General features: G+C 39.3%; 39 protein-coding genes and 2 pseudogenes (1 of these 41 running past the window's edge). 14 read left to right on the top strand and 27 right to left on the bottom strand.

The window, feature by feature from the left end; translation table 11 throughout:
* The 7 genes and pseudogenes from L654_RS01000000126430 to L654_RS0118975 all read right to left on the bottom strand — a co-directional run.
* A pseudogene (locus L654_RS01000000126430) lies at positions 1–385 on the bottom strand ((2Fe-2S)-binding protein); the annotation flags it as partial.
* A gap of 544 nt (positions 386–929) precedes the next feature.
* Entirely contained in the window at positions 930–4,028 is a 3,099-nt protein-coding gene (locus L654_RS0119010) for an Ig-like domain-containing protein (protein ID WP_139016119.1), read from the bottom strand.
* A 209-nt stretch (positions 4,029–4,237) separates the two neighbouring features.
* Entirely contained in the window at positions 4,238–4,993 is a 756-nt protein-coding gene (locus tag L654_RS0119005) for a hypothetical protein (RefSeq protein ID WP_024608782.1), read from the bottom strand.
* Between the two features lie 1,133 nt (positions 4,994–6,126).
* Positions 6,127–8,757 (bottom strand): methionine synthase, encoded by a 2,631-nt coding sequence (gene metH / locus L654_RS0118990; protein ID WP_024608779.1) that lies wholly within the window; start codon positions 8,755–8,757, stop codon positions 6,127–6,129.
* A gap of 9 nt (positions 8,758–8,766) precedes the next feature.
* Positions 8,767–9,840 (bottom strand): homocysteine S-methyltransferase family protein, encoded by a 1,074-nt coding sequence (locus L654_RS0118985; RefSeq protein ID WP_024608778.1) that lies wholly within the window; start codon positions 9,838–9,840, stop codon positions 8,767–8,769.
* Positions 9,830–10,777 (bottom strand): homoserine O-succinyltransferase, encoded by a 948-nt coding sequence (metA, locus tag L654_RS0118980; protein ID WP_024608777.1) that lies wholly within the window; start codon positions 10,775–10,777, stop codon positions 9,830–9,832. Before metA ends, L654_RS0118985 begins: the two co-directional genes overlap by 11 nt.
* A 215-nt stretch (positions 10,778–10,992) precedes the next feature.
* Complete coding sequence (locus tag L654_RS0118975; protein WP_024608776.1) at positions 10,993–11,640, bottom strand: porin family protein; 648 nt, start codon at positions 11,638–11,640, stop codon at positions 10,993–10,995.
* Positions 11,641–11,973: 333 nt separating this feature from the next.
* Between L654_RS0118975 and ettA the strand changes: the two genes are divergently transcribed.
* The 4 genes from ettA (at position 11,974) to L654_RS0118955 (ending at position 15,700) form a co-directional block, all read left to right on the top strand.
* Complete coding sequence (ettA, locus tag L654_RS0118970) at positions 11,974–13,647, top strand: energy-dependent translational throttle protein EttA (RefSeq protein ID WP_007581203.1); 1,674 nt, start codon at positions 11,974–11,976, stop codon at positions 13,645–13,647.
* A 156-nt stretch (positions 13,648–13,803) separates the two neighbouring features.
* Positions 13,804–14,172 carry a PilZ domain-containing protein gene (locus L654_RS0118965; RefSeq protein ID WP_007581201.1) on the top strand — a complete coding sequence of 123 codons (369 nt, stop codon included), beginning with the start codon at positions 13,804–13,806 and terminating at the stop codon, positions 14,170–14,172.
* Between the two features lie 53 nt (positions 14,173–14,225).
* Positions 14,226–15,134: a histone deacetylase gene (locus tag L654_RS0118960; protein WP_024608775.1), complete on the top strand. Its 909-nt coding sequence runs from the start codon at positions 14,226–14,228 to the stop codon at positions 15,132–15,134.
* Positions 15,135–15,196: 62 nt separating this feature from the next.
* The gene (locus L654_RS0118955) at positions 15,197–15,700 is read left to right on the top strand and encodes a TlpA disulfide reductase family protein (RefSeq protein WP_024608774.1); all 504 of its coding nucleotides are present in this window, start codon (positions 15,197–15,199) and stop codon (positions 15,698–15,700) included.
* A gap of 1 nt (position 15,701) precedes the next feature.
* Here the strand turns inward: L654_RS0118955 and L654_RS0118950 are convergent, their stop codons facing one another.
* Together L654_RS0118950 and L654_RS0118945 are read right to left on the bottom strand one after the other, a co-directional pair.
* Positions 15,702–16,703 (bottom strand): AraC family transcriptional regulator, encoded by a 1,002-nt coding sequence (locus L654_RS0118950; RefSeq protein WP_024608773.1) that lies wholly within the window; start codon positions 16,701–16,703, stop codon positions 15,702–15,704.
* The gene (locus tag L654_RS0118945; RefSeq protein WP_024605135.1) at positions 16,687–17,607 is read right to left on the bottom strand and encodes a GGDEF domain-containing protein; all 921 of its coding nucleotides are present in this window, start codon (positions 17,605–17,607) and stop codon (positions 16,687–16,689) included. The genes L654_RS0118950 and L654_RS0118945 overlap by 17 nt, the downstream gene beginning before the upstream one ends.
* A gap of 297 nt (positions 17,608–17,904) precedes the next feature.
* On the opposite strand from L654_RS0118945, the gene L654_RS0118940 reads away from it, so the two are divergent.
* The 4 genes from L654_RS0118940 (at position 17,905) to L654_RS0118925 (ending at position 24,105) form a co-directional block, all read left to right on the top strand.
* Complete coding sequence (locus L654_RS0118940) at positions 17,905–20,208, top strand: TonB-dependent receptor (protein ID WP_024608772.1); 2,304 nt, start codon at positions 17,905–17,907, stop codon at positions 20,206–20,208.
* Positions 20,209–20,325: 117 nt separating this feature from the next.
* Positions 20,326–21,243, top strand: coding sequence for a metallophosphoesterase (locus tag L654_RS0118935; protein ID WP_024608771.1), 918 nt, complete (start codon positions 20,326–20,328; stop codon positions 21,241–21,243).
* 11 nt (positions 21,244–21,254) lie between these two features.
* Positions 21,255–23,243, top strand: a complete 1,989-nt coding sequence (locus L654_RS0118930; protein ID WP_024608770.1) for a phytase — start codon at positions 21,255–21,257, stop codon at positions 23,241–23,243.
* A 196-nt stretch (positions 23,244–23,439) separates the two neighbouring features.
* Positions 23,440–24,105 carry a hypothetical protein gene (locus tag L654_RS0118925; RefSeq protein ID WP_010555183.1) on the top strand — a complete coding sequence of 222 codons (666 nt, stop codon included), beginning with the start codon at positions 23,440–23,442 and terminating at the stop codon, positions 24,103–24,105.
* A gap of 14 nt (positions 24,106–24,119) precedes the next feature.
* On the opposite strand, the gene L654_RS0118920 is transcribed toward L654_RS0118925, so the two are convergent.
* A complete protein-coding gene (locus L654_RS0118920) occupies positions 24,120–25,577 on the bottom strand; it encodes a PLP-dependent aminotransferase family protein (protein ID WP_024608769.1) in 1,458 nt (485 codons plus the stop codon).
* Positions 25,578–25,683: 106 nt separating this feature from the next.
* Here L654_RS0118920 and L654_RS0118915 point away from each other — a divergent pair, with 106 nt between their 5' ends.
* Together L654_RS0118915 and L654_RS0118910 are read left to right on the top strand one after the other, a co-directional pair.
* Entirely contained in the window at positions 25,684–26,259 is a 576-nt protein-coding gene (locus L654_RS0118915; protein WP_024608768.1) for a GNAT family N-acetyltransferase, read from the top strand.
* Positions 26,259–26,846 (top strand): FMN-binding negative transcriptional regulator, encoded by a 588-nt coding sequence (locus L654_RS0118910; protein WP_024608767.1) that lies wholly within the window; start codon positions 26,259–26,261, stop codon positions 26,844–26,846. The genes L654_RS0118915 and L654_RS0118910 overlap by 1 nt, the downstream gene beginning before the upstream one ends.
* 61 nt (positions 26,847–26,907) lie before the next feature.
* On the opposite strand, the gene cyoE is transcribed toward L654_RS0118910, so the two are convergent.
* The 17 genes from cyoE to L654_RS0118825 form a co-directional block, all read right to left on the bottom strand.
* The gene (gene cyoE / locus L654_RS0118905) at positions 26,908–27,792 is read right to left on the bottom strand and encodes a heme o synthase (RefSeq protein WP_010555184.1); all 885 of its coding nucleotides are present in this window, start codon (positions 27,790–27,792) and stop codon (positions 26,908–26,910) included.
* A 9-nt stretch (positions 27,793–27,801) separates the two neighbouring features.
* Positions 27,802–28,158 carry a cytochrome o ubiquinol oxidase subunit IV gene (cyoD, locus tag L654_RS0118900; RefSeq protein ID WP_024608766.1) on the bottom strand — a complete coding sequence of 119 codons (357 nt, stop codon included), beginning with the start codon at positions 28,156–28,158 and terminating at the stop codon, positions 27,802–27,804.
* A complete protein-coding gene (gene cyoC / locus L654_RS0118895; protein ID WP_007581168.1) occupies positions 28,158–28,784 on the bottom strand; it encodes a cytochrome o ubiquinol oxidase subunit III in 627 nt (208 codons plus the stop codon). Before cyoC ends, cyoD begins: the two co-directional genes overlap by 1 nt.
* Positions 28,781–30,769 carry a cytochrome o ubiquinol oxidase subunit I gene (gene cyoB / locus L654_RS0118890; RefSeq protein ID WP_024608765.1) on the bottom strand — a complete coding sequence of 663 codons (1,989 nt, stop codon included), beginning with the start codon at positions 30,767–30,769 and terminating at the stop codon, positions 28,781–28,783. The genes cyoC and cyoB overlap by 4 nt, the downstream gene beginning before the upstream one ends.
* A gap of 2 nt (positions 30,770–30,771) precedes the next feature.
* Positions 30,772–31,731, bottom strand: a complete 960-nt coding sequence (cyoA, locus tag L654_RS0118885) for a ubiquinol oxidase subunit II (RefSeq protein WP_024608764.1) — start codon at positions 31,729–31,731, stop codon at positions 30,772–30,774.
* Positions 31,732–32,050: 319 nt separating this feature from the next.
* Complete coding sequence (locus L654_RS0118880) at positions 32,051–32,470, bottom strand: hypothetical protein (RefSeq protein WP_007581161.1); 420 nt, start codon at positions 32,468–32,470, stop codon at positions 32,051–32,053.
* Between the two features lie 1,077 nt (positions 32,471–33,547).
* On the bottom strand, positions 33,548–33,760 hold the full coding sequence (gene nqrM, locus L654_RS0118875) for a (Na+)-NQR maturation NqrM (protein WP_007376137.1): 213 nt from the start codon (positions 33,758–33,760) through the stop codon (positions 33,548–33,550).
* Between the two features lie 101 nt (positions 33,761–33,861).
* Complete coding sequence (locus tag L654_RS0118870; protein WP_024608763.1) at positions 33,862–34,893, bottom strand: FAD:protein FMN transferase; 1,032 nt, start codon at positions 34,891–34,893, stop codon at positions 33,862–33,864.
* A 109-nt stretch (positions 34,894–35,002) separates the two neighbouring features.
* Positions 35,003–36,232, bottom strand: a complete 1,230-nt coding sequence (gene nqrF, locus L654_RS0118865; protein WP_007584893.1) for an NADH:ubiquinone reductase (Na(+)-transporting) subunit F — start codon at positions 36,230–36,232, stop codon at positions 35,003–35,005.
* Positions 36,233–36,251: 19 nt separating this feature from the next.
* Positions 36,252–36,860: an NADH:ubiquinone reductase (Na(+)-transporting) subunit E gene (gene nqrE, locus L654_RS0118860; protein ID WP_007584892.1), complete on the bottom strand. Its 609-nt coding sequence runs from the start codon at positions 36,858–36,860 to the stop codon at positions 36,252–36,254.
* Positions 36,861–36,870: 10 nt separating this feature from the next.
* Positions 36,871–37,503 carry an NADH:ubiquinone reductase (Na(+)-transporting) subunit D gene (locus tag L654_RS0118855; protein WP_007584891.1) on the bottom strand — a complete coding sequence of 211 codons (633 nt, stop codon included), beginning with the start codon at positions 37,501–37,503 and terminating at the stop codon, positions 36,871–36,873.
* Positions 37,503–38,255 (bottom strand): Na(+)-translocating NADH-quinone reductase subunit C, encoded by a 753-nt coding sequence (locus L654_RS0118850; RefSeq protein WP_007584890.1) that lies wholly within the window; start codon positions 38,253–38,255, stop codon positions 37,503–37,505. Before L654_RS0118850 ends, L654_RS0118855 begins: the two co-directional genes overlap by 1 nt.
* The gene (locus L654_RS0118845; protein ID WP_007584889.1) at positions 38,248–39,450 is read right to left on the bottom strand and encodes an NADH:ubiquinone reductase (Na(+)-transporting) subunit B; all 1,203 of its coding nucleotides are present in this window, start codon (positions 39,448–39,450) and stop codon (positions 38,248–38,250) included. Before L654_RS0118845 ends, L654_RS0118850 begins: the two co-directional genes overlap by 8 nt.
* 4 nt (positions 39,451–39,454) lie before the next feature.
* Positions 39,455–40,798, bottom strand: coding sequence for a Na(+)-translocating NADH-quinone reductase subunit A (locus L654_RS0118840; RefSeq protein WP_024608762.1), 1,344 nt, complete (start codon positions 40,796–40,798; stop codon positions 39,455–39,457).
* A 629-nt stretch (positions 40,799–41,427) separates the two neighbouring features.
* Complete coding sequence (fabV, locus tag L654_RS0118835; RefSeq protein ID WP_007584887.1) at positions 41,428–42,621, bottom strand: enoyl-ACP reductase FabV; 1,194 nt, start codon at positions 42,619–42,621, stop codon at positions 41,428–41,430.
* A 107-nt stretch (positions 42,622–42,728) separates the two neighbouring features.
* Positions 42,729–43,040: a BolA/IbaG family iron-sulfur metabolism protein gene (locus tag L654_RS0118830; RefSeq protein ID WP_007584885.1), complete on the bottom strand. Its 312-nt coding sequence runs from the start codon at positions 43,038–43,040 to the stop codon at positions 42,729–42,731.
* A 62-nt stretch (positions 43,041–43,102) separates the two neighbouring features.
* Entirely contained in the window at positions 43,103–43,714 is a 612-nt protein-coding gene (locus tag L654_RS0118825; protein WP_007584884.1) for an alpha-ketoglutarate-dependent dioxygenase AlkB, read from the bottom strand.
* A gap of 42 nt (positions 43,715–43,756) precedes the next feature.
* Between L654_RS0118825 and L654_RS0118820 the strand changes: the two genes are divergently transcribed.
* From L654_RS0118820 to L654_RS01000000126425, 4 genes and pseudogenes are all read left to right on the top strand, one after another.
* Positions 43,757–44,899, top strand: a complete 1,143-nt coding sequence (locus L654_RS0118820; RefSeq protein WP_010555194.1) for a methyltransferase — start codon at positions 43,757–43,759, stop codon at positions 44,897–44,899.
* Positions 44,900–45,460 carry a YajG family lipoprotein gene (locus tag L654_RS0118815; protein WP_024608761.1) on the top strand — a complete coding sequence of 187 codons (561 nt, stop codon included), beginning with the start codon at positions 44,900–44,902 and terminating at the stop codon, positions 45,458–45,460.
* Positions 45,461–45,462: 2 nt separating this feature from the next.
* On the top strand, positions 45,463–46,083 hold the full coding sequence (locus L654_RS0118810) for a peptidylprolyl isomerase (protein WP_010555196.1): 621 nt from the start codon (positions 45,463–45,465) through the stop codon (positions 46,081–46,083).
* Positions 46,084–46,133: 50 nt separating this feature from the next.
* Positions 46,134–46,603 (top strand): annotated as a pseudogene (locus tag L654_RS01000000126425) (MFS transporter) (it continues 918 nt past the right edge of the window).

Here is a 46,603-nt window from a genome sequence, read left to right as displayed (position 1 = left end):
CCCGACATATTACTTACTATTTCATCGTCGGTTGGGGTTGGGTTTGCAGCTAATAAGCTTGCAGCTTGCATCATTTGGCCGCACTGGCAAAAACCACACTGCGGTACTTTATGCTCAATCCATGCTTGTTGCACTGGATGGTCGCCCTGCTCGCTTAACCCTTCAATTGTAGTAATTGAAAGACCCGCTACNCTGCCGCTACAGGTAATACACACGAGCGCTGAGCTACCCCATCAATATGCACGGTACACGCACCGCACTGTGCCATACCACAGCCAAATTTAGGCCCAGTTAAATTCAATTCGTCTCGGAGATACCATAATACTGGCGTTGACGGATCGCCAGAAAACTCATGTTTATTACCATTAATGGTAAGCGTGATCATACTAAACTCCTTGGCAAAGCGCTTTACAGGAGGGTTCCTTGTTGCGCGAGAACTATTTTTAATTACTTACTATTTTATACTTACTACTTTTAGCCTACCACTTAGATCTGTTTTATAAAAATACTAATTATTAGAACGTTTAAACCACATTGAAAATATTAACGTCTGATTATTAGTATTATAACTAGGCCCTGCTGACCTTTTTAGATTGAAGTTCACTCAATCTAGGGGAGATTTAATCGCGGCGGGAGGTTTGTAAACAACAAAGCGTAAATTGCCCCTATGCAGACCCTTTAGGGCAGGGCATGTTAAACCTCGAAAGATAAAAAGACCCTAAATAAAAGTTTAAAAACACCCAAGTTAAAACTTACAATATATTTAAGCAAAAATCGTATTAAGTAACCACATCGTTATTAGCAAAGTGTAGGGTTATACGAACACCTATGACAAAAGTAAGCAATAAATCGTTGAGTTTAAAAAGATTATTAATAAATAAAAAACCGCCATTTGGCGGTTTTAGATAGTGTAAATAAGCTTTTAACTATTAATTAAAACGGCGTCTACCAAATAAAACCACTGATAGCAGCGTAAGTAAGTAATAAATACTGCCACCTGAGCTAGAGCCTGAATCAGATGAAGGAGTCGCTAGCGCATCAGCTTGCTTACCTTCAACGTTTATAGTCACAGTTTGAACTGCTGAACTATCAAATTTATCTTTAGCTACATAGCTAAACGTTACTACATGATCGGATTCGCTCGTAGGAGTTAGTTTAAACAATCCAGTATCAGGCTCAAATGTTAGAGTTCCTGAGTTTGGCTCGGTTACCACTTCAAATTCAAGTGTATCGTTGTCGCTATCTAATGCTGAAAAGCGACCATTCACTTCACTCTTGTAAGAGGTGTTATATGTTACATTTTGAGCTTGTGGGGCTGTATTTGTTAGTTCAATAACAACATTATGAAGCTCAGATTCAACTAAAGAATCTTTTACTGTAAAGCTAACTGATACTGGCTCAACCGAGTCACCACTTGGTGAAAAGGTCACGCTACCTAAAGCAGAGTCCATTAACTGAATTTGCCCATGAGCAGGCGAATTTTTAATTTGAAATACTAATTGCTCTGCGTCTTCATCCATACCTTCTAGATTAAAGTTAAGCGGTGTACTCCAATGAGTTTGCAGTGTCATATTATTTGCTGTTGGTGCTGTATTTGTGAGCTCTAACGTTAAGCTTGATAACGCTGAACGTGAACGATCTTTTACTGTGTAGTAACTAAGCTCGTCAATGCCTACAGTCCCCGAAGGTATATAAGTTAGTAGACCCGCCTGTCTGTCGGTAAACTCGACCCTACCCAGAGTTGGTCTCTTATTTAAAACTACATAATCAATATCATCTGATACAGGTAAATCTATTTGTATGCTTTTTAAAACATGATCAGAGTAGCTTACAGCTTCAGGCTTAGCTAAAGGCTCAGCAACTTGATTAGAAAACACCTCCAATGACTGACCTGCCAACAAGGTATAATCAACATTATTATACGTAGAAGTTGCTAACCAACTGTCATTATTCTTACGCTCAACAGTGTATGAAACCACATTGCTATCTAGGTTATATTCACCAAACTGATCTGAACACGAATACTGCACAAACCCAGCTCTTACAGACACAATGTTATTTAAAGAGTTTTGGCACACTTCACTAATTAATGTTGTCTGCCCATTTAAAGCCACTTTATAAAGTGAGCCATTATAGGTAGATGCAACTAAAGTTTCTTCTCCATTAATAACAGTGTTAACAAAACCGTTAAAGCTTTGCTCCAAAGCAACTTTAGATATAGTGTTTTCAGAGTAGTCATAACTAATGAGGTAATCACTAACGAGACTAACCACATCTATATTTTCGTTATTAAGAAAGCTTCCAGTTACTATTGAACTCATGCCGCCCCAATAAAATCCTAAGCGAGGCGATGTTTTTAATAACTCTCCAGTTTGCCCATTTAATACTTTAAAAAAGGTACCTTCACTTCCTGTATGCTCAGCACCATTACCTACTATTATTTCTAACTTGCCATCATTATTAATATCTAACGTTGTTAAGGTACTAATGTAGTCTCCGTCGCCAAGATATGTTTGAAATAGCTCTTCACCCGTTTCAGGTGAAAACACCTGTACATTCGCATCGTATATAGCAGAGCTGCCAGCAATAATATAATTCTTACCATCATCAAACAGCTGAGCAGTAGTAACTAAATTATTATTATCCCAATCGTTATTAACGCTTATATTTGTAAGTATTTTTTCATTAGTTTGTGTATCTACTATATGCAAAGCGTTACTGTCACGCTCGGAATAAAGTATATCTAAGCTTCCGTTGTTATTAATATCAGCAAGTGCTAACGCTTTATTTGAGTAGTACTTAATGCCTTTAGCCCACTGTTGAGTTTTGTCATCCGTGTTGTGAATATAAAAACCATCTTCACCTGACGAAGAATAACCTGAGCCCCAAGCAATATTTTGCTTACCATCACCGTTAAGGTCATCTACAACAATGCCCGACACACCATGCTCTGGATTATTAATACTCCAAAACTCAACGCCTGTTGTGAGTGAAAGCGCGTATAAACTCCCCCACTGACCATCGCCGTAAACTAAATCGTCGGTACCATCATTATCGATGTCTGCAACTATTACTTTATCAATATCTAAGTCGCTTTGGGCTGTCCATAAAATGCTTTCAGTGCTTGGGCTTAGCATTTCTATGCTGTACCAACTTTGCCCATTAATCACTTCATCTAAGCCGTCGTTATTAATATCAACAGCAATTAAATGCTCGCCATTAATACTTACACTAAGTTGTTTGTGCAGTACAAATTCTGAATTTTCGAATCTATAAACCGCACCATCACTAAATAAAACTTCTTTTGCATTAGCCTCAGTAAACGAGCCTGTCACAAAATTTTGCGGTACGTTTTCAAGTACCGCAATTTCAGATAAATCGAGCGAGTTAAGAACAAAAAGCTTACTACTTTGATAAACAAAAAGCTCATCTTGGCCATCGCTGTTTATATCAAACTTATCTGCTGCTCTTGGGTAATAAAATTCCTTGCTTAGCTCTATCTCTTGAGTGACTAAATTAACTTTATGTACTGCGTTATTGTCTAAAACATATAAGTAATATGTATCTGCCACTGTATCTTTAATTAGTGTGGTATCTTCAATATAGTCATCAAAGTCGTAGCGAGCTGTTACTTTATAAGCACCTTTTACATACTCTATAATATTAAAATTGCTCTCTTGGGCGGATATTATGTGCTTGCTACCCACACCAGACAAAGGTGCAATGTACATGCCTTTGCGACCTGTTGAGTTACCTAACGAAAATTCACGAAATACGCTACTAAGCTCTATGCTTTCATCGTCTGAGGCAGCTTGAGTAAGGCTATTATTTTTTATAATTGGCGCGAGTAGAGGTTTTTTAGATAAACTTTCAAAATGAGCTTTATCAAAATTTATTTTTTGATCGTTAACTAAAACAGCATCACCGTAAGTATTTTCTTGAGTGTTTTTTATAGGCTGAGCGTGAGTATTGGCATTCACTGAATACGCGCTCATCATGAGCAACGTAAGGCAAGATAGTTTAATCAATTCCATAATCCTTTGTATTTCTTTATTTAATCACGTCACTACAACTGCAACGTTCCATTAACACGGCATTATATAGAGTACCAACCGGAAATAAAGAGGCGATTAACAAAGTTTTACAAAGGGATAGAAGAATAAAGTAATAACATTTAACTTGCAGCTAAAGCTACTTTTATAGAAATTTTAGCCGCATGCTTACTAATAAAAAGCGATTAATGAGTGCTTATAACATCTTCAGACAACAATCGCTCATCGTCTTTATAAACTTCAAGCCAACCTGGTGGTGATGTATCGCAGCCAATAATGGTTACTTGTAGCACATAACTATAGCGACCATTTTTAAACGTATAGTGATGATTCCCGCCGCTACCCTCAAATGTAATATCGCCATTTAGTAAAACCATATCAGGCTTGTCGCTTGGTTTTTTATTAATACCCCACACTGCATACCGAAAATTATGCTCGCCTAAATCATCAACGCGAACATGATAGTTAGCAGTTTTCCAATCGAGTACTGGTTTTTCAAAAGTATTAATACTTGCGTGCAAGGATTGCTTACCTTGTTCTATTAAGCTTTTAGCAAGTGCCTGCTCTTTAGTATTTTGGGTATTTACAGCAATAATTTTACCGTCGGTATCTACCCACATAACGCCGTTATTTAGCATAATGCCGCGCCAACCTACTTTATCCCAATCGGTATTAATGTTTGAACTGGCAATAACTGCTATTAGCTCATCATTAAATACTTCATCAAAGCGGTTAATAAACTCAGCTTCATTTTTAATGTCAGGTATGGGGTATCGTCGTTTTAATGGGTAACGAACAAGTGCTGCAATTGCGGCTTTGTCATTAGCTTCAAATGCAGCAATAACAGGTAAAACGAACTCGTGATACTTTTGCTCAAGAGCAAATGTGCTAGATGTAAAAAGTAGAGATAAGCAAAGTAAGATGAAATTTAGATACTTCATTTTTAGTCCTTTAGCGCGTTCATGTCTTAATTTACCGCCTAAAGGCATGCTTAAACCTTTAGATGTTATAGAGATTAATAATAAATATATAGATTATTAATCCGCTTATAAACGAAGCTAATGCATTTAAGTAAACCCGGGTGTTATAGCCCTTCATAAACCATTCTTTTACTAACGTTATTGGAATCAAAACTAAGCACAAATAAGCAAACCAAGGGGATACAAACATATCAGCTAAGCTAGATTGCATTAAAAGATCACTATTGCCATATCTTTCGGTACTTATCACCTCATAACTCTCACGATCGAATGCGGTGGCAGCGACTCCAAATAAGAAAATTATATGAGTAAATAGTAAAGCTAAATTTAAAGTTCTTTTTAACAAGCTAATATCACGAGTTTTAATAGTACACGAGCTATGCATTTTAGTTTTTCTGTTCCTAAAATATGATTAGAACGGCTAATTTGACTTGTTTTACGTCAAAGTGCAAAAATACTTTTATCAATATGATAATAAAAATGGTGAAGCAGAGTCAGATTACGTTACTTAAAATGAAACAGAGTTTGCTCTTTATTTTATTTTTTTGACTTAACCTTGGGTGTCATGGGTTGAAGTATCATCAGTAATTGAAACTTTAAACAACAACGCCCTCATTTTTAAGGAACACCATTTAGTTCGAGTTTAATTTTTGGTACTCCTATGTCTGCAATGCTAGCAGGCTTGCTCTGGCTAAAAATTAAAAATACCGAAATTAGCCTACACAGTTTAAATAAGTGGTACAAACTATATGGAATAACTTTATTACTTATGGTGGTTACTACACCTATTATACCAACATTATTGAAAGTAAAATTGATGATAAAGGTTATAGTATTTTTAATTGGTATGCCCGTGGTTCCATTTATGCACCGATATTTAGGTAACCGGTCAAAGCTATCGCATTAAAGAAGGCTTTAAAGTCAGAGTGGATAATATATTGGTTAAAACAACAAACGTCTAAACCAACTCCAGAAGTTGTCATGAACAAAATAGATGAGTTATTAGCCAATAAACATTAATGATTTTAGAACAAAAAACGAGCCTAATTTGGCTCGTTTTTGTTTTACTGATAGCTAAAAACTGACCGTTCGCTCTACTCTGGATCATACCCCAAGTTCGGCGACAGCCAACGTTCAGCTTCTTCAAGCGTCATATTGGTTCGTTTAGCATAGTCTTCTACCTGATCCTTTTGCACAGCGGCTACTGCGTAGTACTTAGCCTCTGGGTGTGAGAAATACCAACCTGAAACAGCAGCACCTGGCCACATGGCGTACGAGCTAGTTAGCTGCATGCCAATGCGCTTTTCGGTGTCTAATAATTGCCAAATTTTCTTTTTCTCAGTGTGCTCAGGGCACGCAGGGTAACCTGGCGCTGGGCGAATACCTTGGTAGTTTTCGCGTATTAGCTCATCGTTTGCTAGATTTTCGTCTGGTGCAAAACCCCAATACTCTTTACGTACTTTTTCGTGTAAGTATTCTGCAAACGCTTCGGCGAGCCTGTCGGCAACCGCTTTAATCATTATTTTGTTGTAATCGTCTTGCTGTGCGTCAAACGCATTTGCTAAGTCGTCTTCTTCTAAACCGCCCGTTACTGCAAACGCGCCAAAATAATCTGGTGTACCTTTGGGTGCTATATAGTCGGCTAGGCAGTAGTTAGCAAAGTCGGTTTTTTCGGTTTGCTGACGTAAATGGCACGAGGTAGTTAACAGCTCTTTGCGTGTTTCGTCGGTGTATATTTCTATGTCGTCCCCAACGCGGTTAGCAGGGAATAAACCTATTACGCCAAGTGGTTGCAAACTGCCTGCTTTTTCAAGGTCGTCTAACATATCGTTAGCGTCTTTAAATAAGCTTTGCGCTTGCTCGCCTACTACTTCGTCGGTCATTATGCGCGGGTATTTACCAGCGATTGACCACGTCATAAAGTATGGCGTCCAATCTATGTATTTACGCAAAGTAGCAATTGATACGTTTTTAAACTCGATCACGCCAAGCTTTTTAGGCACTGGTGGCGTGTAGTTATCCCAATCAAGCTTTGCTGCGTTATCGCGTGCGCGCTGGATTGTAACAGGCTTAGAGCGTGGTTTTTTACGTGCTTGTTGCTCGCGTACTTTTACATATTCAGCTTGGGTTTTTTCTAAAAAACCAGACTTATGCTCTTTTGATAATAAATTAGATACTACACCTACCGCACGGCTGGCATTACTTACATACACTACGCCTTTGTCATATTGCGGTTCAATTTTTACTGCGGTGTGCGCTTTAGAAGTAGTTGCGCCACCAATTAGTAGCGGAAGTTCAAAACCACGGCGTTTCATTTCTTTTGCTACGTGTACCATTTCGTCAAGCGATGGGGTAATTAAGCCCGATAATCCAATAATATCGGCTTTTTCGTCGATTGCGGTTTGCAGTATTTTATCTGCCGGTACCATTACACCTAAGTCAATTACTTCATAGTTATTACATTGCAGTACAACACCCACAATATTTTTACCTATGTCGTGTACGTCGCCTTTTACGGTCGCCATTACTATTTTACCGTTAGTTGAGCCTTCTTCTTTTTCAAGCTCAATGTATGGGTCTAGGTAGGCTACGGCTCGCTTCATTACGCGCGCCGATTTAACAACTTGTGGTAAAAACATTTTGCCTGCACCAAATAAGTCGCCTACTACGTTCATGCCGTCCATTAACGGCCCTTCAATTACGTGAATAGGTTTAGCTGCTGCGGCGCGGCATTCTTCGGTATCTTCATCTATGAATGTAGTAATACCTTTAACAAGCGCGTGCTCAAGGCGTTTTGCAACAGGCCATGTGCGCCACTCTAAATCTTCTACTCGCTCGGCTTGCGCCATACCCGAGTATTTTGGTGCAAGCTCTACTAAACGCTCGCCTGCGCCTGAGTCGGTGTTAAGTATTACGTCTGTAACTGCTTTACGTAATTCTTCTGGTATATCATCGTAAACGGCGAGTTGCCCCGCATTTACAATACCCATGTCCATACCAGCTTGAATCGCATGATATAAAAACACCGAGTGAATAGCTTCACGTACGGGGTTATTACCTCTAAACGAAAACGATACATTTGATACACCGCCCGACACTTTACAGTGCGGCAAATTTTGCTTAATGCGGCGTGTGCCTTCAATAAATTCTACGGCGTAGTTGTCGTGCTCTTCAATACCGGTGGCTACGGCAAATATATTAGGGTCGAATATAATATCTTCTGGCGCAAAGCCAATATCTTCTACCAATATTTTATAACTGCGCGCACATATTGCGAACTTACGGTCTGCCGTGTCGGCTTNTCCGTCGGTATCAAATGCCATTACAACAGCGGCTGCACCAAAGCGTTTTATTATTTTAGCTTGGCGAATAAACGGCTCTTCGCCCTCTTTTAGCGATATTGAGTTAACAATTGCCTTGCCTTGAATACACTTTAAGCCTGCTTCTATTACTTCCCATTTTGAGGAGTCGACCATAATTGGTACGCGAGAAATATCAGGCTCTGAGGCTATTAAGTTTAAAAACTTAACCATGGCGGCTTTTGAGTCCAACATGGCTTCGTCCATGTTTATATCAATAACCTGTGCGCCGTTTTCTACTTGTTCACGTGCCACTGTTAGCGCGGCTTCAAAGTCTTCTTCCATGATTAAACGTTTAAACATGGCAGAACCCGTTACATTGGTACGTTCGCCGACATTAGTAAATACTGCTATTTGTTGGGTCATGCTGGCTCCTTAATTTAAGTTACAGGCTTCAAGGCCTGATAAACGCATGCGTACTTCAAGCTCTGGTAGTTGGCGTGGTTTAACGCCCGCTAAACCTTTTGCAAAAGCGCGAATATGCGCAGGCGTGGTGCCACAGCATCCGCCTACTATATTAATAAAGCCCGATTTACCCCAATCGATAATTTCGGTTGCCATATCGTCCGCTTCTAAGTCGTATTCACCAAACTCATTTGGTAAGCCCGCATTAGGGTGTACCGATGTAAACGTTTCGCACACGCGCGACAACTCTTCTACATACTGGCGCAGTAAATCAGGACCAAGCGCACAGTTTAGGCCGATTGATATAGGCTTAATATGGCGAATAGAATTATAAAATGCTTCAGTTGTTTGTCCCGAAAGCGTACGACCAGAGGCGTCGGTAATAGTCCCCGAGATCATAACTGGTAATGTGCGCCCTGCTTGCTCAAAGGCTTCTTCTACGCCAAACGAGGCCGCTTTTGCGTTAAGGGTGTCGAATATAGTTTCGATTAGTATTAAATCGGCGCCGCCCTCCATTAATGCAAGTGTTGATTCAATATACGCAGCAACCAGCTTATCAAAGGTGACATTTCGGTAACCCGGATCGTTTACGTCTGGCGAAATTGAACACGTTTTAGCTGTCGGCCCTAAAACACCGGCTACATAGCGCGGTTTTTCTGGCGTTTTAGCCGTAAATTCATCACAAATGGCGCGTGCTAATTTAGCCGACTCTAGATTTATTTCACGACTTAGGTTTGCCATGTCGTAATCTTCCATCGAAATAGTGGTCGAGTTAAACGTATTGGTTTCGATAATATCGGCGCCCGCTGATAAAAAACCACGATGAATATCAGTGATTAAATCGGGCTTGGTTAGGCTTAATAAATCGTTATTGCCTTTAATTAATACATGCCAGTCTTTAAAACGCTCTCCGCGATAGTCTTCTTCTTCTAGCTTATGATCTTGGATCATGGTGCCCATAGCGCCATCTAAAATTAAAATGCGTTCTTTTAATGCGGCGCTTATTTCGGCTTGCTTATTATTTGTAGGAGCGTTATTCGGCATAGTTGTTAGTCCTCACGTCTTGGCTAACTAAATTAATATCATACGGTGTGGTTTGGTACACGTAGTAATTTAACCAGTTCGAAAAAAGTAAAAAAGCATGGCTTTGCCACGTTTTTGAAGGTTGTTTAGTTGCATCGTCATCCGGAAAGTAATTTTCGGGCTTTGGTGCATTAGGGCTTTTTTTACAATCGCGCTCGTATTCTGCTTTTAGCGAGTCGGCGTCGTACTCTGGGTGGCCGGTTATAAACACTTGGCTACCCGATTTATTTTTAAGTAAGTAAGCCCCTACTCGCTCAGAACCTGCCAGTACAACTAGCTCATCACAGGCGTTTATTTTATTTATATCAATGTGGCCGTAGCGTGAGTGCGGTACCAAAAAGGTGTCGTCGAATCCGCGAGTCAGTGCGCCGTGATCAAAGTAACATTGGTGGGTAAATACGCCACACAGTTTGTCGTCTTTTAAATCGCGCTTTAAATTGTAACGGTGATATAGCGCTGCATGTGCTGCCCAGCACGAAAATAACGTAGAGGTAACATGTTGCTCAGCCCAATCAATAATAACCTTTAGCTCATCCCAATACGCTACATCGTCGTATTCTAAATGGGCAAGTGGCGCACCGGTTACAATTAACGCATCGTAATTGTTGTCTTTAACCTCAGAAAAATAACGATAAAAGGTATCAAGGTGCTCTTCTGAATTACTGCTACTGCGGTGAGTGTCGAGGCGCAGTAGTTCTACGTTTACTTGCAAAGGCGAGTTGGCAAGCAAACGAATAAACTGAACTTCGGTTTCTACTTTATTAGGCATTAAGTTTAAAATAGCCAAACGCATTGGGCGTATCTCTTGCGTTTTTGCACGACTTTTTGGCATTACAAATACGTTTTCTTGACGTAAACGTGCAATTGCCGGCAACTCGTCTTTTACTGTAATTGGCATATTTTTACTCCTGCTCATAAAAACCGAAAGTTAATTATGAACTGAAAGTAAAAAATATCAACCTCTAGATGTATAGATGTCTAAATGAAATTTATTCATTCTATTAAATTAGGGTTTACCGAGGTGGTATGTATGAGGAAAAACGCCTCTATTATAAAATAACCAGCTTTAATATTTGGAAGTAGCGCTACTAAAAACGAGTAGCGCATATACAGTTAAAAACGGTAAACCACAGATAAATTAAGTGCGTAAATATCGCCTTCATCTGTATCAAAATATTGGTATTCAGCGCTTAATTGCCAGCGTTGAGTTAACCTAAAGTCAACGCCAGTTCCGTACGTTACGCCGCCTTCGTCGTAGTTTTGCTCAGTTATTAACGTAGAATTTGTATCTGTACCAGTTATTGATTCTGCAAGGTTTTTTAAGTCGCCTTCATTGTAACTTAATTTATTTCTACCATAGCCACCAAATAAAAACACATCAGCTCGAGATGAAATTGGATAATTAGCTTTTACAAATATACTTGTTTGCAAATCAAGGCTTGAATCGATTTCGCTCTTAATGAATTCTGAGCTAAGCGAACCGTCCTGTGGGTTCTGAGTGTAAACAATTCCGTTTAGAGGAGTTGACTCATCATTTAACCCAAAACCTATACGCCCTTCTAATGCAAAGTATCGCGAAAACTGATATCCAAACCGGCCATAAAGCGTTGTAAACTGTATGCTATCACTCTCGTATACATCAATTTGCGTAGACCCTATCCCTATTCCTTGGTAATAACCATTTACATGGAGTATGTCTGCTTGGCTCGAAAATGAGTATAAACCTAAAAGTAATGCCCCTAACTTTGTAACTATTTTCATGTTCATTCCTTTAAATCTTTGTAATATTTAATAATATGATGTCTAACAACAAACTAAGTGTGGCCTGCCTATATAACTTGCTTATACTTTACAGCTTGTAAATATACTGTACCACTTTTGTTAAAAATGGAATGTATTTGAACAATATAAAACAATAGATTACAGAATTTTACATAATAGAAATCCTGTAATAGTAGTGTTTTAAACGAGCAATCAAAACAAAGTACCGCTTAGGTAAGCGTATTGTTCTATACAGCATTCGTTGACTGTTTCACCCGTCAGCCACTACAATACAACATTGAAATTTTTATTATTATTTGAAGGCTTTCCTCCATGGTTTTACCTGATAAATTTATATTCTCGATGAGTCGAGTATCTAAGGTTGTGCCACCTAAGCGCACTATCTTAAAAGATATTTCGTTACACTTTTTTCCTGGCGCTAAAATTGGTGTGCTTGGTTTAAACGGTTCTGGTAAATCTACGTTACTACGTATTATGGCCGGTGTTGACCAAGATTTTGAAGGTGATGCACATCCTCAGCCTGGTACAAAAATTGGTTATTTACCGCAAGAGCCTGTTTTAGACGAAAGCAAAACAGTTCGTGAAATTGTTGAAGAAGCTGTTGGCGAAGTTAAACACGCACTTAAACGTCTTGACGAAGTGTATAACGAATACGCCATGGAAGACGCTGACTTTGATGCACTTGCAAAAGAACAAGGCGAGCTTGAAGCTGTTATTCAGGCGCACGATGGTCATAACATCGACAACGTTTTAGAACGCGCAGCTGATGCACTTCGCCTGCCAGAGTGGGATGCTAAAATTGAGCACCTTTCAGGTGGTGAGCGTCGTCGTGTTGCTATATGTCGATTATTGCTTGAAAAACCAGACATGCTTATTCTCGATGAACCAACTAACCACTTGGATGCTGAGTCGGTTGCATGGTTAGAGCGCTTCTTACACGATTACGAAGGCACTGTTGTGGCGGTAACGCATGACCGTTACTTCCTTGATAATGTAGCGGGTTGGATATTGGAGCTTGACCGTGGTGAAGGTATTCCATGGGAAGGTAACTACTCTTCTTGGCTTGAACAAAAAGATGCGCGCTTACAGCAAGAACAAAAATCTGAAAAAGCACGTCAAAAATCAATTGCACAAGAACTTGAATGGGTTCGTTCAAATCCTAAAGGTCGTCAAGCTAAGTCAAAAGCACGTATGGCTCAGTTTACTGAAATGCAGCAGTCTGATTACCAAAAACGTAACGAAACTAACGAGATGTTTATTCCACCTGGCCCGCGTTTAGGCGACCAAGTACTTGAAGTAACAAATCTTCGTAAGAGTTTTGGCGATCGCGTTTTAATTGACGATTTAAGCTTTAGTATGCCAAAAGGTGCCATTGTGGGCATTATTGGTGCTAATGGCGCGGGTAAATCAACGCTGTTTAAAATGATCAGTGGTGAGCAAAAGCAAGACAGCGGTAGCATTACCGTTGGCGAAAGCGTACACCTTGCTACTGTTGATCAGTTCCGCGACGGTATGGACGAAAGCAAAACTGTTTTCCAAGAAATATCAGACGGCCAAGACGTACTAAAAATTGGTAACTTTGAGTTCCAAAGCCGTGCGTATGTAAGTCGCTTTAACTTTAAAGGTAACGATCAGCAAAAGTTTGTTAAAGACCTATCAGGTGGTGAGCGTAACCGTTTACACCTTGCTAAGTTATTAAAAGCTGGCGGCAATGTGTTACTACTCGATGAGCCAACCAATGACTTGGACGTTGAAACACTACGTGCACTAGAGAACGCTATTTTAGAGTTTCCTGGTTGTGTAATGTGTATCTCGCATGACCGTTGGTTCCTTGACCGTATTGCTACGCACATTTTAGATTACCGCGACGAAGGTCAAATTAACTTCTTTGATGGTAACTATACTGAATACGAAGAGTGGCTTAAAAAGACACTAGGTGCAGCAGCAACTGAACCTAAACGTATTAAGTACAAAAAAATTGGTTAATATTTACTGTAGCTAATTTATTACAGTAATACTAAGCCCTGCATTTATGCGGGGCTTTTTTATGCCACCAGCATTACAGGAGCATATCCTGCTAGCATGTAGAGAATTACCCGCTATGCTTAATTTATTATAAAAACAGTAAGGCTAAATTAGGTTATGCAAAATCGTCGTCAGTTTTCTCGTGTTTTATTTTCAACCGATGCACAAGTGATTTTTAATGATCACCAATACCCATGTAAATTACTTGATGTATCTTTGCATGGCGCATTAATCACTAAATGTGATGCTTTTATTGGCAACCAAAATAGCCAAGCTGTTCTGCGTTTTTCGCTGCCTCAAAGCGAAATAGAAATAAAAATGGAGGTTGTGGTGTGCCATATAGAAGCGGATCATATTGGTTTAAAATGCCACCATATTGATATAGACAGCATTACTTATTTAAAGCGTTTAATAGAGCTAAACTTAGCTGATGACGAACTATTACATCGCGAACTCGCTATGTTGATTCACGACACGCAAGAATAGACTCATTTGGATTAGTTGATTACCATGGTGCAAACTTTTCAACTTGTGTAAACATGACTTTAAATCCACATTTACCTTTGGTGTATCACCCTAACTACTCGTTTAATTTCGATCCAAAGCACCGTTTTGCAATGAGTAAGTTTGCACATTTATATCAGCATGTTGCAGAGCTTGGTTTGATTGGCGATAACCTGGTTGAGCCAATATTAGGCACGCCAGAGCCACTTGAGCTAATACACTGCGAAAATTACATACACGATTTGTGGAATAACCGCTTAGATGAAAAAGCAATGCGTCGCATTGGCCTACCTTGGTCAAAAGAGCTTATGGCACGTACCTTTACAGCTCCTCAAGGTACTTTGCAAACAGCTCGTTTAGCACTTAAACATGGTATAGCGTGCCACTTAGCCGGTGGTACACACCATGCGCATACTGATTTTGGCTCAGGCTACTGCATGGTTAATGATTTAGCCTTTACCACGCAAACTTTAATTGAATCGGGTGAAGTAACTAACGTACTTATTTTTGATTTAGACGTGCACAAAGGTGATGGCACAGCCGCAATGTTAGAGCATCAAGCATACGCTTATACTTGTTCTATCCATTGTGAAAAAAACTTCCCCTTTAGAAAGTCCGCTAGCGATTTAGATATTGGCTTAGCCGATAATATGAAAGACGACGAATACCTTGCCGTAGTTGACGACACCTTGAGTTATTTACTTAAAGAGCTAAACCCAAGCTTGGTACTTTACGATGCTGGCGTTGATATTTGGCAAGGCGATGGCTTGGGTAAATTAGATATAAGCTGGGATGGCATAGTTAAGCGCGACCATTTAGTGCTAAAACGCTGCCTTGAACACAACACACCCGTTGCTACAGTAATAGGTGGTGGCTATGATAAAGACCATCTTCGCCTCGCTAAACGCCATGCTATTGTTGTTGAGCAAGCCGCTCGCTTTTAGTTTGAAATAAAAATGTTAAATTCTCGTTCTTATTTAATATGTAAAATAAGAACGAACATATTATGAAGCAACTATTTATTGCCATCGCACTAATTTTTATAAGCTTTACAAGCCATTCGCAAGAAGAAAGTACGCAAGAAACATACCCTAAGCTACCTACATTAAATTTACAAATGGCTGATGGGTCTGCACTCAATACTCAAGATTTATTAGGTCAACCTTACGTTTTACACTTTTGGGCAACGTGGTGTCCGTACTGTAAAAAGCTGCAGCCAGCACTTCAAAAAATTGATGATATGGGCTTAAAAGTTATTGCCGTGAGCTTTAAAGAAGATGACGATGCTACTCCCGCTAAAGCGCTTAGCGATAGAGGTTATACTTTTAAAACAGCCGTAAAAGCCGATGCAATAGCACAGCAATTAGGTATACGAGGCACACCTACTACATTGTTTGTAAATAAAGAAGGCAATGTAATTTGGCTGACTAATACGTCAAACCCAGAGGACGCAAATCTACATTTAAAGGCACGAACATTGTTGCATTCCATCGACATGGCAACTGAGTAACTTATTGCGCTTTTAACTGATTAGGTGTTAAGCCTGTCCAGCGTTTAAAGGCGCGCCGAAAGTTAGGTATATCGTAAAAAGCTAAATGCTCAGCGACTTGTTCGTTATGTTTAGCGCACAGAGTAAGTAGGTAAATAGCTTTGTGCTTATTTTGCTCATCTATTAACGCTGAAAAGCGTACCCCATTGAGTTTGAGTCTGCGCTTAAATGTAGCTGAGCTCATAGCAAAGTGCTTTGCGGTACACTCTAAATTAGCACTTGGGTGAGAGTATAAGTATCTGCAGACGGCTTCAATAAAAGTCATGCTAACTACGCTTTTATCATGTAGCTGCGACTGCGCTTGCATAAATCGTAATTGACTCGCATGCGGGTTTTTAGCCCTTAACATGGTTTTATTTAATACCCAGCGAGTACATGGCTTATCAAAACTTACCTTTAGCCCTAAATTTTGTTCGTACTCTTGAATATGCCGAGGGCGTTTAAAAGCAAAGTCGAACTGACAATGCGGATAACTTTCGCTCACTCGTTTAAGTAAACTATAAAATGCAGTGCTGTATATCTCTAGCACATAGTGGTAAAGGCTTTCATCAAGCCCATGTGCTGGCTGAATATAAATATAAACATTATCGTTTTTAATATACGTTTGGCTAAACAGCAAAGGCGCTAATTGCATTCTTAAAAGTGATAATTGCTTTAATACTTGAGCTAAATTATCGCTATATTTTAATGCCTGAGCTTCGGCTCGAGTGTCGTTAATAAGTTGGCTACCGAGTAAAAAACCACTGTCGGTACTTTTCATCAACAACTTAAATTGAGCTAATAAACGCACCTGCTGAGACACACTAAATGTATGCTGAAAATTAAGTAAGTCTTGTTCAAAAATACCGGTACCGCGTAGCAGCTTATGTAAATTTATGTTTCGGCTTTGAGCAAGCTCTACAGCTGACGTAATAAGCCCTTGAGCGCTTAAATATTTGTCGTCTTGGCTAACAAACATGTGCACGGTGCGCTACTTTTTGTTGATGCTTTTTTTGTTGTAATTGACTATGCAGTTGGCTTGTTAGTTTATCTGTACTGCTATGCTTATTACCTTGTATTAAGGCGGTAGTGACATATTGAAACTTTGCTTTTTTAGATGCTTCAACTTTAAATGCACAATGCTTTAGAGCTCCTTTAATTTGTGCCATCAACTCTTTAGCTTGCTGCTCTGTAGTGGCTGGCATTAGTACCATAAAGCAATCTCCTGCGTAGCGGCACACTACATCACTTAGTCGGCAATTCATTAACAATAGCTCGCTAATTTCACGCAGTAACCGGTCGCCCTCACTAAAGCCAAACTCACTATTAAAATGCGAAAAATCACGAATATCAATAGCCCCAAGCCAGAGTGGTTGTTTGCTCGTAAGTTGCTCTTTAATTGCTGAATCTAGGTACTGCGCCTTATAAAGACCTGTAACTGAACACACCTTATCGTGCTCACGTAAATGCGCTTCACGGCGACGTAGCTGACGATTTAATACGTACTGCTCTTGATGCCAATAATACAAACCCACACTCGTTAACAACATGCCTAAAGGTGCTGGCAGAGATTCAATCCAACTGAGCCATTGATGGGCGGGATGCATTAGCCATTCATCAAGTAAATCTAGGGTTGCCGAGAACATAAATAGCCCAACACCTATTACTAAGTAAGTGGTTACTTTACTCGGTGGTCTTGAAATTAATAACGCGGCAATCCATACAAGAGTCATTAATACAATACCGCCCTCCCCCATAATATCGAGCCACTGAATACTGGCGTAAGTTTTTAATACACCTAAGTAACTACTTAAAAACACAGCGCTAAAAAACATCGCAATAATAGCGTTTATTAATAATCGGTGGCTGATAAAGGGGTTAAATCGCATGTGCGGTATCTCGTTTATAAATGAGTTTTGAAGTTAGTTCATACAAGTTTTTGTTAGCAGGGTCATATTAGCTCAGCTATATGACAACGAGATGATACCTACTTTAAAAACAGCCCTGCACGGTACATAACACCTGACTTTACGAGGAGTGATAAAAGCTCAATACGCTCTACATATTACTCAAACACCTCTAAATACATGTATTTAAACTAAACACTGTCACATTTACGTAACCAAATATCTTTAGCTTGCTCGCCATACCAAGAAACAACCCAGTAATAACCAAGAGCAAATACAATGAAACACTTTAAAATAAAAGTACTGGTAGCCGTATTAGCCTTATGTAATTTAACGGCTTATGCAGAAGATGATGCAAAAGAAACCACAAAAAAAGATATCGAAGTTTCTGACAAAATTGTTGTATATGGTGAAATTGGCTACAGAAACCGTTCAGACGAACTCGCACCAACCTTAGAATATTCACAAGAATACTTTCAACGTTTTGAACCTTTAACCGCAGGCGATGCATTAAAACGAGTACCCAGTGTTACATTTTTATCGGATGTACTTGAATCGGATGGTGCACGTATGCGGGGGTTAAGCCCTGCTTATACAAAGGTGCTTATAAACGGTGAAGAAGTACCTGGCGCAGGTGCCGACCGTTCATTTTTTGTTGACCGAATTCCGGCTGAGTTAATTGAACGCGTTGAAATTATTCGCTCATCAAGTGCTAACCGCTCAGCCGATGCTATTGCGGGCACATTAAATATTGTATTGCGCGATGGTTACAGTTTAGATGGCGGTTACTTGCGTGCTGGTGGCTTGTTTTATGATGATGGTGAATTTAAAGAAAGCTTAGCTGCAGTGTACGGTACTGAATTTGCTGGTGGGCGCTTATTACTTGGTGCAAATTTACAAGGCAGATATAACCCAAAACAAAAAACTAGTTTGCGCTACGGCGATAGCCCTGAAAACAATATAAATTTTCAAACAGAAGAATTTGATAACCGCGAAGACCAATCTGACACTCGCGATGGCGACGACACGTCACTTAACTCCAGCTACGAAATTGTTTTTGACGACGATAGTCAGTTTAATATTAGCGCTATGTGGGTTGATACAGAGCGTACTGAGGATGAACGTTCATTTGAATACAACGACCCAACTGCAACCAATAACGATATTGTAAATGGCGATAACTTAGAAACAGATAATGCGAATGTTAAATATATTGACCAAACTAATTACAACATCAATACCGCTTATGAATTTCCACTACTAAGTGGCACAAGTAAGTTTAAATTTGGCTTTGCTCGGTTTGAAGAGTCTGTTTATGAGGAAGAAGTCGAATTAGATACCTCAGAGCTGCCTATGGTATTTGAAGAAGAGCAAACTAAAAGTGAAATAGATGATAAAGAATGGACTCTACAGTGGCAACACAGCCAACTTTGGGGTGACAGCAAAGAAATTCAGTTTGGTGCATTTTTACAAAATAAAAAACGCGACAGTGAAATTTTAGAATCGCAAAACGAATTAGAACTTGCACTTACCAGTTGGGATCAATACGCAGCAACACCTTTAACGCTTGCTGCATTTAATAGCGAGTACGAAGCGGTTACTGGTGGTGTAAATACTTTAGAAGAAGATCGCTTTGACTTATTTGCCCTTGTTAAGCACAAAGATGATTTATTTGCTTGGGAGCTGGGCGTTCGCTGGGAGTCTACCGATTCTAAAATTAATGATAAAACAATTGGCGTGACCGAAAATAATAGTTACGACTTTATCCTCCCCTCGGCACACTTTCGTTATAACGTTAGCGAAAATGGGCGTATAAGTGCATCGATTGCGCGTAGTTTACGCCGCCCTGAGTTTGATTTTTTAACGCCGGCACTTATCGAAAAAGAGCTTGGCGATAACGACCAACTAGGGAACCCTGAATTAAAACCAGAATCAGCTTGGGGTATGGACTTAGGCTACGAGTATCGCTTAGGAAAAAGTGGCGTTGTAGGTATTAATTTATTTTATCGCAAAGTAAATGACCTAATAGAAATAGCAAATACAGGACAAGAAGGCTCTGAGGGCGAAGGTACATTTGTACTGCAACCACGCAACACAGGCGATGGTAATGTTAAAGGCGTTGAGCTTGATTTATCTACTCCACTTGGCGCATTTAGCATGCCTAATACGGGTGTATTTTTAAACTACTCATGGCTTGATAGTGAAGTAACCGATTTTTTTGGAACTCGCAAATTTAACGACCAATCAGACTACGTTTATAACGTAGGGTTTATTCAAGACTTACCCAAACTCAAAGCTGCATTTGGCGTAACTTACCGCAAGCAAGGTGATGCCTATGGACGTATTGTAGGTGAAGAAATAACTACATCTTACAGTGCCGACTTTGAAGTGTTTTTAGAAAAACGTTGGGAAGATGTAACGCTACGCTTGGTGGGTTCAAACCTACTTGATGCAAGTAAAGACGAAACCTTTAATAAATTTGATAACGTTGAAGATCAGTTTAGTAGAAGCTTTGATGAGTACGAAATTGAATCTGAAGAAGCGGGTCCGGTTTATCAACTTATGCTGCGTTACGCGTTTTAAATAAGTTTATGAGGTAGTGCTAATTACTTTATTTAGCGCTACCAAACATGGGAGAACAATAATGATAAAAAAACATTACTGCTAATAACACTTGGCTTATGCAGTATACAAAGCGTATTGGCAAACGTAACGTACACCGATGTATTATACGAGCAACAAAAAATTGCCAACTTGACGGTGCTGCCTAAGAGCTTAAATTTTACGGTTATTGGTGATTGGGGTCATAACGGGCACTTTTATCAAAAAGACGTAGCACACCAGTTAGAAATAGCGATGTTTCAAACGGATGGTGATTTTACTATTTCAACTGGCGATAACTTTTATCCCAATGGCGTGGCAAGTGTTAACGACCCGCTTTGGCAAAGTGCCTATGAAGATATTTACCATGGCCCACATACATTCGAGCCTTGGTATGTAGTACTGGGTAACCATGATTATTTAGGTAATGCGCAAGCACAACTTGATTACAGTAAAAAAAGTCAGCGCTGGAATTTACCTGCACGCTATTACAGCAAAACCTTTACTTTAAAAGGTGGCGAGCAGATATTAATGGTGTTTTTAGACACTAATACTTTAAATCCTGAATACAAAACACGCGAAAAATACAAAGCAACTCAAGGGCAAAACAGCCAAGCGCAATTAACATGGTTAAATAGCCAGCTCGAAAATAGCCAAGCACGATGGAAAATAGTGGTTGGTCATCACCCACTTTATAGCAGTGGAAAACGTTACGGACTTACTGAAGGTTTACGTAATTTACTCGAGCCCATATTTGAGCAAAATGGTGTGCAAGCATACATAGCAGGACACGAACATGACCTGCAACATAACCAAATAGATGGCAGTAAACTCGACCACTTTGTATCTGGTGGTGGTAGCGAAGCGCGTTACGTAAAACAACGTGAATTTACGCGTTTTGCAGAAGCTACTCCAGGATTTTTGAGTTTTTCGATTAACAATGAAGCACTAAAAGCAACGGCTATTAACTATAAAGGCAAAGTGCGTTACAGCACTCAAAAGCGCTTTGACCAATAAAGGGTTACAACATGAACTTTAAATTAAAAACATCTATTAGCTTAATTGTAAGTAGCTTAGTGCTTAGTACATTAAGTGCGTGTAGCAATAGTAACGTGACTACAAATACGGCAGTAAAAAACACACCCGATAAAGTAGTCATTAATAGTACTAAATTTGGTCCAACAGATAACATGCAAGGCTCACAAGCGGCATGGTTAAATAATAACAATTGGTTGCTAGCAAGCGAAAGCAAAGGCTTAGTGTTAGTTGAAAGTGAAACGCAACAAAGCAGCATTATAAAAAAAGGTAACTTTGAAGCACTTTCTGTCACTAAGCTAACAGCACACTCATTTTTGGTTGCAACTATTGATAACAATCAAGATAACGTTGTTATATTTAATCTTGAACACACTCAAAGTGGCTGGAATACAACTGAACTAACGCGTATTAATCCACCACAAGCACAACCCGATACAGTGTGTTTATTTGCTAATAAAGCGAGTGAATCAATATCAGCATTTGTACCTGATGTACGCGGGCTAATTACTGAAACTATTATTTTTGATACAGCGAATAATAAAGCGGTTAACGTAAATGTACGTGAATTTTCTGGCGTTAGTGAGGCGTCGGGTTGTGCTGTAAGTACAACAACAAATACCTTATATGTAAGTGAAAGCGAAGTAGGCATTTGGGCAATAAACGCGAACGCTGAATCGCAAGCAGATAAAAAACCGATTGCTTTAGTCGCCCCCTTTGGAGAGTTACACAGTGAACTAGGAGCTATTTCGGCTTCGCAAGATGGTATGGTTTGGTTTACTAGTACCAAAAACAATACTGTGTATGCTTATGATCCAATTGGCAAAGCGTTTAATAACTGGATGTTAAATGGTGACTTGAGCTTGGAATCGGTAGCGGTAGCGGTAAATTACACAAGTAACAACACGGCAACGGCAGTGCTGTATAACGACGAAACAGGCGCTTATATTAAAAGTACATTACCTGTAACACCTATCAAAAAATCATTAAAAACCAGCACCCAATCAATTACTCAAATAAAGGCAAGTGCACAAACAGCCCCCGTTCAAGCATTTGGTGATGCAGCAGACGATCCGGCAATTTGGGTTAACCCTAAAAATGCAGCAAACAGCTTAATTTTAGGCACCGATAAACGCCGTGGACTAATGGTATATAGCCTAAATGGCAAGCTTGAACAGTCACTTGAAGTTGGTCGTTTAAATAACGTGGACCTGCGACAAAATAGCACCATTAAAAACAGTACTAATACATTAATAACCGCCAGTAACCGAACACTTAACGGTATTAGTGTATTTACAGTACAAGCTAATAATAATGTGAAGTACATTACTGATATTCCTACTAATCTTGATGAAATTTATGGCTTATGTATGTACTCGTCAAATACGGGGAACTATGTATTTGTAAATGATAAATCGGGGCTGTATCAGCAATATAAAATCAGTGAGGATAACGAAAAAATAACAGGCAAACTTGTTCGCGAGTTTAACCTACCAAGCCAACCAGAAGGCTGTAGTGCAGATGATGAACTAGGACAATTATTTGTAGGCGAAGAAGATGCCGGTATTTGGTTTATAGGTGCAGAGCCAACGGCAGGAAGTACACCGGTTATGCTACAAGACATAAATGAGCAACTTGTTGATGATGTTGAAGGTATGGAAATTTACCACAGCGACAAAACACGTTATTTAGTTGTTTCGAGCCAAGGTGATAACAGCTACGTACTGTATAAAATAAAGAATGGTACTGCGGGCATTAAAACACCTAGCTTAGAGTTTGCAGGTAAGTTTAGTGTAATAAGTGATTTGGTTAATGGTATTGATGGCTCATCAGAAACCGACGGGTTAACAGTAACATCTAAGTCTCTTCCGGGTTATCCTGAAGGTATTTTAGTTGTACAAGATGGTTATAACCGTATGCCACAGCAGCCTCAAAACTTTAAAATAATAGATTGGCGAGAAGTAAAAAAAGCAATTAAGTAGTGCTTATTTAGTCGCTATTATTTTAATGTCGCTTTGAGATTACCTTGAAACCATCTTGAAATTACCTTGAAATTGTATAAAAGGCTCACTTGAGCCTTTTATACAATCCTTTGCAGTTAAGTATTAAGTGTAATTAACTCAATGTAATATATATTTTTATACTACAATTTAAGCTCATAAATTAATTGAGATTATAATGCGCTTACTACTTACTTTATTACTAATTACTTTAAGTGGCTTTGCCGCAGCTGAAGAAGAAAAAGCAGAACTTCCACCGGTAGACCCCGCTTACAATGCTGAGCATCCTATGGCTTTGGTTAATCAAGGCTCATCTATTATTGCAATGAATTTACCCACCTATAATTTACCCAATGATGTGCAAGTTGTTTATAAAATAGGAAACCCCGATGTTCCATTTTTAGGCTTTGTTAGAAATGCCGAGTTAATCACCGTAAAGCCACAAGCGTTTAATATTCAGCATTTAATGCGTGGTGAAGAAATTACGATTATTGCCGATATTTACGAGGGTGATTATCAACAAGGTGGTAGTTTAATTTATTCAAAAAAAGAGTTGGTCTTGAGTAAGCAGCTGTATGCCAGAGAACTAAAAGATTTGAGTGAATCATCGCAATGGCAAGACTACGACATGATTACACTAAGCGGTACTGAGCGTATTTATATTCATAAAATTCAAAAAGCGCCGAGCTATAACCATCTTATTTTTGTCGATTTAGTTAATGCGTGTATGCAAAAGCTTCGTACCTCAAAACGTGTCCCAGCTGAAAATGAGCTTACCTATAAGTTTATTAATTGCGGCACCCTTAAACCACTTTATTACAATGCTGATGATTTTAAGAAATAGTTAATGGTATCTAGTTACTTATATTCAGTGATTAGTTTGAGCCCTTGCTTCATTGCCTCAACTGATTGTCCTGCAAAGCCTAAGCGAACATAACTATATTGCTTAGGCATTAAACTTCTCACTGAATCAGCAAAGTAAAACTCAGATTCTGCTTGTAAATATAGGCTTTTACTTTGCATTGCTTGTTTTATATTGCTCGTATTTTTATTTAAGTTAACCCACATTGCCATGCCGCCATCTGGCTTTTTATACTCTATTGGTAAACCCTGTGATTGCAGCAGCGCCAACGTGTTGTCCATTGCTTCATAACGTTGTTTATAGTGTTTAGTCATGCGTTTTAAGTGGCGCTCAAATCCACCTTCTTGCATAAAGTGCGCAACGGCTAGCTGCATAACCACATCATTTTTATGATTCATTAACTGCTTCCATGCGGTTAACTGTGCTAATACTTCAGGAGCTGCACAAATGTAGCCAATTCTAGCGCCTGAGAACATGATTTTAGAAAATGTAGATAAGTAAATAATAATCCCAGCGGGATCGTCCCCAGCCATAGGCTGTAATGGCTGACAGCGATAATGAAACTCGTGATCGTAATCATCCTCTACAATCATTACGCCATACTCATAACATAATTGATAAATTTGCATGCGCCTTGTAGGCGAAAGCGTAACGGTAGTTGGGTATTGATGTAGCGGGGTTAAGTAGAGCATTTTTATTGGATATCGTTTAAGTTGCGCTTTTAAATCATCAACACATAAACCATATTCATCTTGTTTTATATCTATTAATTGCGCGCCACAAGCAGCAAACGCTTTACGTGCTGGCGGATAGCCTAAAGTTTCAACGGCTACGAAGTCATCTTTACTTATAAATGCCTTTGAAATTAAAAATAAAGCTTCTTGTGAGCCATTACATACAAGTAAGTCTGATACTTTTAAACTTCTAGTTTTATGTAAGTAATCACTTATCTGAGTTTTTAGCTCACTCACTCCAGCTATATCGCCATAATGAAGTTTACTGGTATCTAAATGATTAAATATATGACTTACAGAGCGTTTAAATTCTTTATAGGGAAAGCTATTTAAATCAGGAAGTCCACCTGCGAAATTATATACGTAGTCTTTTAAATTCATTGCCAGAGCAGGCACGGCTAACTCTGTAGCAAATTTATAAGGTTTTGGTGTTAAAACTGGCGTGTGCTCACAGTTAACACTGCTTTGAATTGGAAGTGTTTGAGTGACGCTATACCCAGAGCGTTCATGGGACTCTAGCCATCCTTCGGCTACTAATAACTGCAATGCGTTCATTATTGTATGACGGTTTAACTGATACGTTTGCGCCATAACTCGAGCAGAACTTAGTTTTGTACCAGGTGCAATATCTCCCTTTACGATAGAACCGCGCAGAGCATCTGCAACTTGTAAGTACTTAGCTTTGTTTGAGTTATTAAATTCAATATTAAGCGGTTGCATGTTATTCCTTTAAAACTGGTATAGCTAAAAAGCCAATTCTGGTTGTTTTTACCAAACCAAATAAGCGTACATTTGTTGCTCGTAAATAGCAAAGCTTAGAGGCAACATGTTTACTCAACAGATACATAAAACAAATAAGGTCATATTAGAGCCATTAAATTATGAGCATTTAAAAGGCTTATATAAAGCTGGGCAACATCCAAAAATATGGGAATGGGTATTAAGCAACTATACAAAAACACCCGAACAGTTAAAGGAATGGTTTACTACAAGTGCACAATTTAATAAAAAAGAACAAATTGTATTTGCCATAATAGACATAGCCAGCAAAGAGGTTGCAGGCACTACACGACTATTTAGATTAGATGCACATAACTTAAGTGCTGAAATTGGTCATACATTTATAAGCAATCACTGGCAGCAAACTTATATTAATACTCACACTAAATATTTACTGCTTAGCTATGCTTTTGACGCGTTGAATTTAGTGCGAATAACATTTAATACTCACGAACAAAATAAAAAATCTCGAAATGCAATTACTCGACTAGGAGCCCTATTTGAAGGTATAGCTTATAAAGACAGGCTCCTTAGTGATGGGAGTTACAGAAGCACTGCAAAATTTAGCATTATTGACGAGCATTGGCAGAGTATTAAATTACAGTTAGAGGAGAAGCTTTAATGTACCCACCAATACATTTTCAAGAACATAATATTGAACGTTTGCAGACATTAGTTGAGCAATTCCCTCTAGCGAGTATTTTAATGCCCTGCTCGCAAAGTGACTTAAATAATATATGCCAAGTACCTGTATTATATGAGTCCTCACGTAATGTATTTATGGCTCACGTAGCAAAACATAACCCGCTAGCGCAATGTGATAAACAGTCAGTAAAATTACTATTTAGTGGCGATAACTGTTATCTATCTCCCTCGTATAGTAATAATAAAACACTGCCGAGCTGGCTTTATTCATCAGTACAAGTAACTGCAAATGTGAATATTATTGAAAGCGATAATGAGAAAGACAAAATAATGCGGCAATTAACGAGCCATTTTGAGCAAGGCTTTACGCCAATGTGGAAGATTACTGACGTGCCCAAAAGCAATCGCCAAGCAATGTATCAACAATTAAGCTTTATAGAATTTACTCCCACTCATTGGAGTGGAAACTTTAAGCTAAGCCAAAATAAATCACCTGAGGTAAGAGCACGCATAAAACAAAGCCTAAAACTTGCCAATAAGCGCTCTATTGCAAAACTATTTTAGGCATAAAAAAAGGCTCTTTCGAGCCTTTGGATTAACTTTGGAATAGTTAAAAATTTTTAAATTAGGTCAGCGTTAATAGCTGTGGAGCAACGCTATGATAGTCAACAGCCATAGCAATGCTTAACGCTGTAATATTAATAATTGAAAATGCGAACACTTTACGTGCCCAACTGCTCATATCAATATTACGACGATAACCACGTAGCGCCATTAGCAACCACCAAAAGCTGGTAATACAAGCAACAGCCATAAAAGCAGCACCTGTGTAGCCAGTAATTGGCAGTAACATCACAACTAACGCGTATACAGCAATATAAAGCACAATGTGGCGTTTTGCTTTGTCGATACCTTGCGCTACAGGTAATACTGGAATACCTGCAGCTTGGTAATCTTTAAAGCGAAAAATAGCGATGGCGTAAGAGTGCGGCATTTGCCACAAGCTAAACATAACTAGCAGTATTAATGCGCCCATATCGAACTGCCCTGTTACGGCGCAGTAACCTACTACTGGCGGTACAGCGCCAGAAAGACTACCTACAAAAGTGCCATATACTGAGTTACGTTTCATGTAAAGGCTATAAACCCCTACATAAATTACGTAGCCAAAGGCTGCAAAAAATACCGCGGCTTGAGTGGTATAGGCGATAAGTAAACCAAAGCCAATAACGCCCAATAAAATACCGTGGCTAAGTGCAGCAAAGGCCGACATTTCGCCAGTTACTGTTACCCGCGTACGAGTACGTGCCATGGCTACATCTATGTCTCTATCAATTACATTATTGATAGCACAGCCCGATGCAACCACTAGCGACAAGCCAATTAATGTGGCAATCATTAACCATGGGTCTATATCACCGCGCGAGGCAAGTAAAAACCCGCCCGCTACGCTGATCAAATTGCCCATAATAATACCCGGCTTTGTCACTGATAAATAACGACGAAACATCTTCAACTCCTAGTACATCATCATTGCGTTAGATTCATAAATGATCCAAACAGATAACCCAACAACCATTACGATGATCAGAGCACTGAATAGGAATGAGAAAGTACTTGCACGGCCATTTTCGGTCGTAAAATTAAGGTGTAAAAAGTACTTTAAATGCACCCAAATTTGTACGATTGCAAAAGTAACAATGCCCCAAAGCGTTGTTACTTTTGAGAAGTCACCTTCCATTACCATATAAAACGGTATAGCAGTTAAAATTACCGATAGCACAAAGCCAATTAAGTAAGTTTTAACACTGCCATGAGATTCATCATGATGATCACTTTGCGTTTGTTTTAACGCATGCGTTTCGCTGTGGCTCATTACATTGCTCCCATCAAATAAACAACGGTAAATACACAAATCCAAACAATGTCTAAGAAGTGCCAAAATAGGCTTAAGCAGCTTAAACGCGTTACGGTAGCTTTGCCTAGACCACGTTTAGCAACTTCAATCATCATTATGGTCATCCAAATTAGTCCAGCCGTTACATGTAATCCATGTAAGCCGACTAATGAGAAAAACGATGTTAAAAAGGCACTTTGTTGTGGGCCATTACCATGCACAATTAGGTGATGAAATTCGTATACTTCCATACCAATAAACACAGCACCTAAACAAAACGTAACAAATAACCACGTCAGTGTTAGTGCCTTTTTTTGCCCTTGAGCGGCAATCATGGCAAAGCCAAAGGTAATACTACTAATAAGTAGTGCAGCAGTTTCTACTGCTACAAAGTCGAGTTCAAAAATATCTTTACCCGATACACCACCGGCTGTGTTCATAAATAACACAGCGTAAGTGGCAAAAAACGAGGCAAACAATAGGCAATCGGTCATTAGGTATAACCAAAAACCGAATATGGTGTCACCCGATGTATCGTGATGATCATGCGCGTGGGCATGATCATCGTGCGATACTGATTCTAAATTTGCAGAAAGTGTACTCACGCTTTTAGCTCCTTAATGCCACTTGAATTATACGCAGCTTCAGTGCGTGCAATTTCATCAGATTGAATATAGTAATCAACATCGCTGGTGTAACAACGTTTGATAAAGATGGCAATTGCGCCGACTAGCCCAACAACAGCTAACCACCAAATATGCCAAATCATTGCAAAACAGAATACTGTTAAGCTTGCTGCCATTAACACGCCAGCTGATGTGTTTTTAGGCATATGAATAGGGCTATAGTTTGCTTTATCTTGGTATGCTTGGCCTTTTTCTTTCATGTCGGTCCATGCATCAATATCATCGATGTGTGGAATTGTTGCAAAGTTATAAATTTGCGGAGGTGAACTTGTAGCCCACTCAAGTGTGTGGCCGTTCCATGGATCGCCTGTTGTATCATCAAGCGCTTCACGGTCTCTAAAGCTCACATATAATTGAATTACTTGGCTAACAATACCAAACATAATAATTACAGCACCGCCTGCGGCAATGTATAACCAAATGTTCCAATCTGGGTTGTTAGTGTGGTTTAAACGACGTGTCATACCTAAGAAACCAAGTACGTACAACGGCATAAATGCAACGAAGAAACCGATAATCCAACACCAGAATGATGCTTTGCCCCATTTTTCGTTAAGTTTAAAGCCCATTGCTTTAGGGAACCAAAATACAAAACCAGCAAGGTAGCCAAATACAGCACCACCAATAATGGTGTTATGAAAATGTGCAATTAAGAATAAGCTGTTATGCAGTACGTAATCGGCACCAGGAATAGCAAGTAATACACCGGTCATACCGCCTACGGTAAAGGTAACCATAAAGCCAAGTGTCCAAAGTACCGGTACGCTAATACGTAAACGACCTCGGTAAATGGTAAATAACCAGTTAAACAACTTAACCCCAGTTGGTACGGCAATAACCATGGTCATTACCCCAAAGAACGCGTTAACGTTAGCACTCGACCCCATCGTAAAGAAGTGATGTAACCAAACAATAAAGCCTAAAATTGAGATTGCACCGCTGGCGTAAACCATCGATTTGTAACCAAATAAACGTTTACCGGCAAAGGTCGAAATAATTTCAGAGAAAATACCAAACGCTGGTAATACTAATATGTATACCTCAGGATGACCCCATGCCCAAAACAGGTTGATGTACATCATGGCGTTACCGCCCAATTCATTGGTAAAGAAGTGGAAATCGAGATAACGGTCAAGCGTTAGCATTGCAAGTACAGCAGTTAAAATTGGGAATGATGCTGCAATTAAGATGTTTGCCCACGTACATGTCCATGTGAAAATTGGCATTTTCATTAGGGTCATACCTGGTGCACGCATTTTAAACACGGTTGCTAAAAAGTTTACTGCTGTTAGAAGTGTACCGAGCCCGGATATTTGCAAGGCCCAAATATAATAATCCACCCCCACCCCAGGGCTAAAGGTCAACTCCGAAAGCGGTGGATAGGCCACCCAACCTGTTTTAGCAAACTCACCAAACACTAGCGACATATTAATTAAAATGGCACCGCTGGCTGTAAACCAAAAGCTTAAGTTATTTAAAAATGGGAATGCAACATCGCGAGCACCAATTTGCAGTGGTAAAACAATGTTCATTAAACCAATCATAAATGGCATAGCCATAAATATGATCATAATTACGCCGTGGGCAGTAAATATTTGGTCGTAGTGTTCAGGTGGTAAATAACCGGGCGCACCACTGGTAGCAAGCGCTAACTGAGCACGCATCATAATGGCATCAGAAAAACCACGGAACAGCATTATTAGTGCTAAAAGAATATACATTACGCCTAAGCGTTTATGATCAACAGACGTGATCCAGTCGCGCCAAAGCACGCCCCATTTTTTATACTTTGTAATAAGCCCGGCAATAATAAGCCCAGCTATAGCAATAACCGACATCGTGAACACAAGAATTGGCTCATGAAACGGAATTGCGTCTATTGTTAGTTTACCTAATAACGACATTATTATTCCTCGCCCTGGCTGTGAGATGATGGCATTGAGTGTTCATCCATTGCTTGATGCTTCTTACTCATTTGCCCATGTTCGCCCATCGCATGTTGCTTTTTGTTCATATCGCCATGTGCCTGCATGTATTTCATAACGATGGTATGAAATAAGCCGTCATCAACTTTACCGTAATAAGCAACTGGGTTATTTTCGCTTGCTTTTGCAAGCTCAACATAATTTGCATGAGTAAGATTATTAGCACTTGAATTCGCTTTTACATCACTCACCCACTTATCAAAACCAGCTTGAGTAGGTGTAGCAATGGCATTAAACTTCATACCAGTAAAGCCTGCACCACTGTAGTTTGCCGAAAAGCCTTTAAATGTACCTGGCTCATTAGCAATTAAGTGAAGCTTGGTTTCCATACCGGCCATTGAGTATATTTGACTACCCAATTGCGGAATGAAAAACGAGTTCATTGTGCTCTCTGAAGTGATTTTGTATTCAACAGGTACATTAGCCGGAAACACTAATTCATTAACCGTAGCAATACCTTGCTCAGGATAAATAAATAGCCACTTCCAGTTTAATGAAACCACTTCAACAGTAAGATGCTTACCTTTACCTTCAATTGGTTTGTAAGGGTCTAGCTCTTGGGTAGACACCCAGGTAATAACACCTAAAATAATCACAATAACAATAGGGACAGCCCAAACTGCGGCTTCAATTTTATTTGAATGAGCCCATTTTGGAGCGTAAATTTCATGAGTTTGCGTGTCTCTATATTTCCATGCGAAATACAAAGTCATCACAATAACGGGAACGACTACAAGCAACATAAGCACGGTTGCGATGATGATTAAATTTTTCTCATCTATGCCTATCTGCCCTTTTGGATCGAGTATCCCGCCTTTACAGCCTGACAACGCCAGCACTGTACTAGCTAAAGCAATATTACAAAGGTTACGAATTAACAAGGGAGTATCCTACAAACCTAAAAGTTCTAATTTGCTGCTTTAAATAAAAAACAAAGCAACGATTTTTCGGTAAAACCCAAGTTAACTGGAATTAAATTATAAAAAATAAGGGGGCTATTCAAAACCTAAAGCTCATGCCAATAATGACCTAGCAACAAACCCAGCTTTCTAAACGCATTTATATAACGTAATAAAAGTTAACTTGGGTGAGTGGTGGTTGGCTGAAATGTGTTTAAAAAACACTGAGCTACTTTGTTTTAGCTAACCTTAATTATTTACAGCAAGAACAAATAATTAAAACCAGCAACAAAATGCAGCCTTACAGACAACCTGTAAAGCTAGGTGGAGCACGACAACCGTGTGCAACTTGCACTGGCTGAAGAACTTTAGCCTCGCTAAAAGCAAAGGCTGCTTTACGGAGGATAATTCCAGCACGACGCGCTGGAAAAATATGGAACAATAGCCAGCAAAGGCCAATAAGTAACTGACTTGATATGATCGGATGAGCTAAAAATTGCACAATAGTAAGTAACAGCGGCTCTACAATAAACCCATCACTTAATAGCGCTTCAAGCTTGAAGGCATCCTCTAGTGCACCACTTAGCAACATTACAGTATTAAACACTAATAAAGTTATAGCTACACACACGCCCTTGCCTGCTTTATTCAAGCGCTCACACGTCTGCGGCTCGCCAGAGGCAAGATCCGTATTTGTATGATGCAAAGAAAGTGTGTTCAAAAACATTAACCTACTAAAATGACTATAACAAAATTAGAGGAATACAGTTTGCAATGGAAAAATTTAAAAAACATTGCTGTTGTAAGCCCTAAAACCAGGTGCTAAATACAATCAAATCCAGCTAGCACATATTTACCTAGCGAAAATTGATCCGTATCAATCAAACTTTCAAAACTTACTGAAAGTTCGAACGTGAGTATAACAAAGAGAATTTTCTGTTCAACTAAAAATCAATTAATTTGAGTTAAGCTTTCGAAGCTATTTTGTTAATAAAAAATAACAATTTAAATAACAATGAGTTAGCTTGAATTAAAAATAATTTAAAGCAGAATATTTAATAAAACTATAGGTTTTTTGGAAGGAATAATAATTGTGTGGCACAAATAAAAACAGCTCAAATTCAGTCACCACCGAAATTGAGCCGCCTTTCACACTGACAACATCTTCACACACAATATAAAGATTTTTGGTTTACATTACGTGGCATTGAAAGGAAATAAAAACAACTCAAACTCGTTCTTTATGGAAGTGAATCCACCGGATTTGAGTTGCCTTTCACACTGACAACATCTTCACACACAATATAAAGATTCTTGGTTTACACTGCGTGGCAATTGCAAGGAAATAAAAACAGCTCAAATTCAGTCACCACCGAAATTGAGCCGCCTTTCACACTGACAACATCTTCACACACAATATAAAGATTCATGGCTTACATTACGTGGCATTGAAAGGAAATAAAAACAACTCAAACTCTTTTCTGTAGAAGTGAATCCACCGAACTTGAGTTGCCTTTCACACTGACAACATCTTCACACACAATATAAAGATTCTTTTAAGCGAGGCTAACTTGCCTCAAGCTTATGACGAGAGCCTTGCTCTGTGTCTATGGTTAAACTTTAGAGTGTTAGCTCCAATTTGACAAACGAGAAAAATAAACCTAATAGGTGAAAAAAACTAAACTATAGACGTTTGTCTAATACATTAAGATTGGATTACTTTAGAAGCTATCGAGTTAAGCAGTTTTACAGACACAAAAAAAGCGCTATAAAGCGCTTTTTAATATTTAAGGCGGACTTAAATAATTTGGTTTTCTTTCCAGGCTTGCTCTTTTGCTAAACGGTTTTTGCGTTTATCACATGGATCATCGCAATCACAGGCTTTATCAATACCAACCGAACCTAAACCACCACAGCTGCTTGCCATAGATTTTTTTTGCACGATCATACCAACGGCCATAGCCGAAACTATCAAAATTAGTAAGCCAAAAGTAAGAAGAAAAAGTGACATTGCTTAGCCCCTATTGATCAGCAATTAATTAAACTCAAACATTTTTGAGCGACTGCTATTATATACCCAAATAACGCGAAAATAAACAAGCCAGCACCATACTACAAATAAGGTTTAAATGCAGGGCTTGAATAAGTAACTAAACCCTCATTTGATTTACCTATTAAGTATACCGGTAAATCGTGCTGCTGAGCGTATGCTTGCGCTTTTTCCATACCCATCACAGTAAGTGCAGTCGCTAAACCATCTGCCGTCATAGCGCTTGGATGAAGCACAGTTACCGACACTAAGTCGTGCTTAATAGGCATGCCGGTCACGGGATCAATTAAATGAGTATAGATCTCGCCATCCATTTTATAAAAAATACGGTAATCACCTGACGTAGCAATACCGTTTGTACCTGGCGATAAAACACGGTGTACCTTTCGCTCTCCAGGTTGCGCATCTGGTTGCTCAATCGCAATTTTCCAATCCTGATTATTTGGCTTTTCACCTGCTATACGCAGCTCTCCACCAATCTCAACCATGTAATTGGTAATACTATGGCTTTCTAATAACTGCGCTACTTTATCAATACCATAGCCTTTAGCCGTTGCCGAAAACGAAAGCTCTAACCCATTAACTGTTTTAGACAGTCCTTGCTCATCTAAAATAAGTTTATCAATACCTATTTTTTCAACCATAGTTGCAAGCTCTTCATCACTTGGGCGATTGGTTGGTTTTTTATCAGGACCAAAGCCCCATAAATCAATTAAAGGCCCCATAGTGACATCGAGTGTTTTAGTTGATTCGCCTAAGCGAATAGACTCGCTGATAACAGCCCTAAAATCTTCGCTAATTGGCATAACTTGATTTGCTGGTAATCTGTTAAATGTATTTATTTCAGAGTCTTCTATGTAAGTAGACATAGACTGATTCACATCTTTTAAAACAGCGTCTATTTGCAGCTGTAATTGTGAAGCTGATAGCTGGCCCTGCTCATCGTAATATTTAATATGATAAGTGGTGCCCATAGTCTTACCTTCTAAAAAGGTTTCCCTCGACTCTGGTTTTTCGCCACACCCAGACAGTAATAAGGTCAGTGTGATTAGTAAAAAGGCCATTATGCCTTGTGAAGTACTTACTCGATTCATAACAGCTCTACTTAATAGATTGATAAAATTAAAGAATAAAAAAAGCCTCGTAACACAAGTGCTACGAGGCTGGTATTTTAACCAAAACTAAACTGTTTTGGTATTAGTGTTAGCCACCGAAGTCATCTAGTAAGATATTTTCGTCTTCAACACCTAAATCTTTAAGCATAGTAATAACTGCCGCGTTCATCATTGGAGGACCACACATGTAGTACTCACAATCTTCCGGCGCTTCGTGATCTTTAAGATAGTTCTCAAATAACACGTTATGGATAAAGCCAGTATAGCCTTCCCAGTTATCTTCAGGTTGTGGATCTGAAAGTGCTGTATGCCATACGAAATTAGGATTTTCAGCGGCTAGGCCGTCAAAATCTTCTACGTAGAACATTTCACGTTCAGAACGTGCACCATACCAAAAGCTCATCTTACGTTTAGAGTTCAAACGTTTAAGTTGGTCAAAGATATGTGAACGCATTGGCGCCATACCAGCACCACCGCCAACAAAGATCATTTCTGCATCTGTGTCTTTAGCAAAGAACTCACCAAATGGACCTGAAATAGTTACCTTGTCGCCTTTTGTAAGTGACCAAATGTACGAAGACATTTTACCACATGGCAAGCTTAGGTTTCTTGGAGGCGGAGCAGCAATACGCACGTTAAGCATAATGATGCCTTCTTCTTCTGGGTAGTTAGCCATTGAGTATGCACGAATTGTTTCTTCGTCTACTTTTGACTCCAGGTCGAAGAAACCAAAATGATTCCAGTCGCCGCGATATTCTTCAGGAACATCGAAATCTGCATATTTAACATGGTGAGGTGGCGCTTCGATTTGGATGTAACCACCCGCACGGAAAGGCACTGACTCATCACCAGGGATTTGCAGTTTAAGTTCTTTAATGAACGTTGCTTTGTTATCGTTAGAGATAACTTCACAGTCCCATTTTTTAACACCGAAAATTGACTCTTCAAGCTCAATTTCCATGTCGTTTTTAACATTTACCTGACACGCTAAACGACAGCCTTCACGGGCTTCACCTTTAGAAATGTGATCAAGCTCAGTTGGCAGAATATCACCACCACCTTCTTTAATGTGTACACGACATTGACCACAAGAGCCACCGCCACCACAAGCAGATGATACAAATATACCTGACTCAGATAATGCACTTAAAAGCTTATTACCTGCTGATGTAGTAATGGCTTTGTCTTTATCGCCATTAATACCGATGATGATGTCACCGCTTGCAACTAACTGAGATTTAGCACCAATGATCACTAAAACTAGTAGTACAACGATAGCGATAAAAACACCAACGCCTAAGAAAATCTGATAATCCATGATTTATCCTCGCTACCCTTTACAGTGAAATACCAGAGAATGACATAAAGCCAAGTCCCATTAAACCAACAGTGATGAAGGTAATACCTAAACCACGTAAGCCATCTGGTACGTCTGAATATTTCAGTTTCTCACGGATACCTGCAAGTAATGTAATTGCAAGCGCCCAACCAACACCAGCGCCAATACCATAGACAACAGACTCGCCGAAGTCATAGTTACGCTCAACCATGAAAGATACCGCACCAAATATTGCACAGTTAACTGTGATAAGTGGCAAGAAGATACCTAATGCGTTGTATAGTGCAGGGAAAAACTTATCTAATGCCATTTCAAGAATTTGCACAAGTGCTGCAATAACACCAATGAAAGTTAAGAAACGTAAAAAGCTAAGATCCGCATCTGGATAACCTAACCAAGTAAGTGAACCTGGTGCAAGTACCGCATGGTAAACCAAGTTGTTAACAGGTACAGAAATACCCAATACAACTATAACCGCTATACCTAGGCCAATTGATGTAGTTACTTTTTTAGATACTGCTAAAAAAGTACACATGCCTAAGAAGAATGACAACGCTAAGTTCTCAATAAAAACGGCTTTTACAAATAAACTAATATAATGTTCCACTATTTGCCCCTTACGCTTTAGCTTCTACTTGGTCTTTCTTATAAGTACGAAGTACCCATATGAATAAACCAATGATGAAGAATGCACTCGGTGGTAAGATCAATAGACCCATAGGCTGATACCAACCGCCATCTTGTACTAATGGGATAATATCAACACCGAATAGTGAACCCTTACCGAATAGCTCACGAATGAAACCAACAGTAAGTAGTACTACAGAGTAACCTAAGCCATTACCAATACCGTCAAGGAAAGACATAATTGGTGGCGACTTCATCGCATATGCTTCAGCACGACCCATTACAATACAGTTAGTAATAATTAGACCAACGAATACAGAAAGCTCTTTTGCCGTAGCGTAAGAGAATGCCTGTAATACTTGGTCAACAACGATTACCAACGATGCAATAATTGTCATTTGTACGATGATACGAACAGATGATGGGATCTGGTTACGAATAAGCGAGATAAAGAAGCTCGAAAATGCAGTTACTAATGTCAATGCGATTGACATGATTAACGCATTTTTTAAGCTAGACGTTACCGCTAGCGCAGAACAAATACCAAGTACTTGTAGTGCGATTGGGTTGTTAGCTAAAACCGGACCAAATAGGACCGCCTTCATTTCTTTAGTATCAGCCATTATTTCAACGCTCCTTTACGTACTTTCGCAAGGAAAGGGCCAAAGCCATTTTCGCCAGTCCAAAAGTCAACTGCATGATCAACACCGTTAGACGTTAATGTAGCACCTGAAAGACCATCGATCTTATGCTCATCATTGCCCGCAGTACCTTTAACAATTTGAATTGGAAGTTCTTTACCTTCCCATGTAGCAGTCCACTGTGGATTTTGGATTTCGCCACCTAGACCTGGGGTTTCATTATGCTTATAAAAGATAATGCTCTTAACTGTTTCAGCGTCGCTTTCAAGCGAGATAAAACCGTACATTAAGCCCCATAAGCCGTAGCCTTGGATAGGAAGAATAATTGCATCAACTGAGCCATCTTCTTTTTTAGAGATATACACCGGCGACTCTTTAGTCACACGTTGAATACCAGCAATATCTTTAACGCCTTTCTCTTGAAGAGAAACACTTAGCGCTGCATCATATTTGCTTTTTTCAAAATCAAAAATTGTTGGGTCTGTATCTACAAACTCACCTGTAGTCATGTTTACAACGCGCGCTTCGATTTTTGCATCAAATGTTTCTAAAACATTTTCAACTTTATCGATACCCGCAGCAGCCAAGATATTGCTTTGAATATCTTTGTTTTTATTAGCTTGCTGTAAAGGACGAAGCTGTACAGAAGCAAACGATACAATGATTGCACACACTAAACATAGTGCTACAACAACTGATAACGTTTTACCGATTGATTCGTTATTACTAGACATTACGTGCCAACCTCCGCTTAATATTAGCCTGCACTACAAAGTGATCGAACAGTGGAGCGAATAAGTTAGCAAATAAGATTGCTAGCATCATACCTTCTGGGAAAGCAGGATTCACAACACGTATCATAACCACCATAAAGCCAATTAATAGACCATATGCCAATTTACCTTTGTCAGTAAATGCAGCTGATACAGGGTCAGTAGCCATAAAGAACATACCAAACGCAAAGCCACCTAGTACTAAATGCCAATACCAAGGCATTGCAAATACAGGGTTAGTTTCTGAGCCAACAGCATTTAGTAAAAATGCAGTTGCTACCATACCTAGGAATACACCTAGTACGATGCGCCAAGAAGCGATACGAACGTAAATTAAGAACAAACCACCTACTAACAATGCAAGTGTAGATGTTTCACCTACAGAACCTTGAATGAAACCGTAAAACGCATTCCACCATAATTCCATGTTTGCAAAGTCTAGTTGCCCGATGAAAGCTTGGCCTAGCATAGTTGCACCAGAGAAAGAATCTACTGCTGTCCATACTGTGTCACCCGAGATTTGAGCTGGGTATGCGAAGAATAAGAACGCACGACCGGCTAAAGCAGGGTTTAAGAAGTTACGGCCAGTACCACCAAAGATTTCTTTAGCGATTACTACACCAAACGTAATACCTAACGCAACTTGCCATAAAGGGATCGTTGCAGGCAAAATAAGTGCGAATAATACTGAAGTAACGAAGAAACCTTCGTTAATTTCATGCTTACGCACAGAAGCAAATATTACTTCCCAAAAACCACCTACTGCAAATGTTACCGCGTAGATAGGTAGGAAGAAACATGCTCCATAGAACATCTTAGCGCCCCAGCCTGCATCAGCGGTTAATTCACCACCGAATAACTGGAACAAACCAACTTGCCACGTGTTTGCTAGTTCAAAACCTTGTGCTAAAGCACCTGCGGCCTGATGACCGATATTGAACATACCAAAAAACATAGCTGGGAACGTCGCCATCCACACTAAAATCATCATGCGTTTTAGGTCGATATTATCGCGTACGTGTGTCGCGCCTTTATTTACGTAGCCTGGTGTATAAAAAATAGTTGCAGCTGCTTCATACAGTGCATAAAACTTCTCATATTTACCACCGGCTTCAAAATTCGGCTCGATATCTTCTAGATATTTTTTTAAACCCATCTCTCTAGCCTTCCTTCTCGATCGTAGTTAAGCAATCGCGTAGGATAGAACCATACTCGTATTTGCCTGGACAAACGAAGGTACATAACGCTAAATCTTCTTCATCAAGTTCAAGCGCGCCCAATGAAATTGCACTGTCTAAATCGCGTGCAATTAAGTCACGTAATAATAGAGTAGGCAAAATATCTAGCGGCATTACGCGCTCGTAGCTACCAATTGGTACCATGGCACGTTTTGAACCACCTGTTGACGTTGTCATTTTAAATAAACGACTCGGCGCAAGGTGAGAAAGGAATGTACGCGTTACAGAGAATTTATCACTACCTGGTGCAATCCAGCCAAACAATTCTTTTTCGCGACCCTCAAGTAAAACAGATACTTGAACGTGGTAACGACCTAAGAATGCATGAACACCGTTTGAAATAGAACCTGATAGAACAGAACCAGAAATAACGCGGTTATCTCCGTCTTCTAGCTCACCAGCCACTAAATCATCCAATGAAGCACCTAATTGTGTTTTCACTAAACGTGGGTTTTTAACGCGAGGACCTGCAAGCGAAATAACACGATCTGTGTAAATTTCACCAGTAAGGAATAGGTGACCATACGCAATAACGTCTTGGTAACCAATATGCCAAACTTGTTTGCTAACAGAAACTGCATCAAGATGATGGATATGAGTGCCAACGAGGCCAGCCGGATGCACACCACCAAACTCATGTACTTCTACTTGAGCTATAGATGAGCTAGGAACTTGGCTACCTGCTTTTTTACACACAAATACTTTGCCATCGGTCAAACGCGAAATAACAGCAAGACCCGCTTCAAATGCTTGCGCATTTTCGGCAATTATCACTGCAGGATCTGCAGCTAATGGGTTTGTGTCAGTTGCGGTCACGAAAATAGAACTAGGATTTGCATCCACAGCCGCTACTTTACTGAATGGGCGAACACGAAGTGCTGTCCATTGACCAGACTGGATAAGTACTTCTTTGGCTTTTTCACGCTCTAAGCTCGCAAGCTCGTCTGCTTTGAAAGAGTCAAAGGTGATTTGCTCACTGCCTGCTACTTCAATAACAACAGATTGCAGCACACGTTTAGCACCACGATTTATTTCTTTTACTGTGCCAGAAGCTGGAGCAGTAAATAGGACGCCTGGGTTCTTTTTATCTTCAAAAAGTACCTGGCCTTTTTTGACTTGGTCATCCACACGAACATGCATGGTTGGACGCATACCGATAAACTCTTCGCCAAGCACAGCTACACGTTTGACAGCAGAACCGTCATGTATAACTTGCTGTGGCGCGCCCTCTAAGGGTAAATCCAGACCTTTTTTTATATTGATCATACGCACTTGCATTACATTAAAGGAAAGAAACTGAAAAATCGTATCAACCACGTCGCCATTTGAGTTATTCCAAGTTATATCAAGGTACAAAAGAGCAGCTTGCTAGAAATATCAAACAAGCAACGTAGTAAAACTCATCACATATTGTCGAGATTTTAACATCATTTTAGATGACTATGCGAGTGTATTTATGAAAATTATACGACAGAAACACTTATTTAGTTTTGTTAAGTGATTTAAATAAAAATCAAGGTAGACCAAAGTGGTAGCCTAAGCAATTATCGTTCCTGATTTCATCGCAAATTAAACAAATCGCATAATACAAAAAAAGCCGCTATTGCGGCTTTTAATAACTAGGGCCTGTTGACCTTTCAGGATTAAAATTTGTTCAATCTAGGGGCTATTTAATCGCGGCGTGAGGTTTGTAACCTAGTGGGCTAAGTAAAAACCGAGCAACAAAGAGTAAATAGCCCCTAGGCAGAACCCTTTGGGCAGCGCCTGTTTGGCATTAATGCTACGTTATCGCCCATTTATGGGGAATAACCACACTACATAGGCTCTGCCTTGCCTAAATACCAAACAGACTGCTGCAAATTTAAACTCGAAAGATAAACAGGCCCTAAGTTCTGTTAGTCAATCATATTAGCAATTGGCTTAACTGAATCTATGTCTTGATCGTAGTCAACACCGTCTATACCAAAACCAAATAAGCGTAAAAACTCATTATGGTAACCAACATAGTCTGTTAGCTCATCAATGCTGCTTGTATCAACACTATCCCATACAGCTTGAACGCGTGCTTGCACATCATCTTCTAGCTCTTTATAGTTTTGGAATAAATGCCCACCGTCGTCAAAGCGAGGCGATTCACCATATAGGTTTTCACTAAATAATGCGTGAATTTGCTCAATGGTGCCTTCATATGTGCCATCTGCTTTCATAACTTTAAATAAAGCAGAAATATATAACGGCATAATAGGAATAGCAGAACTTGCTTGTGTCACTACTGCATTAAGTGATGAAACATACGCTTCACCATTTAAATCTTTTGTTGATTCTTTAATAGCAGCCGTTGCACGGTCTAAATCTTCTTTAGCTTTACCAATAGTAGCGTGTCCGTATATTGGCCATGTTAGCTCTTTACCAATATAAGTATACGCTGTAGTTTTAAAGTTATCGGCAAGTACACCGGCTTCTTTTAATGCGTCAATCCACATTTCCCAATCTTCACCACCCATTACTTTAATAGTGTTGTCGATATCGTCTTGATTTGCAGCTTCAACCGTAATTTCATCAATTTCACGCTTTGATGTATTTAAGTTTTTAGTGGTTACTGCATTACCTATTGGCTTAAGTGTAGATGAGAACACTTCGCCTGTATTTGGATCAGTACGACGAGGAGACGCTAGGCTGTAAATAATACAATCTACTTTACCCAAATCTGCTTTAATAGTGTCGATTGCTTTTTGCTTGATTTCGTTAGAAAACGCATCGCCATTAATATTTTTAGACCAAAGACCCGCTTCGTCTGCAGCTTCTTGAAAAGCAGCGGTATTGTACCAACCAGCAGAACCTGTTTTACGATCTGTACCTTCTTTTTCAAAGAAAATACCTAATGTTTTAGCACCACCACCAAACGCAGCAGTAATGCGCGATGCCAAGCCGTAGCCTGTTGATGCGCCAATAACTAATACATTTTTTGGTGCACTTTTTAATGCGCCTTGTTGTTTTACATAGTTAATTTGTTCTTGAACATGCTCTGCACAACCAGCTGGGTGTGCGTTTGTGCAGATAAATCCACGAATTTTAGGCTTAATGACCATTGATCATCCTATATCTTTTACAATAAAAATTAGCGCTAGTTTAAAGGCTAATACTAAAAACACTGATCTGATCAGTTAAACACTCATCAAATACTCTAAAACATTACTTAGCTAATTTTAGAGCCACCCATACAATTGGGTGAATCAGGCGCTTCACCGCCCTGCTCTGCATACTCATCGGGTGTATATGTATGAATAGCGAGTGCATGAATATGATTTGCTAACTCATCTTTTAAAATTTCATTAATTTCGCGATGACGTTGTAATAAACGCTTACCCGCAAAACCTTCGCTAACCACTACTACTTTAAAGTGTGATTCAGTGCCAGCACTGTGCATATGGCTTTCGTTAATCACGTTTAAATGTTTACACGCAATGGCGTTGCTTATTTTTTCTTGGATCTGTTGCTGCATTGACATAAAAAGACCGTTTTAATTAGCTAATTTATACACTTACTATAACAATTTAACGCAGTGATTGGCTAACTAAATTGCTTTTGCTTAATGTGCTTTATAAATCGGTAAGTTAAACTTATTCGCGGATGCGCAAGCGTGGTTTGCTTAGGTATTGCATGTTGATAATCTCGTTGGCTATGTCCATTCATTATTAAACAGCTGCCACTTTGTAATTTTAAGTCGGTTACTTTATTGCTCGCCTTGTGCTTTAACTTTAAAACACGATCAGCTCCTAGAGAGACACACACAATTGTTGGTTTATCACCAAGCTCTATTTCATCATCACTGTGCCATCCCATCGTATCATTACCATCTCGGTAATAATTAACGAGCAATGAGTTTAGAGGCTGGTCTAAATGTGCTTCTAAACGCTTTCGCATATTAAGTAACAATTCATCCCATGGTTCTACTATTTGCTTACTACTTGAATAGCCGTATTCAATATTTAAATCACTCATGAAACATTGCAGTCGTGGAATAGGCCCCGTTTTGCCATAAACGGTTACATCGGGTTGCTGCCAACGTAGGTTTTTTTGCAAATAATAAAATAGATCGAGGCTTTTTTGTGCACTAAGTGCCCTACTTTGATAAGAAAAGCCATTTGGTAACTGTTGGGGGTTGGCGTTTTGCCGTTGCATGTTAGAATTTACCTACATTAGATTACTGATCAACGAACCATTATGACGACGCAAGCCCAGCTAGGCGATAAAACCTTTACTCTTGAACGCTTTCCATTGGATCAAAAAAACCGCAGCTTACAAGCGTGGGATTCGGCAGATGAGTACCTTATCAATTATGTTAACGAACATCACCCAGATTGTCGCTCATTGCTTATTTTAAACGATAGCTTTGGTGCACTTGCTTGTTATTTTAATAAGTTAACGGTTTGTTCAGTTAATGATTCTTATATTAGCCACCAAGCTGCGGCTTATAACTTACAAGAAAACAAGCTACCTACAGCAGAGTTTACGCAAGTAGATAGTTTATCGGCATTACCAGAGGATGTTGATTTAGTACTTATTAAAATCCCTCGTAATGTGGGTTTTTTACAGTTCCAATTAAGTGAACTTAGTGAAGTACTTGCACCTGGTACGCCAGTAATTGCCGCAGGTAAAACAAAAGAAATTCATAATTCAACAATAAAATCATTTGAGCAATTTATTGGTGAAACAACAACAAGCCTAGCAGTTAAAAAGTCTCGTCTTATATTAAGCACAGCTAAAGGCGGATATAAAGCAGCAGACTTCCCTATAACATGGGAGCTTGAAGGTACTGAGTTTAATATAACAAATCATGCAAATGTGTTTTCGCGTGATTCGTTGGATATTGGTGCGCGCTTCTTTTTTAACTACTTACCAGAAACACCAAAAGCTAAAAGCATTATTGATTTAGGCTGTGGTAACGGCGTTGTTGGATTAATGACGCTTGCTCGCTGCCCTAATGCATCAATTACCTTTGTTGATGAGTCTTACATGGCAGTAGAGTCAGCCCGGTTAAATGTAGAAATTAACCTAGGCGATAAGTTTGATAACTGTGAGTTCATCGAAAACGATTGTTTAACAGGCTTTGAAAGAGACAGTGTGGATATGGTGCTTTGTAATCCTCCATTTCACCAAGCTCAAGCTGTTACCGATCACATTGCTTGGCAAATGTTTAAACAAGCAAAGGATACTTTAAAAGAAGGCGGCGAGCTGCGTATTATTGGTAATCGTCATTTAGATTATCACGATAAATTAAACCGTATGTTCGGAAACTGTAAGTTATTAGGCTCAAACAAAAAGTTTGTCGTTCTAAGTGCAACTAAAAATAGTGGAATGCTATAAATGAAATTAACAAACATTATAATTGGGTGTTGTGTATTACTAATACTTGGTGGCTGTGCGAATCAGCCTAGCCAAGTAATACTCAATCCTGTTTATAAAAGTGGTCAAATAAGCACTATAAATAGTAGCTTAAGCACCAGTGTAATTGATTTACGTGGCGATTCGTCAACACTTAAACTTATTGAATCAGACAAAACTAAAACCTTTGCAAGCCAAGGTCTTACTGAATCAGTTAAAAGTGTTTTAGACAGCGCCCTTAGCCGCAATGGTGCCAGCATTTCTAACTTGGCAACTGTTCGCTTTGAAGTAGATATTCATGCACTGCAGGCTGTTGTGACCGAAAAACTTGTGAGCCATACCAGCGAAGCCCATATAGAGCTTGGCGTGCGCGTTATTCGCGCCTCAAGTAATTTTAGTAAAGTGTATAGAGGCAGTGCTAATTTAGAAGGTCCGTTTAGTCACGAGCGAGTAAAAATAGAAGGTCAGCTCAATAAGTTGACTGAGCAAATTATTACCCGCATTGTATCTGACCCTGAATTAATAGAATTTTTAGAAGGTTAACTATGAAACGACTTTTTTTAATCTGCTTAGGCCTATTTTTTAGTGTAAGTAGCTTGGCAGCCCAAGAAGGCCGCTTTGTGCAAAAAGACAATATTTTTCCACGCGTCGAAATCGTAACAACGATGGGCAGTATTGTTGTTGAACTGGACCGTTCAAAAGCACCCATTACGGTCAATAACTTTTTAACTTACGTGTCAGATAAGAGCTATCAAGGCAGTGTTTTTCATCGTATTGAGCGCGATGTGGAAAATGACCGCGACTTTGTTATTCAAGGTGGCGGCTACGATAAAGATTACGATGGCTTACACGAAAATGACCCTATTTTTAATGAAAGCGGTAACGGTTTAAAAAACGATATGTATAGCATTGCTATGGCGTATCAGGACCGTGAACCGCACTCGGGAACACGCCAATTCTTTTTTAACATGGATAATAATGATCACTTAAATCCAGGGAAAGATTGGGGTTTTGCAGTATTTGGTAATGTAATGGATGGCTACGATACCCTTGATAAGATCATGGCTGTTGAAACAGGGTTTAATGAAAAGATTGGTTACGATTTTGTTCCTAAAAAACCGGTGATCATCTTAAATATTAAAATGCTTGAACAAGTTCCACTGTAATTTATTTAAGAGCAGCTTAGCTGCTCTGCATCAAAGCCAATGAAGGCCCTATGAGCAAATCTCTCTCTATTAGCGAATATTTTTCTTACTTTAAAGACAAACGCTTAATCCATATTTTTATATTTGGTATGAGTAGCGGTTTTCCGTGGGTATTAATTGGCTCTGTTATGTCGGCTTGGCTAAAGGATGAAGGGCTAAGCCGCAGCATGATTGGCCTATTCGGCATTGTATTTGGCGCTTACAGTATAAATTTTTTATGGTCGCCTTTAATCGATCGTACAAAACTCCCTATTTTATATAAATGGCTAGGCCAACGTCGTAGTTGGATACTATTTTGCCAGAGCTTTATTTTTATTGGCACCTTATTATTAGCTGGGCTTGATTTAAAAGCTAATTTAGCAATTGTTGCTGCAATTTGTTTGTTAATTGCCATTGCGTCTGCCACGCAAGACATTGCTATTGATGCATTCAGAATAGACACACTTAAAGCAAACGAATCTCACAAAGCAACAGCGGCAGC

Source organism: Pseudoalteromonas sp. TAB23 (assembly GCF_000498075.1).
Lineage (GTDB): Bacteria > Pseudomonadota > Gammaproteobacteria > Enterobacterales > Alteromonadaceae > Pseudoalteromonas > Pseudoalteromonas arctica.
Note: the sequence above shows the minus strand (reverse complement) of the source record. Positions and strands in the feature narration are given on the sequence as shown.

What these genes read in the sequence shown, in the direction of transcription:
- nqrM (WP_007376137.1), bottom strand. Translation starts at nt 33,760, where the DNA reads ATGTCACTTTTTCTTCTTACTTTTGGCTTACTAATTTTGATAGTTTCG.
- L654_RS0118810 (WP_010555196.1), top strand. Translation starts at nt 45,463, where the DNA reads ATGAAACGACTTTTTTTAATCTGCTTAGGCCTATTTTTTAGTGTAAGT.
- cyoB (WP_024608765.1), bottom strand. Translation starts at nt 30,769, where the DNA reads ATGTCGTTATTAGGTAAACTAACAATAGACGCAATTCCGTTTCATGAG.
- nqrF (WP_007584893.1), bottom strand. Translation starts at nt 36,232, where the DNA reads ATGGATTATCAGATTTTCTTAGGCGTTGGTGTTTTTATCGCTATCGTT.
- fabV (WP_007584887.1), bottom strand. Translation starts at nt 42,621, where the DNA reads ATGGTCATTAAGCCTAAAATTCGTGGATTTATCTGCACAAACGCACAC.
- L654_RS0118915 (WP_024608768.1), top strand. Translation starts at nt 25,684, where the DNA reads ATGTTTACTCAACAGATACATAAAACAAATAAGGTCATATTAGAGCCA.
- L654_RS0118960 (WP_024608775.1), top strand. Translation starts at nt 14,226, where the DNA reads ATGACTTTAAATCCACATTTACCTTTGGTGTATCACCCTAACTACTCG.
- L654_RS0118930 (WP_024608770.1), top strand. Translation starts at nt 21,255, where the DNA reads ATGAACTTTAAATTAAAAACATCTATTAGCTTAATTGTAAGTAGCTTA.
- L654_RS0118920 (WP_024608769.1), bottom strand. Translation starts at nt 25,577, where the DNA reads ATGCAACCGCTTAATATTGAATTTAATAACTCAAACAAAGCTAAGTAC.
- L654_RS0118985 (WP_024608778.1), bottom strand. Translation starts at nt 9,840, where the DNA reads ATGCCGAATAACGCTCCTACAAATAATAAGCAAGCCGAAATAAGCGCC.
- L654_RS0118965 (WP_007581201.1), top strand. Translation starts at nt 13,804, where the DNA reads ATGCAAAATCGTCGTCAGTTTTCTCGTGTTTTATTTTCAACCGATGCA.
- L654_RS0118955 (WP_024608774.1), top strand. Translation starts at nt 15,197, where the DNA reads ATGAAGCAACTATTTATTGCCATCGCACTAATTTTTATAAGCTTTACA.
- cyoD (WP_024608766.1), bottom strand. Translation starts at nt 28,158, where the DNA reads ATGAGCCACAGCGAAACGCATGCGTTAAAACAAACGCAAAGTGATCAT.
- L654_RS0119005 (WP_024608782.1), bottom strand. Translation starts at nt 4,993, where the DNA reads ATGAAGTATCTAAATTTCATCTTACTTTGCTTATCTCTACTTTTTACA.
- L654_RS0118840 (WP_024608762.1), bottom strand. Translation starts at nt 40,798, where the DNA reads ATGATCAATATAAAAAAAGGTCTGGATTTACCCTTAGAGGGCGCGCCA.
- L654_RS0118815 (WP_024608761.1), top strand. Translation starts at nt 44,900, where the DNA reads ATGAAATTAACAAACATTATAATTGGGTGTTGTGTATTACTAATACTT.
- L654_RS0118825 (WP_007584884.1), bottom strand. Translation starts at nt 43,714, where the DNA reads ATGCAACGGCAAAACGCCAACCCCCAACAGTTACCAAATGGCTTTTCT.
- metA (WP_024608777.1), bottom strand. Translation starts at nt 10,777, where the DNA reads ATGCCAATTACAGTAAAAGACGAGTTGCCGGCAATTGCACGTTTACGT.
- L654_RS0118845 (WP_007584889.1), bottom strand. Translation starts at nt 39,450, where the DNA reads ATGGGTTTAAAAAAATATCTAGAAGATATCGAGCCGAATTTTGAAGCC.
- L654_RS0118975 (WP_024608776.1), bottom strand. Translation starts at nt 11,640, where the DNA reads ATGAAAATAGTTACAAAGTTAGGGGCATTACTTTTAGGTTTATACTCA.
- L654_RS0118830 (WP_007584885.1), bottom strand. Translation starts at nt 43,040, where the DNA reads ATGTCAATGCAGCAACAGATCCAAGAAAAAATAAGCAACGCCATTGCG.
- L654_RS0118850 (WP_007584890.1), bottom strand. Translation starts at nt 38,255, where the DNA reads ATGTCTAGTAATAACGAATCAATCGGTAAAACGTTATCAGTTGTTGTA.
- L654_RS0118855 (WP_007584891.1), bottom strand. Translation starts at nt 37,503, where the DNA reads ATGGCTGATACTAAAGAAATGAAGGCGGTCCTATTTGGTCCGGTTTTA.
- L654_RS0118940 (WP_024608772.1), top strand. Translation starts at nt 17,905, where the DNA reads ATGAAACACTTTAAAATAAAAGTACTGGTAGCCGTATTAGCCTTATGT.
- L654_RS0118870 (WP_024608763.1), bottom strand. Translation starts at nt 34,893, where the DNA reads ATGAATCGAGTAAGTACTTCACAAGGCATAATGGCCTTTTTACTAATC.
- ettA (WP_007581203.1), top strand. Translation starts at nt 11,974, where the DNA reads ATGGTTTTACCTGATAAATTTATATTCTCGATGAGTCGAGTATCTAAG.
- cyoE (WP_010555184.1), bottom strand. Translation starts at nt 27,792, where the DNA reads ATGTTTCGTCGTTATTTATCAGTGACAAAGCCGGGTATTATTATGGGC.
- L654_RS0118910 (WP_024608767.1), top strand. Translation starts at nt 26,259, where the DNA reads ATGTACCCACCAATACATTTTCAAGAACATAATATTGAACGTTTGCAG.
- L654_RS0118820 (WP_010555194.1), top strand. Translation starts at nt 43,757, where the DNA reads ATGACGACGCAAGCCCAGCTAGGCGATAAAACCTTTACTCTTGAACGC.
- L654_RS0118925 (WP_010555183.1), top strand. Translation starts at nt 23,440, where the DNA reads ATGCGCTTACTACTTACTTTATTACTAATTACTTTAAGTGGCTTTGCC.
- L654_RS0118945 (WP_024605135.1), bottom strand. Translation starts at nt 17,607, where the DNA reads ATGCGATTTAACCCCTTTATCAGCCACCGATTATTAATAAACGCTATT.